We start from the raw sequence: 55,578 nt of genomic DNA, 5'->3' as shown, positions 1-55,578 counted from the left end.
TACAGCGCGTTCAGCAGCTGGCGCTTGTACTCGTGCAGGCGCTTGATCTGCACGTCGAAGATCGCCTCGGGGTCGATCTCGACGCCCTCGCGCTCGAGGATCCAGGCGGCGAAGTCCTGCTTGTTCGCGGTCTTGATCTCGGCGAGCTTCTCGAGCACGCGGTCGTCGGCCTTGTCGGCGTAGTCGGAGAGCACCGAGAGGTCGGTGACCCAGGCGTCGGAGCCGGTGACCTCGTCGAGCAGGTCCGACAGGCGCGGGTTGCACTGCTTGAGCCAGCGACGCGGGGTCACGCCGTTGGTCTTGTTGTTGAACTTCTCGGGCCAGATCGCGTGCCACTCGCCGAGGGTCTCGCGCTTGATGATCTCGGTGTGCAGGGCCGCGACGCCGTTGATCGAGTACGCGGCGTAGCAGGCGATCCACGCCATGCGCACCGTGTTGCCGGAGACCGGCGCCATGTACTCGATGGTGCCCTGGTCGAGGCCGCGCTCGGCCATGTCCAGGCGGAAGCGGCGGTCGATCTCGCGCACGATCTCGGCGATGCGCGGGAAGAGCCGATCGAAGATCGTCATCTCCCACTTCTCGAGCGCCTCGGAGAGCACCGTGTGGTTCGTGTACGCGAACGTTTTCGAGACGACGGTCCAGGCCTCCTCCCAGCCCAGTCCGTGCTGGTCCATCAGCAGGCGCATGAGCTCGGGGATCGCGAGCACCGGGTGGGTGTCGTTCAGCTGCACCGCGTTGAACTCGGCGAAGCCGGTGAGGTCGCCCCCGTGCTTCGCGACGTACGTGTCCACGATCGCCTGCAGCGAGGCGGAGACGAAGAAGTACTGCTGGCGCACGCGCAGCACCTTGCCCTCGAACGTGGTGTCGTTCGGGTAGAGCACGCGCGAGATGTCCATGACGCGCTCGCGCTCGGTGATCGCATCGGTGAAGCGCTGCGAGTTGAACGCGTCGTAGTCGAACTCCTCGATCGGCTCGGCCTTCCACAGGCGCAGCGTGTTCACGTTCTGCGTGCCGTAGCCGGTGATCGGCATGTCGTAGGGCACCGCCCGCACGTCCATGTCGGCGAACGTGACCCGGCGCTGCTCCTGCTCGCGGCGGATGATGAAGGGGTAGCCCTCCTCCATCCAGGAATCGGGGTGCTCGGTCTGGAAGCCATTGTCGAACAGCTGCTTGAACAGGCCGTAGCGGTAGAGGATGCCGTAACCGGCGACCGGGAGGTCCAGCGTCGCGCAGGAGTCCAGGAAGCAGGCGGCCAGGCGGCCGAGGCCGCCGTTGCCGAGGGCCGCGTCGGGCTCCTGCTCGAGCACGGTGGAGAGGTCCTGGCCGAAGGCGTTCAGGGCGCCCTTGGCCTCGTCGACCAGGCCGAGGTTCGAGAGGTTGTTCAGCAGCGCGCGGCCCATCAGGAACTCGGCGGAGAAGTAGTGCTCCATCCGGCCTGCGGTGTAGGCCTGCTGCGTGCGCTCCCAGCGTCCGGCGACGCGCTCGACGACGGCCAAGGACAGTCCCTGCCAGACCTCGTAGGGAGTGGACAGCTTCGCAGGGCGGCCGGAGGTGGCGCGCACTGCGGGGGCAACGGTCTGGGTCAGATCCAGGGGCATGATGTTCCTCTGTTCGCGGGTCGTACGACGCGCGCGGGAGGGCCAGGACGGCCGGTGCCCGCGCCTGAGGCGAGCCTATCCGGCATCCCGGCCTCAGCGCGTCCAGAATGCCCGCTGTTTCCGCCTCCGTCGCCGGCAGGGCGAAGATCACGCTTCCCAGCAGGGCCGACGGCCCCCGTCGGCCCCCCTGCGTACAGTGGTGAGACCCGCCACGCCCCGACGGCCAGGAGGCCCCCCGTGACTCGAACGCCCGAACCGCACCCCGACGGCGAGACCTCCGGCTGGTCGACCGCTCCGGGCTGGTCCGAGGTCCACATCGAGGACACAGGCCCCAGCGCCCACCGCGAGCACACCCGCCTCGAGCGCCTCGTCACGAAGGAGACCACGAGCGGACTGATCCTCGTGGCCGCCGCCGCCCTCGCTCTCGTCTTCGCGAACTCCCCGCTCGCGGGTGCCTACTTCGGGGTGCGCGACACCTACCTCGGGTTCGATCTCGGCTCGCTCCACCTGCGCATGAGCATCGGCCACTGGGCGGCCGACGGCCTGCTCGCGATCTTCTTCTTCATCGTCGGCCTCGAGCTCAAGCAGGAGATCACCCAGGGCGCCCTGCGCGATCCCCGCAAGGCCCTCGTGCCGGTCGTCGCAGCTGCGGGCGGCGTCGCCGTGCCCGCCCTGATCTACGCCCTGGTGAACCTCGCCGGCCCCGCCGGGGCGCTGGGCGGCTGGGCGATCCCCGCCGCGACCGACATCGCCTTCGCGGTAGCGCTGCTGGGCCTGTTCGCCCCGAAGCTGCCGGTCGCGGTGCGCACCTTCCTGCTCACCCTCGCGATCGTCGACGACCTCATCGCGATCCTCATCATCGCGATCTTCTACGCGACCGACCTCCGCCTCGGCTACCTCGCGCTCGCCCTGATCCCGATCGCCCTCTACGCGCTCGTCGCCCGCCGCGCGGAGCGCCTGATGAAGCGCCGCGCCTGGGCCGCGTGGCTCGTGCTGCTGCCGCTCGGCGCGATCACCTGGGCGCTGTTCTACAACTCGGGCGTGCACGCCACGATCGCGGGCGTGGTGCTCGCGTTCCTCGTGCCGACGGTCTCGCGCACCGATGCCGGCCACCCCGATCCCCTGGCCGAGCAGTTCGTGCACCGCTTCGGCCCGATCTCCTCCGGCATCGCGGTGCCTGTGTTCGCGTTCTTCAGCGCAGGAGTGGCCGTGGGCGGGATCAGCGGACTGCTCGAGGCGTGGCAGTCGACCGTCGCGCTCGGCGTGATCATCGGCCTCGTGCTCGGAAAGATCCTCGGCATCCTCGGCGCGACGTTCCTGGTCACCCGCATCCCGGGCGTCGGCCTGGATCCCTCGCTGAAGTGGGCCGACATGCTGGGGATGTCGGCCCTCGCGGGCATCGGCTTCACCGTCTCCCTGCTCATCGCCGAGCTCAGCTTCGCCACCGGCGACCCGATGCAGGACTGGGCGAAGGTCGGCGTGCTGACCGCCTCCGTGCTCGCCGCGATCGCCGGCGCCGCGCTGCTCGCCCCGCGGAACCGCCGCTACGCGCGGCTCGAGCGGGAGGGCGCCTCGCGCTAGGGGCTCGAGCGAGGGCCCGCGAACTAGGCTGGACGCACCGCGCCGGCACCGCGCCGTCGGCGCCCCACCGTTGCACTGCCGCACCCGCCGCACCCCGCCGCCAGGAGGCTCCCGTGCCCGCTCAGGCCATCGTCGCCCCGCCCGCCCGCACCGCCCTGTTCATGACGCTGACGGTCGCTCCCGGCGCGGAAGCGGTCCTTATCTGGAGTCGTAAGGCCCGCAGCATGACGTGATCTTCGGTTATGTGTCACGGACGGTGTCTACGACGAGTGTGTCGGTGAAGAGTTCATCTTCGCGGGGGTGGACGCCGGTTACATACGTGTTAGCGTGTATGTATGAAGCGATCGGCCGAGGACGCGGCGAAGACCCGTGTGGCGCTGCTGGAGGCGGCGTTGATGTCCTTCGAAGAGAAGGGGTGGCGAGGAGCCACGTTCGAGCGCGTCGCTGAACGTGCCGGCGTCACGCGCGGCGCTGTGCACCATCACTTCCGAAGTAAGTCCGAGCTGCTGACCGAAGCCCTGGAATGGGGCTGGTCAGAGTACGGGAACCGGCTGTTCGCCCAAGAGGCCGCGCTGTCCACTGCCGAGCACCGGCTGAACGCCCTTCTGCGTGATTTCGTGACGCTGCTGCGCAGCGATGAGCGCTTCCGTGCGCTGGCCTCCACCACAGTCCTGGTCGCTCCGCAAGCGCTCGATGACAGCAGCCGCAAGCACGAGGCACTGGACGAGTGGCGCGATCAGATCGCCGTCTCCCTCCGTGGCCACGCCGCATTGCCGGTGCCGCCGGAGACAGTCGCAGGCCTGGTGCTGGTGCTCATTCAAGGGTTCACCTTGGCCGCGGTGACCCGACCCAATGACCTTCCGCAACCCGAACACCTCGACGCCGCGATCGCGGCGCTGGTCAAGGGACTGCTCTCCTAGAAAGTCGTACGCACATGACTACGCGCAACTCTGCCTCGCTCGCGCGAGGTACCACTCCTACCCGGGCACTGATCGTTGGGTCAGCAGCGGTGTTCACCGACATGCTCGTCCACGGCCTTGCCGTGCCCGTCCTGCCGCTGCTGCCCGCGGTGGTCGAAGCCGGGCCGGCAGCCACCGGAGTGCTGTTCTCCTCCTACGCGGTGGCAATGATCATCGCCACCTTGTTCGCCGGGCGCATCGTCGACCAGCACGGACCCAAGACCCCGCTGCTGATCGGTCTGGTTGGTCTGGCCGCGGCGACACTGCTGTTCGCCACGGGCGGCCCGTATTGGCTGCTGCTGGTGGCCCGGATCGCCCAAGGCATCGCCGGAGGCATGTCCTGGGTGGCGGCGCTGTCACTGATCGCTGCGACCACCAGCTTCGACAAGCGAGGACAGGCCATGGGTATCGCCATCTCCTCACTCACTCTGGGCGTGTTGCTGGGGCCGCCTCTGGCGGGCTTCCTCGTCGAGCGCTTCGGTACCGCAGCCCCGTTCCTCTTCGCCGCTGGCATCGCCCTGCTCGACGGGGTGCTGCGCATCGTCCTGGTCAAGGGCTCGCCCCGGGTCACCGACGACATCGGTGGGCCCCTTGCTGTACTGCGCGTCCCGGGGTCGCTCTCGATCGTGATCGCTGTCGCGGTCGGTGCCGCTGTTCTCTCCGGCGTCGAGCCGGTGTTACCTGTGCATCTGGGAGCAAGCTCGTTGACGATCGGATTGCTCTTCGCTCTGGCGGCCCTGGCAGCGATCATCGCCAACCCCATCGTGGGGCGTTACGTGAGCACCGCGTCGCCTCGGCTCCTTATCGGTGCCGGTGTCATCGCCGTCGCCGCTGCCCTCATCGTGATCGGGTTCGCAGGCGTGCTATGGCAGACCAGCATCGGCATGATCCTGCTCGGAGTCTCCTCGGCTCTGCTGCTGGCACCGGCGACGACCATGATCGGCGAACAAGGCTTCCGCTCCGCGCCGCCAACTCTGGGCGGGTCCTACTCGCTGTACAACCTGGCCTACGCCGCAGGCCTTGCCGGCGGGCCGTTGCTCACGGGCTTTGGTGTCCAGCAGGTGGGTTTCACCACCGCGATGATCATCGCCGCCATCGTCCTGGCCCTGCTCGGCGCGGCATCTCTGATCCGACTGCCCGCTACCGCACCGGCTAACCGCCAGGAGGGGATGGATGCCTGAGCACGCAAGCCGAATCGATCACGTGCAGGCCGGTCCTATCCGAGCTGAGGAATGATCCGATGCTCGTCCAGCGTGTGCTCTCCTCGGTCGATGCCGTGGAGTCGTGGACTGTGCTGGGCGATGACGGTGCCCCTGTGGCTCCGATCGAGCGCTATCTGGCGTACTTGACCCAGATCGAGCGGTCGCCGAACACGGTCAAGGCCTACGCCCACGATCTGAAGGACTGGTTCGTGTTCCTCGGCGTCCAAGGCCTGAACTGGCGTGAGGTGCGGCTGGAGAACGTCGCCGAGTTCGTCGCCTGGCTGCGCCGACCGCCGCAGCTGCGCGACGGGACGATCCCGGTCCTGCCGTCGGTGGAGCATCACTGCACTGAGTCCACGGTCAACCGGAAACTCTCCGCGCTCAGCGCGTTCTATCAGCACGCCGTGCGCCACGGTGTCGACCTCGGGGAGCTGCTGGGGACGTGGCATCCGGCCGGAGGCCATGGCGCAGGCTGGAAGCCGTTCTTGCACCACATCAGCAAGGGCAAACCGCAGCCGCGGCGCGCCATCGTGCTGAGCGCGCAGCGCAAGCTCCCGCGCGTGCTCACCGCCACCGAGGTGCAGACGATCCTCGATGCCTGTGACCATCTGCGCGACCGGTTTCTCTTCGCGGTGCTCTTCGACGCCGGGATGCGGATCGGAGAGGCGCTGGGGCTGCGGCATGAGGACATCTCCGCTGCCGAGTCCCAGGTCACGGTCCGCCCACGGTTCAATGACAACGGTGCCCGAACCAAGTCACGCAGCCCGCGGACGGTGCCGGTCAGCGCGGAGCTGGTCCGGCTCTACGCCGACTACCTTCACCTGGAGTACGGCGACCTGGAATCCGACTACGTCTTCGTCAACCTCTGGGGCCGACCCCACGGTCACCCGCTGACCTACGCGGCCGTCTACGACCTGGTCAAGCGTCTGCGGCGGCGCAGCGGGATCGACTTCGACCCGCACTGGTACCGCCACACCGCTGCGACGCGGATGCTGCGCGACGGTGTGCCGATCGAGGTGGTCTCCAAGCTCCTCGGCCACGCCGACATCACCACCACCGCCACTGTCTACGGGCACCTGAGCGCCGAGGACGCCCGCAAGGTCCTGGAGGAAGCGGGTTGGTTCACCGGCCGAGAGGTGCGACTGTGAGTGCGCCGAGCCCGCTGGTGCCCGAACAACCGTCGAGGACGGGGCGCGAGCGGCGCCGGACACCCGGTCAGGCCGGCGGCTGGGACGCTGAGTACGGCAAGGACGTCTGGCGGCTGCGTGAACTCGGCATCAAGGACAGACGGCTGGCCCGGATCACCTTCGAGGACATCCCGCAGCCCTGGCTCAAAGCCTTGGCCAAACGCTGGGCCCGCTGGCGCCTGGCCACGGGCCTCGGGCCTCGGGGTGGTCAGCGTCTCCTCGGGCACGCGGGCGATCGCGCACTTCGGGCAGTTCCTCGCGGACGTGGCACCCTCCGTCCAGGGGCTGGCAGACCTGGACAGGGAGGTGTTGGAGCGCTACCTCGCGCACCTGCACGCCCGGTTCTCGGGCACCGTGAAGCACCGTATGCTGATCGGCCAGCTGAACCTGTTCTTCACCACCATCCGGCAGCACGGCTGGGACGATTCCCTGCCTTCGACGGTGATGTTCTTCAGCGAGGACTTCCCCAAGGAGGCCATCCGGCAACCGCGCGCGCTGAGCGAAACCGTGATGGCTCAGTTGGAGAACCCGGACAACCTCGCCAAGTGGAACAACGCCGTCTACGAGCTGATCACGCTGATCCTGATGGGCTGCGGGCTGCGCATCACCGACACCGTCCGTCTGCCGACCGACTGCATCGTCTACGACGGCGAGGGAGCTCCCTACCTGCGCTACCTCAACCATAAGATGAAACGCGAGGCCCTCGTACCCATCGACGCCGACCTCGCCGATGCCATCGCTGCGCAGCGTCGCCGTGTGCACGAGCGGTGGCCGGGTGGGGAGCCGGTGCTCTTCCCGCGAGTCACGGACAACGACGACGGCCGCGAGTCGGTCGGTGACGGGGTCTACCGCAAGGCCCTGCACCGTTGGCTCAAGCGCTGCGACGTCCGTGACGAGCACGGCCAACCCGTTCGCGTCGTCCCGCACAGCTTCCGCCACACCCTGGGCACGAGACTGATCAACCGAGACGTCCCCCAAGAAGTGGTCCGACGGATTCTCGACCACGACTCCCACGTCATGACCGCCCACTACGCCCGCCTCAGTGACACCACGATCCGTCGGCACTGGGAAGCCGCACGGAAGGTCAACATCAAGGGCGAGACCGTCACCCTCGACCCGGACGGACCCTTGGCCGAGGCGGCCTGGGCCAAGCAGCGCGTCGGACGGGCCACCCAGGCCCTGCCCAACGGCTTCTGCGGACTGCCGGTCCAGCAGTCCTGCCCGCACGCGAACGCGTGCCTGAGCTGCCCAATGTTCATCACCACCTCCGAGTTCCTGCCCGAGCACCGCCAGCATCGTCAACAGGTCGTGCAGATCATCACTGCTGCCGAAGCCCGCGGTCAGCAGCGGTTGATCGAGATGAATCAGCAGGTCCTGGGAAACCTCGATCAGATCATCACCTCGTTGGAGGACGACCAAGACGGCGAGGCAAGTACCTGATGCATGCCGATAACAGCCATCACCTGATCGCCGCCGCCCAGCGGCGTCACGAGACCACGCGCGCCAAAGCCACCCAGGCTCTTCGCGACCTCGACCGCGAGGGCGGTCCGGTTACCTTTCAGATCATCGCCCAGAAGGCGCAGGTCTCGCGGTCCTGGCTCTACACCCAGCCCGACATCTGCGCCGAAATCCGACAGCTCCGCAGCCTCCAGCAGGGCACGGCCGGCGCACCGCTGCCCGCGTCCCAACGCTCCACCGACGTCTCCCTGCTACGCCGCCTGGAAGTCGCCAACGCGCGCGTCCGCGACCTCACCACCGAGAACCAGCGACTCCGGAAACAACTGGAACACGCCCTCGGACGACTACGGACATCGACCACGGCACGGTGACTGGGGCCAAGCCCCTTGATGAACGGCCGAAGATAACTACGTCCACAAGGAAGACCTCCGATCCGCTGAGCCTCGTGCTGGACGTCATGGCCACTTCTGACCGGACTCCAGATAACGGCCGTGCGCGGCGTGCTCTCCGGCCTCGACGACCTCGCGAAGTCGGTCTCCTTCCGGGCCCCCGGCGCGGATCTGCTGGTCGTCGCCGGGATCGGCGCGCAGCTGTGGGACCGGATGATGCCCAGCGCACCCCGCCCCCGTGGCCTGAGGGACTTCCCGGGCGCGCGCGGCACCGTGCACTCCGCCCCGGCCACGCCCGGCGACATCCTGCTGCACCTGCGCGCCGCGCAGCCCGACCAGTGCTTCGAGCTGGTGCGGATCCTCATGGACCAGCTCGGCGACCGCGTCGAGGTGGCCGACGAGGTCCACGCCTTCAAGTACTGGGACAACCGCGACCTGCTCGGCTTCGTCGACGGCACCGCGAACCCGCAGGACGACGACGCCCGCCGCGCCGTCCTCATCACCGCCGTGCAGGACCCGCACTACGCGGGATCGAGCTACGTGGTCGTCCAGAAGTACCTCCACGATCTCGCCGCCTGGGAGGCGCTGAGCGTCGAGGAGCAGGAGCGGATCATCGGCCGCCGCAAGCTCGATGACGTCGAGATCCCCGACGAGAAGAAGGCGCCGAACTCGCACGTCTCGCTGAACACCGTCACCGACGAGCACGGCGCCGAGCAGGACATCCTGCGCGACAACATGCCCTTCGGCCGGTTCGGCGAGAAGGAGTTCGGCACCTACTCCATCGGCTACGCGAAGGATCCCGCGGTGATCCTGACGATGCTGGACCGCATGTACCACGGGCACGAGGGCAGCGGATACGACCGCATCCTCGACTTCTCCCGCGCCGTCACGGGCGGGCTGTACTTCGTGCCCTCGCGCGAGCTCCTCGCGGGGCTCGAGGAGCTGGCGAGCGCATCGGAGCCTCGCGCATGACGCTGTGGTCCGCCGCCCTCGCCGCCTTCGCGGCACTGATCCCGATCGCCAACCCGATCGGGGGCCTGGCCGCCTTCACCGCGCTCAGCGGCGGGATGTCCCCTCAGCAGGCGAAGTCGCAGGCCGTGAAGACGGCGATCAACGTCTTCGCGATCCTCGCGCTCAGCGCTGTGCTGGGCACCTTCGTGCTGCACTTCCTCGGGCTCTCCATCCCCGTGCTGCAGATCGCCGGCGGCCTGGTCGTCGGCCACTCCGGGTTCCAGATGCTCACGGCGACCCCCAAGCTCAGCGCAGACGAACAGGGCCATGCAGCGGCGAAGACCGACATCTCCTTCACGCCGATGGCGCTGCCGCTCATCGCAGGCCCGGGAGCGATGGCGGCGATGATCGCCCTGCAATCCCGGGCGCCTCACCTCCTGCCGACGATCGGCGTCGTCGCCGGAATCGCCGTGTTCAGCGCCCTCCTGGGCGTGCTGCTGCGCTGGGGACCGCCGCTGGTCGAGAAGATGGGGCCCTCCGGCATAGGTGCCCTCACCCGCGTGATGGGCTTCTTCATCCTCGCCATCGGCGTCGAGCTCATCGTCACCGGCGCGAAGGCCGCAGGGTTCTGATCAGCGCTGCGGCTTCACGCACACCACGGGGCAGGGCGCCTCCATGATGACGCGCTGGCTCGTGGAGCCCAGCAGCATCTTCCCGATCGGGGTGCGCTTGCGGATGCCGAGCACCACCAGGTCGATGTCCTCGTTCTCCACGGTGTCGAGGATGTCGTCGGCCGGATCATCGCGCCGCGGCACGGTGCGCAGCTCGATCTCCAGACCGCTCTCCTCCAGGCGGTCCTCGAGCGGCCGTCCGCCTGCGACGGCGGCGCCCTTGGCGGGGTCCAGGGCCGCCTCGGAGGCGAGCACGAGCAGGGAGGCGTCCTTCGCCTCCGCCTCGGCGAGCGCGTACTCGAGGGCCGCCTCGGCGGTGGCGCTGGGGACGTAGGCGAGCAGGATCTTCATCGGTTCTCCTCGGAGCGGGGGTGTGACGGGGACGGAACGCAGCGGTCGCTCACTCGCGGCCGATGGAATCCTGGTCGTGGAAGCGGGTGCGGCGGCCCTTGATGGCGGCGTTGTAGAGGAACGTGATCACGTAGAGCGCGAGGCCCACGCCCAGCAGGCCCGCGGCGATCGCGTAGTTCTCCTTCGGCTGGGCGAGCGGGGTGACCAGCAGCGCCGCCGTGATCGCGCCGATGACGGCGAGCACGGTCGGGGTGCGGAAGTGGCCTTCCTGGCCCTTGTCCTTGCGCAGCACCAGCACGGCCACGTTCACCAGCGCGAACACCGACAGCAGCAGCAGGGCGGTGGTGCCGCCGAGCGCCGAGATGACGTCCTTCGGCAGCGCGGTGCGCACGATGATGACCAGTGCGAAGGCGAGCAGCGTGGAGAACAGGATGCCGGCGAGCGGCGTCTGCCGGCTGCGCAGCACGCCGCCGAGGAACCCGGGCAGCACGCCCTGCTTGGCCATGCCGTACAGCAGTCGCGAGGCCATCATCATGTTGATGAGGACGGTGTTGGCGACCGCGAACACGGAGATGATCGCGAAGACCGTGTCGATCGGGAAGTTCGGCGCGCCGTGCTCCACGACGGACAGCAGCGGGGTGCTCGCCTCCTTCAGCTCGCCGATCGGCACCACGGCGACCGCGGTGATCGAGACCAGCACGTAGACGATGCCCGTGATCGACAGGCCGCCCAGCAGCATCTTCGGGAAGTTCTTGACCGGGTCGACGGTCTCCTCGGCCATGTTCACCGAGTCCTCGAAGCCGACCATCGAGAAGAACGCGAGGGCGGTCGCGCCGATGATCGCCATGAACATCGACTTGTCCTCCGGGGTCTCGAAGATCATCACGCGCGAGAAGTCCGCGTCGCCGCGGCCGATCGCGAGGAAGCCGATCACGAGCACGAGGGCGAGGCCGGAGAGCTCGATGAGGGTCAGGCCCACGTTCAGCTTCACCGACTCCGAGACGCCCCACATGTTCACGCAGGCCACGAGGCTGATGAAGGCGAGGGCGATGATCGTGGAGGTCAGCTTCATGCTGCCCTCCGCCATCGACTCGTCGAGGTTGAAGATCTTCAGCACGTTCTCCGCGAGGAAGATCGCGGAGTTCGACGCGGAGGTGATGCCCGAGGACAGCACCGCGAAGGTGACCATGAAGGTCAGGAAGTGGATGCCGAACGCCTTGTGGATGTACAGCGCGGCGCCCGCGGCCTGCGGATACTTCGTGACCATCTCGACGTAGCTGAACGCGGTGACCATCGCGACCGCGAACGCCAGGATGATCGGCAGCCAGCCGGCGCCGCCCACGAGACCGGCGACCTTGCCGGTGAGCGCGTAGACGCCGGTGCCGAGGATGTCGCCGACGATGAACAGGAGCAGCAGCTTCGGCGTAATGGCCTGCTTGAGCTCGCTGCCGTGGCCGCCGGAGCCGTCGGCCCCGCCGATCGGGCCGTCGGTGCGGAGGTGGCCGTCGGCAGCGCCGTCGGTCTGGGCGGCGAATCCGCCGGGGGTGCTGGACATGGGGACTCCTGCGGGATGAGGAGGGCCGCGCCCGGGGGCTGGTCGCGGTCGGCCCGGAGCGGGCCTGGGGCTGCGTGACGCTGCGGTGCGCCGTCGCAGGGGTGGGAAGGACAGTATCAGGCGGCCGCGCGGGCCGGGCGCCGCCACCGTCGCGGCCGGGGCACGAGCGATCCGAGGAGCGGCGGCAGGAAGAGGATGCTCACGCTGATGACCCCCAAGAGAGGGTTGTCCGGGTCGAGGTCCGGGGCGAGCACTGCCATGAGGACCATCACCGTGACCGCGACCCCGATCGCGACCGGAAGCCACAGGATCCCCTGCCGCAGGACGAGCGGCAGCACGATCAGCCCTAGCAGCCCCGCGAACAGGCCCCACACCATCCCCGAATGCTCCACGTCCGTCAGCCCGAACATGTTCACCAACCGCTGGGCGGGCTGCTCGACCAGCGCCCGCACGATCCGGACGCCGGCCATCGGCCCGGCGACCGGCAGCGCCCAGGCGACGACGAGGACCGCCATCCGCACCAGTCGCTGCCGGAGGGTCATGCCCTCAGCTCCCGCGCCCGGTCGCCGCGCGGGCGATGTCGGCGGCGGCGGTACGCACGGCCTCGGCGCAGGCGGCGACGCGCTCCTCGCTGAGGCGCCCCTCCTCCCACGTCAGCCCGACGGCTGCGATCGGCCAGTCGGCGTGGTCGAGCACCGGGGCGGCGACCGAGCGGAAGCCCGGGGTCACGTCCCCCTCCTCGCGGGCGAAGCCCTCGCGGCGGGTCTGCTCGATGACGGCCCGCAGCTGCGCCGGATTGGAGGGGGCCGTGCCCCCGCGGCGCTGCACGAAGTCGGCGGGCGTCGCGTACAGGCTGCACAGCTGCGAGCTCGGCAGGGCCGACAGGATCGCGCGGCCCGTCGCGGTGACGTGCGCGGGCAGGCGCACGCCCTGGTCGGTCACGAGCGACGCCCGACCGCGGGCGCGCTCCTCGACGATGTAGAGCACATCGCGGCCGTGGAGCACCACGAGGTGCCCGGACTCGCCGATCGCGTCGACCATCCGCTCGAGCACCACGCGGCCCACGCGCGCGAGCGGCGCGTGGCGCATGTAGCCGATGGCGACCTCGTAGGCCGCATGGCCCAGCGAGTACTGGCGCTCCGCCGGCAGATGGAGCGCATAGCCGTGGGCGACGAGCGTGCCCAGGAGGTCGTAGGTCGTCGAGCGGGGCAGGTCGAGGTCGGCCGCCACGCGCGCAGCCGCGACCGGACCGCGCTGCGAGGCCAGGTAGGTGAGAACGCGCAGAGTGGCATCGGCCGCGGGCGCCTTGGGGGGACGGGAGGTGCGCTCTTCATCGAGCGACTGCATCTCAGTTGCCATGGTGTGACAAGGATGCCACTGCCCGCCCCGTGCGCGCGCCCGCCGCGCCCCTAGACTCGAACGTGCTCGCCCGCCCGAGCGTGCGCTGCGCACCGCGCCGACGCCGCCCAGGGCCCGCGAGTCCCGCATGCACCCCGCCGATCCCCCGTGCCCCGCGCCGCCGGATCGCGTGCGCCGCCGAGTGCCGCGCCCGGGGTCCCTTGCGGGCTCACCTGCGGAAAGCTTCCCGTGCCCTCTTCCTCCACCGGCATCCTGGCGCAGTACGGCGCCCTCCTGAACATCACCACCCCGGGCGCCCTCGCCCTCGCCCTCGGCGCCCGCGCCCCCTACGCGATGATCCCCCTCGGCGTGCTCACAGGCGTGACCGCTTCCACAGGATCCATCGCCTCCGGCGGCGCGGCGACCGGCGTGGTCTCCATCGCCGGAGCCGTCGGCGGACCCCTCATCGGGCGCTGGGCCGACTCCGCCGGGCAGCGCCGCGTGCTCCTGACCATCGCGCCGCTGAACCTCCTCGCGATGGCCGCGATGCTGCTCGCGCTCGCGCAGTCCTGGAACGGGCCGCTGCTGTGGGCCGTGTGCCTGTGGCTCGGCGCGAGCACCGTGCCGGTGGGCTCCTTCACCCGCGCCCGCTGGATCGAGCGGACCGACGATCCCCGCACGCTCTCCACGGCCTTCTCCTACGAGTCCACGGTCGACGAGATCACCTTCGTGCTGGGCCCTGCGCTCGTCGGCATCGCCGCGTCGGCCGCCTTCCCGTCGGCCCCGATGATGCTCGCGGCCGCCCTCGTCCTCCTCGCGGGGATCCCCTTCGCGCTGACCGCCCCGCGGGCGCTCGGCGCCACGGCGACGCAGTCCGCCGGGCCCGCCCCGCGCATCGGCCGGGTCATCCTCGCGATCCTGCCGGCGCTCATCACGATGATCTGCATCGGGACCGTCTTCGGCTCCCTCCAGACCGGCACCACCGAGCGCGCCGCCGAGCTCGGATCCCCCGGTCTCGCCGGGCTGATCTACGCCGTCGGCGGCATCGGCTCCGCCGTCACGGCGCTGCTCGCGGTGCTGATCCCCGAGCGGGTCGCCCTCGCCGCGCGCGTGCTGCTCGGCGGGCTCGGCATCGGCGCGGGCGCCCTCGCCGTCGCCCTCGCCCTCGCCGTGCAGGGATCGCTCCCCGCGACTGCGGCGATCCTGCTGGTCATCGGCCTGTTCATCGGGCCGACGATGGTCACCGCCTTCACTCTCGCCGAGCGCCGCACCCAGCGCGGCGGCACCGCCGTGGCGATGACCACGATGGGCTCGGCCGTCACCGTCGGCGTCTCCATCGGCGCGACCGCGGGCGGCTACCTGGCGGGCTCCTCCGGCTCCGCCGCCGCATACCTCGTCGCCATGGGGGCCGCCGTCGTCATCGCGCTGACCGGCGGACTCCTCCTCGCCCGCGGACGGAGCGTGCGTACCCTCTGAGGGTCCCTCCCCGCGCCCGAGAAGAGCACCGCCATGCCGGAGACCGGCACCCAGAGCACCCCCGACGGAGCGAGCACCGCGCTCGCCCAGCAGCAGACCAGCGTCCTGCACCGCACCCTCGGCCGCTTCGACATCATCTTCCTGGTGGTCTCGGCGGTCGTCGGCCTCGAGATGCTGGGATCCGTCTCCGCGCAGGGCCCCGAGACATTCACCTGGCTCGTGTTCCTGATCGTCGTGTTCCTGATCCCCTACGCGCTGATCTTCGCGGAGACGGGCTCCGCGTTCGTCGGCGAGGGCGGCGTGTACATCTGGGTGCGCCAGGCGTTCGGCCGGCCCCTCGCGGCGATCGCCTCGGCCTTCACCTGGATCACGCAGCCCGTGTGGGTGGGCGGATCGATGGCGTTCCTCAACGCCGAGGCCGCCCGGGAGCACCTCGTGCACTTCGCACCCGGATCGCTCATGGACTACCTGTTCAAGGGCGCCTTCATCTGGCTGACGGTCCTCGCCGCGATCCTCTCGCTGCGCCGCGCGAAGTGGATCCCGACCGTCGGCGCATTCTGCAAGATCGCCTTCCTCGCGATCTTCATCGCCACCGCCGTGATCTACGCGCTCCAGCACGGCCTGCAACCCCTCGCGCTCGGCGACTTCTCGCCGACGGCCGCCGGGTTCATCACCCTCACTCCGCTGCTGCTGTTCGCCTTCCTCGGCTTCGAATCCGGGTCCAGCGTTTCGGGCGAGATGAAGAACGCCGAGCGCGACGTCGCCTTCTCCGTGCTGCGCTCCTCCGCCATGGCCGGCGTGCTCTACCTGGTGCCGGTGTTCACGATCCTGCTGGTCATCCCCCCGTCGGACATCGACGGCGTCTCCGGGCTGATCACCGCCGTGGCCACCGTGTTCTCCGTCTACGGCGGCTTCGCTCCCTACGCGCTGACCGGCGCGGTGGCGCTGTTCCTGCTGGCGAACGTCGGCCAGGGCGCCGCATGGATGATCACGTCCGACCGCATGCAGGCGATGGCCGCGGCCGACGGCTCCTTCTTCGGCGGCTTCTTCGGGCGCTTCCACCCCACCCTCGGCACACCGATCCGCGTCAACCTGCTCTCGGGCATCATCTCGACGGTCTTCATGGTCACCGCCATGCAGCTCACCGGTTCGAGCGCCGCGCTGTTCGACGTGGTCCTCTCCGTCGCGATCACGACGTACCTGTTCAGCTACCTGATCATCATCCCGGCGGCCGTGCGCCTGCGCCTGCGCTTCCCGGACGCCCCGCGCCCCTTCCGCGTGCCCGGCCCGAACGCCGTGTTCGTGCTGTTCGGGGTCGTGACCACCGCGTTCGTGGCGCTCGGATCCTGGGTCTCGATCGTGCCCGGCACCCTGGAGACCCTCCTCGGCCTGCCGTACGACTTCTCCACCGCGATGGGCGTGCCGTACCTCGCCTTCGAGGGCCTCACCCTGGGTACGCTCGCCTTCATCATCGCGATCGCCCTCATCGGATACGCCCGGGGGCGGCGCGTGCGGGAAGGACTGCGATGACGGCGACGACTGGGAAGACCGCAGCGACTGGACCGGCTGGATCGGCTGGACCGACTGGATCGACTGCCGCGGACTGGTTCCTCAGCACCGAGGAGCGCGGCAACCCCTTCACCCGGCTGGCCCACCGCCGCGGCGGCGCCGCCTGGTCCGGCGGCAACAGCGCGACCCTCCACGTGCACGGGGCCGAGTACTTCGCACGGCTGCGGGAGCTCGTCGAGGCGCAGCGCGCCGGGGACCTGCTGCTGTTCACCGACTGGCGGGGCGACCCCGACGAGCAGCTCGGCGAAGACGGCCTGACGATCCTCGAGATGCTGACCTCCGCCGCCCGCCGCGGCGTGCTCGTGCGCGGACTCTTCTGGCGCTCGCACCTGGACGCCCTGCACTACTCCGAGAAGGAGAACCGGACCATCGCCGAGGGCGTCCGCGCCGCCGGCGGGCAGGTCATCCTCGATCAACGCGTGCTGCCGCTCGGCTCCCACCACCAGAAGTTCGTGGTGCTGCGCCATCCCGGCGCCCCGGAGCGCGATGCCGCGTTCGTCGGCGGGATCGACCTGTGCCACACGCGCCGCGACGACGCGGAGCACCGCGGGGACCCGCAGACCGTCGGCATGGGCGCGATCTGGGGGAAGACCCCTGCCTGGCACGACCTGATGGTCGAGGTGCGCGGTCCCGCCGTCGGCGACGTGGAGGCGACGTTCCGCGAGCGCTGGGAGGACCCCACCCCGCCGACGCTCGAGCCCGTCTCCCGATTCCTCTCTCCGCTGCACCGCGGCGACGCCGCTCCGGATTCCCTGCCGCCGCAGCTGCCGGACCCGGATCCGTCGGCCCGGCAGGAGAGCGGGCGCGCGAACAGCCTGGACGTGCAGATCCTGCGCACCTTCCCCCGGCGCCGGCCCCGCTACCCCTTCGCCCCCGACGGCGAGCGCTCCGTGGCCCGCGCCTACGACAAGGCGGTGCGGCGCGCGCACCGGATGATCTACCTGGAGGACCAGTACGTGTGGTCCCGCGAGGTGGTCGACTGCTTCGCGGCCGCGCTGCGCGCGCAGCCCGAGCTGCTGCTCGTCATCGTGCTCTCCACCTACACCACGGCCGACACGGCTCTCGCGAACGCGAGCGGGATGGGCTCCCGTGCGGAAGCGCTGGAGCTGCTGCACGATGCGGGCGGAGATCGCGTGGGCGTCTACGGCATCGAGAACCACGAAGGCACGCCGGTGTACGTGCACTCGAAGCTCAGCGTCGTCGACGACGTGTGGATGACCGTCGGATCCGACAACATCAATCTGCGCTCCTGGACCTACGACTCGGAGCTGACCTGCGCGATCCTCGACCCCGAGGCGGACGGGCGCGAGCCGCGCGCGCTGCGGCACGACGGGGACCCGGCGCGGCGCTTCCCCCGCGAGGCGCGCCTGGAGCTCGCCCGCGAGCACCTCGACCGGGCCGCGGGCGATGATGCGGACCTCGTGGATCCGGCGGGGATGTTCGCGGCGTGCCGGGAGAGCGCGGCCCGCCTGGACGCGTGGTATGCGGGCGGGAAGGCGGGCCCGCGACCGGCGGGAAGGCTGCGCACCTACAGCCTGCCCGAGCTCGTGCGCCGCGACCGGATGACCGGCCGCCTCCTCCAGCGCCTCGCGAGCGACCCCGACGGCCGGCCGCGCGCACTGCGGGGCACTGCGCGGTTCTGAGGTGGGGCTGTTCTGAGGCGGGGCGGTTCTGAGGCGGCGCAGTTCTGAGGCAGGTCTGTTCTTAGGCGCGTCGGGATTGCGGCCCTCCTTCGTCCCGACCGCGCCGTCGTCACCCGCGGTCTGGTCGGTCATCGCAGGGCCAGGCATCTGCAGCCCGGGCGTCTGGGCCAGGTCATGAAGGGGCCCGATCATCAGGGGGCGGACCCTCTCTGCCCTCCGAGATCCGGACCCCTCTCCGCAGCGGCGGCGGGGCCGAGCGATACCTGCGCCCCGTCGGCGTGGTGATCTCCAGGATCCGCTCTCGGGGATCCGCGGCCGGTACGACGGCGGACGCCCAGCCCGGCAGCTCCTCGGTGTAGTTGCACTGCTCGCACAACCCGGCGCCGTTCGCGATCTCCGTCGCGCCGCCGCGAGAGTGGCGGGTGACGTGGTCGAGGTGCCGGATGGGCGCTTCGCACCACGGCATGCGGCAGCGCTGGTCGGCGATCTCCACGAATCGGCGATCCGCCCCGGTGAACCGGCGGCGCCGCGCATCGGCCTCCCTGAGGGACCCGGTGACGGGGTCCGTGTAGAGGCGGCGGATGAAGCGGCGCGGGATGCGCGCCCCCGCAGCTGGATCCGGATCCGGATCCGTCGACGCAGCTCCCGAAGGACCGTTGAGCGGGTCGGGATCCAGACTGGACCTCCGGTCGCTCGCCCCTACCAGGGCGAACCGCCGCGCGATCGCGCCGGGGACGGGATGGCCCTGGATCCAGGCAGTGTCGTCCCCGCCTGCGAGCAGGGTGCGGTCGGTCATGAGGAGCTGGATCTCGACGTCGATGTGCTCCGCGCTCTGCAGGCCGGTGGCCAGGCGCACCAGGGCATCGGCCCGGTGCTGGGCCCGGGTACCGGGGATCCCGGCGGCCTTCGCGGCGCTCGCCTCCCGGTCCAGCGCCGCATGGATGGCGACGCCGTCCACCGTCGGCAGGAGGGCGCTGAGCCGCACCATGCCGTCCGCCACGGGCCGGATCGTCACGTGGCGCTGCTCGCGCTGGCGCTCGTTGCGAGCGAGCGCGGCCCGCACGTCGAGCTCGTTCGCCCGGGCGCGGGCGAGAGATCCCGCTCGCGGGGCGGAGACCGCGGGGAGCTCGGCGGCGATATCGGCATCGACCTGCGCGCGGTCCGCGTCATCGAGCACGATCACCGCCTTCGCCACCTCGTTCGAGGCCCACTCGCTGATCTCGCCCCGGGCGAGCAGGCCGAAGGTGCGGGGAAGCGACTCCACGACCACCCGGTCCAGGGCGAGCTCATTGCCGGCGCGGGCCGGCGAGATGCGGCGGGCGAGACCCAGCTCTGCGCGCACTCCGCGACCGCGCTGCTCAGCAGGCACACCGGCCTCGCGCTCCGCTCGCACGCGGGCGGCTCGGAAGGCCACGCTCGCTCGCTTCCCGACGGCGCGGGCGATCGCGGCCGTGCGCTCGGCGCGCTCGACGGACTCCAGCAGCACCGACTCGGCCGACGGGATGCCTTCGACCAGCGGCTCCAGTGCCTCGCAGGCACGAGCGAGGAGGGCTTCCGCTTCAGCCAGCAGGGAGGCGGCATGCGGGGCGGGAGACAGTTCAGGAATGGTGCTCGGGGCGGGCAGAGACGAGGGGACGGCTGGCGAGAGGGAGAGGACCTCGGGCACGAGGACAGGTGCGGCCGAGAGCGCGGCGGCGCCAGCGAACGTCTGATCGGCCGCCGACCCCGCGACGAAGTCATCACCCATTCCTGCCACCTCCTTCTCGGAGCTCCGAGGGATCCCCCGTGCTGTTCGCTTGCTGCTCGCTGCGTTCTCGTGTCTCGAACACTAGTTCGACATTCCGACATTCGACCCGGGCCCGGCGAAACGGTGGAGAACGTGCCTATGGGGAGGAATCGCGTGTCTTGCTCGGCACAGTTGTCCACAATCCGCGATGCGTCTTTGGAGCGCTCCGCCTGTGCGGCGCAGTATGTCCCCATGACCCATGGAACCCCCGCCGCGCACGGCCGCATCGGCAGCCTTCCCGTCCACCGCATCGGCTTCGGCGCGATGCAGCTCGCAGGCCCCGGCGTGTTCGGCCCGCCCGCCGATCCCGCCAATGCCGTGGCCGTGCTGCGCCGCGCCGTGGAGCTCGGCGTGGACCACATCGACACCGCCCAGTTCTACGGGCCCGACGTCGTCAACGAGCTCATCCGCGAGGCTCTGCACCCGTACGGCGAGGACCTGCGCATCGTCACGAAGATCGGCTCGGTGCGCGATGACCAGGGCGCCTGGCTGCCCGCCGGCACCCCCGAGCAGCTCACCGAGCAGGTCGAGCAGAACCTGCGCACCCTCGGCACCGAGCAGCTGGCGATGGCGAACCTGCGCCGCTTCGAGCTCGACCATCCGGAGAACGACACCACGCCGCTGGAGGACCAGCTCGGCGCGCTCGTGGCGCTGCGCGAGCAGGGCAAGATCGCGGAGATCGGCATCTCCAGCGTCGGGGCCGACTCCGTGCGCACGGCCGTGGAGATCGCCGGAGCGGTCTCCCTGCAGAACCCGTACTCGATCCTCGATCGCAGCGGCCAGGAGGCCTTCGACGTCGCCCGCGATCTCGGTCTCGCCTACGTGCCGTACTTCCCCCTCGGCTCCGCCTTCACCGGCGGCCCGCAGCGCATCGCCGCCGATCCCGTGATCGGCGAGATCGCCGAGAAGCACAAGGTCCCGGCCGCGCAGATCGCCCTCGCCTGGCTCCTCGCCCAGTACGAGAACCTCCTGCTCATCCCCGGCACCAGCTCCATCGGTCACCTCGAGGAGAACCTCAGCGTGGGCCGGATCGCGCTCGATGCCGAGGATCTCGAGCGCCTGGGGGTGATCGAGGCGGAGGCGCCTGCAGTGCACTGAGGTGCGAGGGGAAAGGCCGAAGGGTAAAGGGGAGGGGTAAAGCGGAGGGGCGCTCTCGCTCCCCGTCGAAAGTCGGCCCGCCGACCTACGATGACGGCATGCGCGCAATCATCACTCTCGTCCTGAACATCATCTGGTTCCTCACCGCCGGGCTGCCGCTGGCCCTCGCGTATGCGATCGCCGGGGTGGTGGCCTGCATCCTCGTCGTGACGATCCCCTTCGGGCTCGCATCCTTCCGCATCGCCGGGTTCGTGCTGTGGCCCTTCGGCCGCGAGGTCGTCGACCGGGGCCGCCCCGGCGCGATGAGCACGCTGGGCAACGTGGTGTGGTTCCTGGTGGCCGGCGTGTGGCTCGCGCTCGGGCATGTGGCGACAGCGCTCGCGCAGGCTGTCACGATCATCGGCATCCCGCTGGCCTGGGCGAACCTCAAGCTGATCCCCGTGACCTGCTTCCCCTTCGGCAAGGAGGTCGTCTCCTCCTCGTCGGCGAGCGCGCGCATGTTCCCGACCGCCGGCTGAGGGCCGACTCCCGACGACGACGACGACGGCGACAGCTGCAGCTGCAGCTGCGACCACGACCACGACCACGACCACGAGGCTCACCCCATGCCCACCACCGTCTCCCCCGCCGGCGGGGTGCGCATCGCGTACGACACCGTCGGATCCGGTCCCGTCGTGGTGCTGCTGCACGGCTCGGTGCTCTCGCGCGCGATCTGGCGCTCCTACGGATACGTCGATGCGCTCAACGGCTCGCGCACGGTGGTGCGGATCGACCTGCGCGGCCACGGCCGCTCCGGCGCCCCGCACGACCCGGCCGCGTACACCCAGGACAGCCTCCTAGCTGACGTCCTCGCGGTGCTGGACGCGGAGGGCATCGCGCGCGCCGCGATCGTCGGCTACTCCCTGGGCGCCAGGGTCGCCCTGACGGCGGCGCTGACTGCTCCGGACCGGGTGGAGAGGATCGTCTGCCTCGGCGGATCCGCGGCAGAGCAGCGCGGTGCCCTGGACGCCGTCTTCTTCCCCGGCGTCATCGATTCTCTGCGCACCGGCGGGATGGAGGAGTTCTGCACCCGCCAGGGCCTCGGCCCGGAGGCGGAGGGCAGGCGCAATCGAGGCACGCGCACCGCGTTCCTCGCGGCTGACCCAGACGCGATGGCGGCCCTGTTCAGCGCGACGGACTCCACCCCCGCGGTCCCCGAGTCGGAGCTCGGCCAGTGCCGGGTGCCGGCGCTGTGGATGACCGGCGACCTGGATCAGCCCCGATGGGAGGAGTCCCGGCACGCGGCCGCGATCATGCCGGAGGGCCGATTCGTGAGCCTGCCCGGTCGCACGCACGGCGCAACCCTCGGACCCGCGGAGCCGGTGCTCGCGGAGGTGATGCCGTTCCTCGGAGCTGAGGAGAGGGACAGGCAGCAGAGTTCGGGCGGGGCCGAGAGGTCAGGCAGAGAGCCGAGCCCGCGAGGGAAGCAGGGCCCGGGCTGCGAAACGTGGCCGAACCGGGCAGGAGCCGACTGAAGCCCCATCAGCCTCACTGCGGCCCGGGGACCTCCGGACCGGTTCCGCGCGGGCGCAGCAGGGCCGGGTGCAGGGCCGTGGCCTCGCCGCGGCGGTAGAGCGCGGGGCGGGGGCCGCCCGTGCGGGAGGCCTGCCCGGTGCCGCCGTCGGGCACCACGAACCCCTCGGTGGAGAGCACCTTGCGGATGAAGTTCGCTCGATCCGGGGCCACTCCCCACACCGCTCCGTAGACCCCGCGCAGCTCCGCGAGGGTGAACGGCTCGGCGAGGAACTGGCTGGCCAGCGTCGTGTACTCGAGCTTCGAGCGCACGCGCTCCACTGCGTCGGTGAGGATCTCGCGGTGGTCGAAGGCGAGCTGCGGGGCGTCGGGATCCGAGAGGATCTCCTCGACCTGCCACCAGCGCGCGCCGCGGGCGTCGGACCCCGCCTCGGGATCCGGCAGATCCGGGGCGAAGGCCAGGTGCGCGACGGAGACGACGCGCATCCGCGGATCGCGATCCGGGGTGGTGTAGGTGCGCAGTTGCTCGAGGTGGTAGCGCACCACCTCCATCCCCGTCTCCTCCATCAGCTCGCGCTCGGCGGCGGCAGCCGCGTCCTCGTCGGGCTCGATGAACCCGCCGGGCAGCGCCCAGGAGCCCGCGAACGGATCCTGCCCGCGCTCCACGAGCATCACGCACAGCGCGCCCGCACGGATGGTGAAGACCGCCAGATCGACGGTGACCGCGAACGGGGGGTGCTCGCCCGCGGACTGCTTCCGGGTTCCGGTCATGTCAGGACTCCTTCGGTGAGGACGCCGAGACGCCGGGGGCGACCTCGAGCGGATCGAGCAGGTCGGCGGTCGGAGCGGCGTAGCCGCCGGGGCCGTCTCCAGGAGGGTCGTCGGAATCGGCGACGGTGATCCCGGCGGCGGCGAGCTGCGCGACGGTCTCCGGATCGGCCTCCGAATGCACGGCCGCCGTCAGATCCAGCAGCACGCGCACGGGGCCGACGGGGTTCGCCCGAGCGGCGTCCTTCGCGCTCGCCGCCACGCAGTAGTCAAAGGCGAGGCCGACGACGTCGATCGGGCCGACGAGCAGATCGGGGACGGTGAGGGAACCGGGGAGGCTGGGGGAATCGGGGAGGCCGGGCGAATCCGGGAGGCTGGACGAATCGGAGGGGGTCGGGGCGTTGCCGTCGGCCGAGGCAGCGACCCGCTCGATCCGGCCTTCCGCCAGCGAGTACGCGGGGACTCCCTCGCCCTTGACCACGTGCACGACCTCGATACCGCGCTCCTCGAGCTCGGCGAGGGCGCGGATGATCGCGGGGTGGTAGTCGGCGCCCGGGGTGCCCTGCACGCAGTGCGGGGGCCAGGAGTCCAGGTAGTCGGGCTCACCCGGCGGCAGGGCGAAGTGCCCGCCGTTGGTGCCCGAGGGCTCGTGCCAGTCGCGGGAGAGGACCACGCGGCGGTACTCGCCCGCGCGGTCCTCGAGGAAGTCGGCGATGCGCTCGGCGACGGCGGCGCCGCCGGTCACTGCGAGAGCGCCGCCCTCGCAGAAGTCGTTCTGGACGTCGACGACCAGAAGGGTGCGCAGGGCGGGAAGGGACACGCCGACGGGAGACGGAGCGGGAGTGGTCATCGGGCATCTCCTTCGTGCTTCTCGCTGATCCGGAACGCGGTGCCGGAGCTGATGCGGCGCGCCTGGGCGGGCAGGCTCTCGAGGGAGCGCGCCGCCTCCTCGCGGGCCTCGGCGGCGCTCGCGACCGGCAGGAAGGCGCCGTCGCGAGCGACATCGATGTGCACGGGGACGGCGCCCGGCGGGACGCTGCCGTCGAGGGTCCAGACCTCGCGACCGTCGGGGAAGCGCGAGACGGTCTTCGATCCGCCGACGGAGGCCTTGTCGGCCGAGGCCTTCGCGACGGGGCGCAGCGGCGTCGGGGCGCCGTCCTCGCCGATGCCGTCGTTCACGGCGACCAGCTTGTAGACCATGCCCGCGGTGGGATGGTCGGAACCGGTCGCGACCCTCGTGCCCACGCCGTAGCCGTCGATGGGGGCGCCCGCGAGATGCTCGATGACGTACTCGTCGAGATCGCTGGTCACGGTGATCTTCGTGCCCGTCGCGCCGAGCTCGTCGAGCAGGGCGCGGGCCTCCCCCGCCATCACCAGGAGATCGCCGGAGTCGATGCGGATCGCCGCGAGCTCGGGGCCGGCGACCTCGATCGCGGTGCGGATGCCGGTGGGGATGTCGTAGGTGTCCACGAGGAGCGTGGTCGCCGTGCCATACGAGGCGATCTGGGCGGCGAAGGCCTCGCGCTCCGTCGGCCGGGCGAGCGTCGCGGCGTGCGCGGCGGTGCCGGCGACGGGCACGCCGTGCAGGTGGCCGGCGGCGAGGTTCGAGGTGCTCGCGAAGCCCGCGATCCAGGCGGCGCGCGCCGCGGCGACCGCGGCCTCCTCGTGGACGCGCCGGGAGCCCATCTCGATGAGCGGGCGGCCGTTCGCCGCGATCACCATGCGCGCGGCGGCGGAGGCGATCGCGGAATCGTGGTTCAGCACGGACAGGATGAGCGTCTCCAGCAGCATGCATTCGCCGACGTTCCCCCGCACCGTCAGCAGCGGGGTGCCCGGCCAGTAGAGGCTGCCCTCGGGCAGAGCGGTGATCGATCCGGTGAAGCGCCATTGCCGCAGGTAGTCGGCGGTCGCCTCGGTGATCGCGGAGGCCGACAGCAGGAAGCCGATCTCCTCCTCGCCGAAGCGGAAGTCCTCCAGCAGCGGCACGAGCCGGCCGAGGCCGGCGACGAGGCCGAAGCGGCGCCCCTCGGGCAGGCGGCGGGCGAAGGCCTCGAACACCGCCTGGTGGTGCACGGTGCCGTCCTCGACCATCGCGGAGAGCATCGTGAACTCGTACATGTCCGTCAGCAGCGCCGTGCTCGCCATCTGGGCCATCCTTCGTCGGTGTCGGCTTGACGCTATCCCTGCGGCGTGACGCTGGCAAGGCCTTCGCCGCAATCGGGTGTGACCTGCGATCTTTCCGGCGGCTAGACTCGCCCGCGTGAACAGCTACCACCACGGCGATCTGCGCCGCGCTTTCCTCGCGGAGGCCGCGGCCATGGTCGCGGAGGCGGGAGTGGAGAGCGTGACGCTGCGCGCCCTCGGCCGGCGCGTGGGGGTCTCCCACTCCGCTCCCCTGCACCATTTCGGCTCGCGCGGGGGCCTGCTGGAGGCGCTCTCGGCCGAGGGGTTCGAGGCACTCCTGGAAGAGCTGGACGGCTCGCCGGCCGACCCCGCCTCGCAGTGCGCGGCCTTCGTGCTGTGGGCGCTCGCGCACCCCGCGCACTACGCAGTGATGTGGGCGCCCGAGGTGGACGCCGGGCAGGGGCCAGCTGCGCTCCACGGGCGCTTCGCGAGCGCGGTCGGCGGGGATCCTGCCGCCGCGCAGACCGCCTTCGCCCTCGCCCACGGGCTCGCCGAGCTGTGGATCAGCGGCGCGCTGCCCCGACCGGAGCGCGCCGGGGATGCGGTGTGGCTGCTGTGCGAGCAGGCCGGGATCGGCTGAGCTCAGGCCCAGCCGCCGGGCTGGGATCTCGTCCGGCCGGAGCGGCGTCTCAGCTCTGGTCTGAGCCTCGCCTCTGGTCTGAGCCTCAGCTCTGGTCTGAACGCCGCCTCAGCACCGGCTCCAGGACCACCGCGCCCAGCACCACCGCGATGCCCACCACCGCGCCGATCGCCGATTCGGCGATGCGCGCCACGAGCAGCGGGCCGACGGGGCCGGGGTGCGCGAGGAACACCATCAGCAGGGCGAGCGGCGTGATGAAGACGAGCGCGAGCGAGTAGTTGCGCAGCACGAACAGCTCCGCGAGGAACTGCATCAGCACCACCCACACGATCACCTGCCAGGCCTGCGAGGGGAACGAGAGCAGGAAGGCCGCGGCGCCCACGCCGATCGCGGTGCCGACGATGCGGTGCAGGCCCCGCTCGATCTGCTGGCGTCGGCCCGGGGCCGACAGCGGCACCACCGCAGCGACCTGCGCCCAGTACGGGGAGGGGATCCCCGAGAGCGTGGCGATCGCGCCTGCGACCAGCGCCGCGATGCCGTAGCGGGAGAGCTCCTGCAGGCGGAAGCTGCGGGTGCCGCTGCCCGGGACCGGCGCGGGCACGGGGCCGCCCGGGTTCGCCTCCCCCATCCAGTGCGCGAGGGCGCTCATCGCCAGGCACCACGCGACAGCGCCCCCAGCGATCAGCATCGCCAGCCACGTCGGCGCCGCAGACGGCGCGGTCGCGACGGCGGTCGTCGCGAAGACGGGGAAGACCGCGCCCGTCGGCCGCAGACCCCTCTCGGCGATCACGACCGAGGAGACTGCCGCGACGACGGCGCCCGCGAGAGCCGTCACCCAGGGATGCAGGCCCGTCGGCCACGCGGGGGCGAGCTGCGCGATCAGCGCGCCGAGGCCGACGCACGCGACCAGCAGCGCACCCAGCACCCACCTCGCCCTGCTGGCGCAGGCGCACGCGGGTCGGCACGTAGCGGGCGTAGATCGAGGTGAACGCGCCGAAGGAGACGAACAGCGCCCAGTCGAGGCGCCCGCTCAGCAGCAGCACCACCAGCGGGACGCCGAGGGAGACGGCGATGCGCAGGGCCGGGGCGAGATCCCCGCGGGCGGGCCCGAGGGTGACCATGCTGCGCGCGGTCGCGCTCACGTGGCGGGCGCGGGTGGAGCCGGATCGCGGGGAGCCGGGTCGCGGGGATCCCACATGCGCGGAGTCGGCGCTCACGAGAGCACCAGGTGCTGGCGCCCGTCGATCAGCTCGCGCGCGGCGTCGAGGTGCCCGGCATGGGTGGCGGTCTCCACGAGCAGGTGGACGAGGACCGCGCGGACGTCCGCGTACCCGGGCGGGGCCTCGGACGGGGCGCCGAGGGGATCATCCAGGGAGCGGGCCTCGAGAATCGCGTCGGAGGCGGCGCTCGCGGCGCGGTAGGCGTCGAGGACGGCGCTCGCGCTCTCGTCGGCCCCGACGGTCCAGTCGGCGCCCTCCCCCTCGGGCCAGAAGTCCAGCGGGCCGCCGGCGATGACGACCTCGCACCAGAAGCGCTCGTCGGACAGCGTCAGGTGGCGCACGAGACCGAGCGGCGACCAGCCCGACGGCAGCACCGGTGTGCGCAGCTGGGCGTCGCTGAGCCCGTCCAGCTGGGAGAGGACGTGGGCCCGTTTCGCGCGCAGCCAGCCCAGCAGGGCGGCCTTCTCGGAGGAGGTCATAGGAGCGATAGTCTCACCCCATGCGCGAGCTCCAGAGAATCATCATCGCCGAGATGGGCGTCCAGCCGCAGATCGATCCCGCGGCCGAGGTCGAGCGCCGCGTGCGCTTCCTCGCCGACTACGCGAGGACGGCGCACGCGAAGGGCTTCGTGCTGGGCATCTCCGGCGGCGTCGACTCGACGCTCGGCGGGCGCCTCGGGCAGCTCGCCGCCGAGCGGCTGCGCGCGGAGGGCCATGACGCCGAGTTCGTCTCCGTGCGCCTGCCGCACCGCCTGCAGGCCGACGAGGCCGACGCCACCGCGGCCATGGACTTCGTCGGCGCCGACACCCCCGTCACGATCGACATCGAGCCCGGCACCACCGGGCTCGTCGCGGCGTTCGAGCGCGGCACCGGCCGTGCCCTCAGCGACTTCGACCGCGGCAACGTCAAGGCGCGCATGCGCATGATCGCGCAGTACGCGATCGCCGGGGACAAGGACCTGCTGGTCATCGGCACCGACCAGGCCGCCGAGTCGGTCTCCGGGTTCTTCACGAAGTTCGGCGACGGCGGGGCCGACGTGCTCCCGCTGTTCGGCCTGGACAAGCGCCAGGTGCGCGAGCTCGCCCGCCACCTCGGCGCCCCCGAGCACCTCTGGAAGAAGATGCCGACGGCCGACCTCCTCGACGGCAAGCCCGGCCAGGCCGACGAGGTCGAGCTCGGCATCTCCTACGACGTCATCGACGACTACCTCGAGGGCAAGGACGTGCCCGACGACGCCGCCGAGATCATCGAGCAGCGCTGGCTGCGCACCCGGCACAAGCGGACCACGCCGGTGTCGGTGCTGGAGGACTGGTGGCGGGACGCGCCTAGCGCCTGACCGCGAACGCCGCCGGGTCCACCGGGCGCTCCGCCCTCGGGAGCTTCTCGACGACCAGCAGGTAGGACTCCGCCACGAGATCGTCGACGAGCTCGGGGCTCACGCCCACGCCTGCGCGCACGCTCACCCAGTGCTTCTTGCTCATGTGGTAGCCGGGGGTGATCTCCGGATAGGCCTCGGTGAGGGCGAGGACGTCGCGCGGGTGGGCCTTGACGGTCACCATCTCCTCGCCGCGCACGTCCATGATCAGCGCGAACACCTTGCCGCGGACCTTGTAGACATCCACCTCGGGGCCGAACGGGTGGGTCAGCTCGGAGCCGGGCAGCTCCTCGGTGCGCGCCCCTGCACGGGCGGTCAGGGCGGCGGAGTCCATGCGCCCATGATGCCCTGCGCGCCGGGACGTCCCCCGGCCGTGGGAGGATGTGCGCCACATCCCTCTTCGATCTCCGGAGGCGTCCGTGTCGTCCGTCCCCAGCTCACCTTCCGCGCCGTCGGCCCCCTCGAGCGCGCAGCGCTCCGATCGTCCCGGTGCCCTGGTCGAGACCACCGGCATCGAGATCATCGCCGAGTCCGAGCGCACCGCCCGCCCGCGCGACCTCTTCTGGCCGTGGTTCGCGGCGAACGTGTCCGTCTTCGGCATGAGCTACGGCGCCTACCTGCTCGGCGCCGGCATCTCCTTCGTGCAGGCGAGCGTCGTCGCCGTGATCGGCATCGTCATCAGCTTCCTGCTGTGCGGCATCATCGCGATCGCCGGCAAGCGCGGCAGCGCGCCCACGATGGTCCTCTCGCGCGCCGCCTTCGGCGTGCACGGGCAGAAGGTGCCCGGCATCGTCTCGTGGCTGACGTCGATCGGCTGGGAGACGATGCTCGCGATCTCCGCCGTGCTCGCCACGGCGACCGTCTTCCAGGCCCTCGGCCTCGCCTCCGGCACGGCGGTGCTGGTCATCGCCGCGATCGCGATCGCGGCGATCATCGTGATCGCCTCCGTGCTCGGCTACCACACGATCATGCGCATCCAGTCGGTCCTCACCTGGGCGACCGGCGCGATGACCATCCTGTTCATGATCCTCACGATCCCCCACATCCACTGGGACCAGGTCGCCTCGATCCCCTCGGGCACCCCGCAGCAGATGATCGGCGCGCTCGTGATGGTGATGACCGGCTTCGGGCTGGGCTGGATCAACATCTCGGCCGACTGGTCCCGCTACCAGAAGCGCACGGCGTCCGACGGCGCGATCGTCTTCTGGAACACCCTCGGCGGCTCCGCGGCGCCCGTGATCCTCGTGGTCTTCGGCCTGCTGCTCGCCGGCTCCGACCCGGACATCTCCGCGAAGATCGCCGGCGATCCCGTCGGCACCCTCGTCACCCTGCTGCCGCTGTGGGCGCTGATCCCCTTCTGGATCGTCGCCGTGCTGACCCTCGTCTCCGGCGCGGTGAACGGCATCTACTCCTCGGGCCTCACGCTGCTGAGCCTCGGCATCCGCGTGCCGCGCCCCGCGGCCGCCGCGGTCGACGGCACGATCCTCACCCTCGGCACCATCTGGGTCGTGTTCTTCGCGCAGAGCTTCATCGGGCCGTTCCAGAGCTTCCTCATCACGCTCGGCGTGCCGATCGCCGCGTGGGCCGGGATCCTCATCGCCGACATCCTCACGCGCCGCCGCGACTACGACGAGGCCGCCCTGTTCGACGCGAACGGACGCTACGGCGCCTTCGACTGGACCTCGATCGCGACGATGGTCGTGCTCTCGGTCATCGGCTGGGGCCTGGTCGTGAACAACTACGCCGAGGACGCCCCCTGGAACAACTGGCAGGGGTACCTTCTCGAGCCGCTCGGGCTCGGGACCTGGGTGGCCGACGGCGCCTACTGGGACGGGCCCTGGGCCTACTCGAACCTCGGCGTGCTGTTCGCGCTGGTCTTCGGCTTCCTGATCACGTTCATCGCCCGGCGCGGGACCATCCGCCGGCAGGAGGCCGGGCAGGCCTGAGACGGGGGCAGGCCTAAGGCGACCCAGGGCTGAGGCGGGGCAGAAGCCTCACCGCCGCGTCGCGGCCCGGATCACCGCCGAGAGCAGGGCGCCGACGTCGGGGCTGATGCCCCGGCGGGGCAGATCGGCGAGCGCGGCCGCCCGGTCGGGAGCCTGCTCGATCTGCCCGGACGCCGCGAGAGCCATGATCTCGAGCAGGGCCTCCTGGTGCGTGTCCAGGACGCTGTGGCCCGTGCGCGCGAGCTCCAGGAGCATCCCGCGGGGGGCGAGCCCGGCGAGGGCGCGGGCGATGGGGCGCGGGGTGCGCAGGTCGCGGTCGCCGGAGAGCACGAGCGTCGGGAAGCCGTAGCGGGGCGCCTCCGTCCGCAGATCGACCGGCTCGCCGCGGAACGGCGGCACGCGGTGCGCGACGAGGGCGAACAGGAGCTGGGGATCGAGCGGGCCGCCGTCGGGCGGGAGGGCGTAGCCGAGCTCTCCGTAGGCGATGCCCTCGACGAGATCAGGCTCGAGCACGAAGGGGAAGGTCGTGCCGGCGCTCTCCGCAGTGCCGATCTCTGCGGTGCCGAGCTGGGCGAGCAGGTCCCACAGCCGCGAGAGGCGGCCCCGGGCGCGGGCCCGCAGGAGCCGTTCGAGCACCTCCGGCCCGCAGAACTCGTAGACCGTCGCCACCACCTGGGTGAGCACGGGCATCGGCTCCCCGCGGCCCGCCTGGGCGCGCACCAGGGCGGCGAGGTGCGCGGTCGTCTGGTCCTCCCCCTCCCACAGGAGCGCGCGGCGGTGCGCGCGAGTCATTGCGAGATCGCCTTCGACCGACAGGATCGGGGAGTCCAGCACGAGCGCCGCGACCCGCTCCGGGTGGCGCACGGCGAGCAGCTGCGCGAGATAGGTGCCGTAGGAGGAGCCGACGACCACCGCCTGCTCCGCGCCGGCGGCATCGAGCACCGCGGCGAGGTCGGCCGCGGCGGCCTCGAGGGTCACGGCCTCCCGCGGCAGGTCGCGGCCCTGCGCGTCGCGCCGTGAGAGGCCGACGCCGCGATGCTCGACCATGATCACGTCGAGGCCGCGGGCGGCGGCGCGGCGGCGGAAGCCGCGGTAGAGCAGGGCCGAGGCCATGCCCGGGCCGCCGGGGATCACGAGGATCGGCAGGCCCGCCGGTCCCTTCCGGGAGCCAGGGCGGGTGCGCAGTCCCGTCGGCCCAGTGCGCAGCCACGTCAGCGGGAAGGAGCCGGGGCGACCTGCGCCGATCGGGCGGTCGAGGGTGCGTGCCTCGCGCGCGGCGAGCGCACGGGCGCGGCGGCCGGCTCGCCCCCCGGGGAGGAGGCGGCCGCCCGGGTGGGGGCGGGGCTCGGGCGTGCTGCTCTGGGGCCGGCCGGCGGTGCTCATGGACCCACCGTAAGCGCCGCGCGATCCTCGACAAAGCCGCCGCCCGCAGCGCACAGCCCGTGCACAGCAGACGCCTGGCTCCGGCATGGGGCGGGCCTCGTAGCCTCCTGCCATGACCACGCACCAGCCTTCCGATCCGCGCCTTGAGCGCACCGCCTCCGGCGAGCTCGCCTACCAGAGCCGCACGCTCGCCCACCAGGACGAGCCCCTGGTCGACCAGGGCGCCGCCTTCGACATCACCACCCTCCTCAGCCGCCGCGGCGCGCTCGGCGGGATCGGCGCGACCGCGCTTGCCGTCGGCCTCGCCGCCTGCGGAACGGACGGCAGCACCGATGCCTCCACCGACAGCGCGTCGGACGGCGGGGCGTCCGACGGGACCGCGACCGCCAGCACCGGGGAGATCCCCGAGGAGACCAACGGCCCCTATCCGGCCGACGGCACCAACGGCGTGAACGTGCTGACCGAGTCGGGGATCGTGCGCAGCGACATCCGCTCGAGCTTCGGGACCGGCAGCGCGAGTGCAGAGGGCGTGCCGATGACCCTGACCCTCACCCTCACGAACCTCGCCGACGGCAATGCCCCGTACGAGGGGGCCGCGGTGTACGTCTGGCACTGCAATGCCGGCGGCGAGTACTCGCTGTACTCGACCGGGCTCGAGAACGAGAACTACCTGCGCGGCGTGCAGATCGCGGATGCCGACGGCACGGTGGAGTTCACCTCGATCTTCCCGGGCTGCTACTCGGGCCGCTGGCCCCACATCCACTTCGAGGTCTACCCCGACGCCGCCTCGATCACCGACTACTCGAGCATCCTCGCTACCTCCCAGGTCGCCCTGCCGCAGGACGTCTGCGAGAGCGTGTACGCGCTGCCCGCCTACGACGGCAGCGCCGAGAACCTCGCGCAGATCACGCTCGCCACCGACAACGTCTTCGGGGACGACGGCGGGGAGCTGCAGCTCGGCTCTGCCGACGGGGACACCGCGACCGGCTGGGCGATCAGCCTCCCCGTCGCGATCGACCCGGAGACCGATCCCGGCACGTCGATGGGGGCCGCGCCCGCCGGCGGCGGGGCGAGCGACGGCGGCGGCCCGGGAGGCAGCGGCGGTCCCGGGGCCGGCGGACAGCCCCCGAGCGGAGGCGGTCCGTCGGACGGCGGCACTCCGCCCTCGCCTCCCGCCTCGCGCTGAGGGCACGGACTGCAGGCGGCGGGGGCTACGGTGTGCGCATGAGCGCGCAGACCGCATCCCCCGCCCCCGCCCCTGAGCCCGCCCCGGCCGCCGATCCCTGGCTCGTCGTCATCGACCCGCAGCGGATCTTCGCCGATCCCGCCTCCGACTGGGCCTCCCCCTTCTTCGGGGAGGCGATGGAGAGGATCGCCGCGCTCGCGGCGCACGTCGGCCCCGAGCGGACGATCGTGACGCGCTGGCTGCCGACGGCCGACCGCGCCACCGCCTGGGGCGACTACTTCCGGGCGTGGCCCTTCGCGGACGTGCCCGCGAGCGATCCGCTGTACGACCTGGTCCCGGCAGCGGAGGGGCTCACGGCGCATCCGCTGGTGGAGGAGCCCACGTTCGGGAAGTGGGGGCCCGCCCTCGCCGCCGCCGTGGGAGCGGCCCCGGGTGAAACAGTTGACCTGATCCTCACGGGCGTCTCGACGGACTGCTGCGTCATCGCCACAGCGCTGGCGGCGGCCGATGCCGGGATGCGGATCCGCGTGGCGCAGGACGCCTGCGCGCCTTCCACCTCGACCGATGGCGCAGCGGCGATGCAGGTCATGGGGCTCTTCGCGCCGCAGATCAGCATCGTGCAGACGGCGGAGATCCTGGAGCCGGGAGGCCTGGAGCCCTGAGCCCCGCAGCCGGGCAGCCCGGCGGAGGTCTCATAACTTGGCGCACGGCTACCAGCACTATCCCTGCAGGTCGTGCGCGGGCGAGGGGCTGGAGGGTCTAGCCTTGCGCCCAGCGTCCGCGTGCACGGCCATCCGTTCTGCCCTTCGAAGCAGTCACCGTCCACACCCGGCCCTGCCTCTGGGCCGGTCGGGACCCCGGGCGGATCCGGAGAAGGAGAAGAGGACGTGGATCCTGCCCGCACACCCGCGGACCTTCCCGAGGGCCCGTTCTCCACGCGGCTCGACGCCGCGATCCGGCGGCGCGGCCTCGGCCTGCAGCGCCTGAGCCTGCGCCTCGCGGAGCTCGGCATCTCCTGCTCCGCCTCCACCCTCAGCCTCTGGCGCAACGAGCGCACCCGGCCCCAGCGCCGCGAGGGCCTGCGCGCCGTCGCCGCCCTCGAGGAGATCCTCGAGACGCCGACGGGCTACCTGATGACCGCCGAGCACCCCGTCCCCAAGGGGACGGCCCGCTGGTGGAGCCAGGATCAGCCCCGCACCACCGGCATCGCCGTCGGCCAGGAGCTCGCGCAGGCCCGCGCCGACTTCGGGGTCAGCCCCGCGCAGGAGACCCAGCAGGTCGCGTTCTTCGAGACCGTGCGGGTCGACGCCGAGAACCGCTTCGTCGGCTCCCGGTGCACGCTCGTGCTGCGCGCGATGCGCGAGGGCGTGGACCGCTTCATCACCGCCTCCTACGGCTATCGAGACAGCAGCGGCGTCCCGCAGATGGTGCGGCTGCTCCCGCGCAGCGGCGTGCGGCTCGGGCGCGAGCGCCTCGTGGAGTCCGCCGGCTGCGCGGTCGCCGAGCTCGTGCTCGCCTCGCCCCTGCACCGCGGCGAGACCGTGGCGGTCTCGTGGGATGCGGTGCCCGAGGGCGATCCCCAGCCGCTCGGCGGGGCCGAGGGCCGCTACGAGCGCCTCACGTCCGTGCCCGTCGGGCAGATGTCCGTGCGGATCGACTTCGATCCCGTCTCGCCCCCGCGGCGGCTGCACGCGGTGACCGGGGCCGACGCCGCCCATCCCTCCGGGCCGCCGCTGCCGGTGCGCCTGCAGGGCAGCTCGCTCGTGCTGTCGGCGACGCACCTCGAGACCGGCGGGATCATGGCGCAGTGGGACTGGGAGGGCGAGGATGCAGGCCACTGAGGACGAGAAGACCGGCGCGTTCGCACGCGCCCTCCAGTCGGCGATGGTGCAGGGCGGATGGACGCTGGGCCGGCTCGCCGCCGCCAGCCGCCAGGCCCCCTCCCCCGTCTCGGCGCCCACGCTGCGCTCCTGGCTGAGCGGCAGCACGGAGCCCTCGCGCCGCGCCTCCTTCGAGGCCGTGCGGGAGCTCGAGATCATCCTGGGACTCGGCAGCGGGCTGCTGCAGCGCCACCTCGAATCCGCCGCCCGGCCGCAGCTGCGCAGCGGGATCGGACCGCTCAGCGGGGCCGATCTCGATGCCCTCATGGACCTGCGGCGCGAGTGGGGCCACGACTCGGCGGTCGCCGCCGACCGCATCTTCCTCGGCGCCGACCTGCACCTCGGGGCCGACGGCACCGGGGAGCTCGTGCACACGCTGGTCGCCCGGGCCGTGCACGACGGGGCGCAGCGGGTCATGCTCGTCGTGGATCTCGAGTGCCGCGCGGACGCGGTGCAGGGCGAGGGGAACGCGCAGGGTTCAGGAGACCCGCAGGGCGCGGGCTTCGCGGGCGGCGCCGCCGAGCCCTTCGATCCCGAGCTGTTCCGCGCCGAGGGCGTCGCCATCACGCGGGCGGTGCGGGCGCGCGGCGGCCTCGCGGCCATCGAGCTCACCTTCCCGCGCCCGCTCGAGGCGGCGGAGCCCTGCTTCGCGACCTTCTCGATCCCGGTCCGCGCCGCCGATCCCGCGCACGGCACGCTGCACGTGCTCTCCTTCGCGCCGACGGGCGTGCTCAGCGCCCGCGTGACGCACGATGCGCCCACCCATCGCTTCCGCCTGCGCCGCGAATGGGCGCGCGCGGACCAGCAGGACCAGTTCGACGGCAAGGACGAGTTCGGCCGGCCCCTGGAGACCACCGGGCACTGCGTGCTCAGCGAGATCGACGCCGGTCTCGCCGCCGTGACCTGGGAGCGGGGCACGCCGCTCGCGTTCTGACGGCTGCTGGGGATGCCGGGTCGCTGCAGGCTCTGCGATGCTGGAGCGATGAGAATCTGGAGCCTCCACCCCCGTCTCCTGGACCGCGCGGGGCTCGTGGCCGGGTGGCGCGAGGCGCTGTTGGCGCAGAAGGTCCTGGCGGGCGAGACCACCGGCTACCGCAGCCACCCGCAGCTGCAGCGGTTCGCCGCGCACGCGGATCCGATGGCGGCCATCGGCGCCTACCTGCGCGCCCTGCAGGAGGAGGCGACGGGCCGGGGCTACCGCTTCGACGCGTCGCGCATCCGCGCGCCCGAGAGGGCCGACGGCCCGGAGCGCATCCCCGTCACCGAGGGGCAGCTCCTGTTCGAGCTCGAGCACCTGCGCCGCAAGTGCGCCGCGCGCGCACCGGAGGCGGCTGCCGCGCTCCCCGCCCCGGGCGAGGTCCCGCCCGCGCACCCGCTGCTGCGGGTGGAGCCGGGCGGAGTGGAGGACTGGGAGCGGGGCTGAGCAGACAGGTCGAGCGGGCGCTCAGCCGACCGCGAGCACCTCGATCAGCGTGCCGATGGCGACGGCGCCCAGCAGGGCGGCGAAGCAGAGGGTGAGCGTGGACGGGCGGGCCTTCGCCGAGAGCGGTCCGCCGAGCAGCCCGCCGAGCATCGCGGCACCCGCGAACAGCAGCGTGATCCGCCAGTCGATCACGACCGGGGTCCCGATGCGCGCCAGCAGGCTGACGGCGCTCGCGATGATCATGATCAGCAGGCTCGTGCCGGAGGCGCGGCGCATCGCCAGGCCCAGCAGCACCAGCATCGGCACCACGATGAACCCGCCGCCCACGCCGAAGAAGCCCGTGAGCAGGCCCGTCGCCGTCGCGGCGGCGATCAGCTGCGGCCAGGAGGGGGAAGCGCGCGGGGGCATCGGGACCGCGATCCCCTCGGCCGCGGCCGACGGCTCCGCGGGTCGGGCGGCCACCGGATCCGCGCGTCGGGCCGCGACCGCATCCGCCCGCCGGGACGCCGCCGGAGGCTCGGAGGTCGCGGGGCGCAGCGCAGCCGTCTCCCTACGCCGCGCACGGATCCCGCTGCGGGCCATCACGACGGCGACGGCCGCCAGCATCGCGCCGAACAGCAGCATCAGCAGCGGGGAGGGCACCAGCAGGGAGAGCCGCGACCCGGCCACCGCTCCCACTACCGAGACCGCGCCGAAGACCCCGCCCGCGCGCCAGTCGATGTTCCCCGCGCGGGCGTGATGGCGCAGGCTGACGATCGCCGTCAGCGCCACGATCACGAGGCTCGAGGCGGCCGCCGCGTGGGGCTCCTGGCCGAGCAGGTAGACGAGCACGGGGACCGCGAGGATGCCGCCGCCCGCTCCCAGCGCGCCGACCACGATGCCCGTGGCCAGGCCGATCACGAGGGCGAGAGCGAGAAGATCCATCAGGTCATCGTAGGCATCGCGCTTAGGCTGGCCCCCATGTCCACCACCGGCGAGGACCGCGCCCCGGCCCGCGAGGCCGCCCCCGATCCGCTCCTGGAAGCGCAGCTGCGCGCCGCCTGGAGCAGCGGAGCGCTGACGGGGCAGCAGGCCCGCCCGGAGCCCGCCGCCCTCGACTTCGCCGGATCCGGTGAGCACTTCCTCGTGTGGCGGCTCGAGGCGGGGGACGGTTGCGGGCCGCTGGCCGTGCGCGTCGCACGCCAGGGCGAGGATCTCGAGGCCCTGCCCGCGTCCCTGCGCGAGGAGGCGGCGGCGCTGCGGCTCCTGCCCCGGGCTGCCGGCGGGCCCGTCGGCGTGCACGTCGAGCCCGAGGCCCGGCGCAGCGCGCTCGGCCGTCCTTTCGCCGTGACCAGCTGGGTGCCGGGGCGCGCGCTGGCGCCGTCGGACTGGACGCAGGACCATCTCGCCGCGCACGCGCGCCTCATCGCGCGGATCCACCAGCGCCGCTTCCCCGTGCGGGGGGCGCTGACCGTCGTCGGCGCCGCGCCTGCAGGGCCCGAGACGCCTGCTGCCCCGAGCGGCATGTCGCTGCTGGAGGACGTCGATGCGGTGTTCGGCGCCGCGCGCGCCCGTCGGCCGCGCATCGCCGAGGATCCCCGCATCGCGGAGATCATGGCCGCGGCGCGCGCGGAGGTCGAGACTGCCGAGCCGCTGATGGGGGCGCTGGAGGAGTTCGTGCTCGCGCACGGCGACCTGTGCGCGACGAACGTCGTGTGGGATGCCCGCGGCGTGCCCCGCCCCATCGACTTCGAGTGGGCGCAGGCCGACGACCGCGCCCGGGACCTCGCGATCATCGGCGGCGCCGTGCACTGCGATCCCTGGTACGTCCCGCTCTCCGAGGGAGGGATCGAGGAGCTGCTGGGTCGCTACGTCGAGGCGGTGCGGGAGCTCGACCCCACGGTGGTGATCGACGAGCGAGCCCTGCGGATCCGGCGCGATGCGTGGGAGGTGTACGAGAAGACCGCGATGCTGCTCGCGGTCGCGGAGCGGGCGCAGCGGGGCGAGGCCGTCCACCGGGACGCGCTGCCGGTTCTGCGCGACTCCCTCGCCCGACGCCTAGCCGTGTGACGCCGCCCTGACACGCACGAAGCGAAGAGGGAGATAGCCCCGGTTCCGGATGGCCGACGCCTTCCGGCATACTGGACGAAACCGCCCCCACCCGCACCGAAAGGCCCCGCCATGCGCTCCAGCCGCGCCCTCCTGACCGCGCTCTCCCTCCCCCTCGCCGCCGTGCTGCTGACGGCGTGCGGCGGCGACAGCGCCGCCGAGCAGACCACCGCTGCTGAGACCGCCACGACCTCCGCTGCCGCGCCGAGCGCGTCGGCCACGCCCTCGAGCGCCGCGCCGACCCGCGAGCATCCGAGCGTCGGCACCACGCGCTCTGCGGCGCCGACCTCCGCTGCGGCGCCCGCGGCTGATCCGGGTCCCGCGGCCGCGGGCGCCGTGCTCCCGGCGACCGTGGGCGAGACGCTCCCCGACAGCGTCGGCGACCGGATCAAGGTCCAGAGCGACGAGTACTTCACCTCCTACGGCGATGCCGAGGGGAGGAACATCAACGTCAACGCCCGCATCATGGACACGCCGGCAGGGCCGCTGGCGGAGGACATCGCCACGGAGAACAAGCCGGCGGGCACCGGCACCTGCGGCCGGAACGGCGCCGGTGTGCCGACCTGCTACCTCGCGGTCGAGGGGGACAAGGCGCTGAGCATCAGTGCCGAGTCCGACCAGATCCCGCTCGCCGACGTCGTCGCCTTCGCGAACCAGCTCTCGGCGGCCGCGCTGCAGGGCTGAGCACCCGCGCCAGCTCGGCGCCCAGCGCCGCGGACAGCGCACGAGGGCCGCCCCCGGAGATCCGGGAGCGGCCCTCGTTCTCGCTGCTGTCGGCTCAGATGACGCCGAAGGCGATCATCGCGTCGGCCACCTTGCGGAAGCCCGCGACGTTCGCGCCCACCACGTAGTCACCCGGGCGGCCGTACTCCTCGGCCGTCTCGAGGCAGGTGCGGTGGATGTTCACCATGATGTCGGTGAGGCGCTTCTCGGTGTACTCGAAGGTCCAGGCGTCGCGCGAGGCGTTCTGCTGCATCTCGAGGGCCGAGGTCGCCACGCCGCCGGCGTTCGCGGCCTTGCCGGGGCCGAAGGACACGCCGGCCTCGCGGAACAGGCTCACGGCATCCGGGGTGCAGGGCATGTTCGCGCCCTCGGAGACTGCGAGGACGCCGTTGCCGATGAGGGTCTTGGCCGCATCGGCGTCGAGCTCGTTCTGGGTCGCGCAGGGCAGGGCGACCGCGACGGGGACGTCCCACACGGAGCCGCCGGAGACGAAGGTCGCGGAGTCGCGGCGATCGGCGTAGTCGGAGATGCGCCCGCGCTCGACCTCCTTGATCTGCTGGAGCAGCTCGAGGTCGATGCCCTTGTCGTCGACCACGTAGCCCGAGGAGTCCGAGGCGGTGACCGCGAGGCCGCCGAGCTGGGTGACCTTCTCGATCGCGTAGATCGCGACGTTGCCGGAGCCGGAGACCGCCACGCGCTTGCCGTCGAAGGACTCGCCGCGGGCCTTGAGCATCTCGTCGGCGAAGATGGTCGCGCCGTAGCCGGTGGCCTCCTTGCGCACGAGCGATCCGCCCCAGTCCAGGCCCTTGCCCGTCAGGACGCCCGCCTCGTAGCGGTTGGTGAGGCGCTTGAACTGGCCGAAGAGGTAGCCGATCTCGCGGGCGCCCACGCCGATGTCGCCGGCGGGCACGTCGGTGTACTCGCCGATGTGGCGGTGCAGCTCGGTCATGAAGGACTGGCAGAAGCGCATGACCTCGGCGTCGGACTTGCCGTGCGGGTCGAAGTCGGAGCCGCCCTTGCCGCCGCCGATGGGCAGGCCGGTCAGGGAGTTCTTGAAGATCTGCTCGAAGCCGAGGAACTTCACGATGCCCAGGTTCACGGACTTGTGGAAGCGCAGGCCGCCCTTGTACGGGCCGAGCGCCGAGTTGTACTCGACGCGGAAACCACGGTTGACCTGCACCGTTCCCTTGTCGTCCACCCACGGGACCCGGAAGATGATCTGGCGCTCGGGCTCGCACAGGCGGGTGATGATGCCCTGGTCCTTGTACTCGGGGTGACGATCCTGGAGGACCTCCAGGGAGTCGAAGACCTCGCGCAGCGCCTGGTGGAACTCCGGCTCCCCGGGGTTGCGGCGCAGAACGATGTCGTAGGTCTCCTGCAGCGTGCTGTCGAGCATGGCGGTCCTTCCCAGAGTGCATAGGGCGCACGAGCGGCGCACCGCCAGGGTACGGGGGCGTCCGAGGAGTGGTCACGGGGTGTTCGAGGGGTGGACTCTCTGCGCCCAGCCCACGGATGTCGCCGAGCGCACACGCTGGCACCCTCGCCGTTGTGTACGATCGTACGCATGTCGATCTCCGACCCGGCTCCCGCCCCCGCTCTGCGCCGCGCGCGCTGGGCCGTCGGCGCCCTGTTCCTCACCAACGGCGCGCTGCTCGCCAACGTGCTGCCCCGCTACCCCGAGATCAAGGCATCCCTGGGCCTCGCGAACTCCACGTACGGCCTGGCCATCGCCGCGTTCCCGGCCGGGGCGATCCTCGCCGGCCTCGCCGCCGGCCCCGCGATCCGGCGCCTCGGCTCCGGGCGCGCGGCCGTGGCCGGCACCCTGCTCACCTCGCTCGGCCTGCTGTGCGTGGCCTTCGCGCCGTCGGCCCCGCTGCTCGCGATCGCGCTGCTGCTGGCGGGCGGGTTCGACGCCATCACCGACGTCGCGCAGAACGCGCACGGCCTGCGGGTGCAGCGCGCCTATCGGCGCTCCATCCTCAACGGCTTCCACGCCGTGTGGTCGATCGGCGCGGTGCTCGGCGGCACCATGGCCGCCGCCGCGATCGCCCTGCACCTCCCGCTCGCCGTGCACCTCGGCATCTCGGCGGCGCTGTTCGCGGTGATCGCGCTCCTCGCCCTCCGCTTCACGCTCCCCGGGGCCGACGGTGACGCCGAGGACGGGGGCGCTGCCGATCCCGCGGCGAGCGCTGCCGCGGCTCCGCGCCGGCTCGCCGGGCGCACGCTCGCGATGCTGCTCGCCCTGGTCACGATCGCGATGGCGGGCGCGCTCGTGGAGGACGCCGGCAACTCCTGGGCGACCCTCTTCCTCTCGCGGGACCTCGGCGCCCCTGCGGCGCTGGCGGCCTATGGGTTCATCGCCCTGGTGGGCGCGCAGTTCGCCGGCCGCCTCATCGGCGACCGCCTCGTGGACCGCTTCGGGCAGCGGGCCGTCGCCCGTACGGGCGGCGCGGTCATCGCCCTCGGCATGGGCCTCGCGCTCGCCTGGCCGACGGTGCCGGGCATGCTGCTCGGCTTAGCCGCCGCCGGGTTCGGCTCCGCGACCCTGGTCCCCGCCGCGATGGGCGAGGCCGACGCGCTGCCGGGGCTGAAGCCGGGCACCGGCCTCACGATCGTCTCGTGGCTGATGCGCCTCGGGTTCCTGCTGTCCCCGCCGATCGTCGGTCTCGTGGCCGACGCCGCCTCGCTGCGCGTCGGACTGCTGGTGGTGCCGCTGGCCGGGCTCGCGGTCGTGGTGCTCGCGGGGGTGCTGAAGGGGCGGGAGGCGGAGGGTTCGCCGGAGGCTGGGGGCGCCTGAGAAGCGATCTTCAGTCCCCCCTCTCCCCTGCGAGCCGCTCCACCGCGTCCTGCGCGAGGCCCGGCGCGACCGGCTCGACGTGCAGCGCCCGGTGGATCGTCAGCCCCTCGTTCATCGCGTCCAGCAGCTGCGCCGTGCGCGGATCGACGAAGGGCTCGAGGGTCGCGCGGGTGCGGGTCATCCAGCGGCTCGTGAGATCGCGGAAGGCGGGGCGGCGCGCGGCGAGTGTGTAGAGCTCGAGGGTGAGCACGAGATCGCGGTCCGTGGTGAGGACGTCCTGCTCGATGTTCGCGGTGAACGCCTCGAGCGCGCCCTCGCGATCCGTGACCCTCTCCATGCGCCGCTCGACCTTCGCAGCGGTGTCGTCGGCGAAACGCGAGAACGCCTCGTGGAGCAGGGCGTCCATGCCCTCGAAGTGGTAGGTCATCGACCCCAGCGGGACGTCGGCCGCGGCGGCGACGCGACGGTGCGAGGTGCCGGCCACCCCGTGCTCGGCGATCACGTCGAGGCACGCGTCGATGATGCGGTCGCGGCGCTCCGGGTCGTGGCGGCGCGGACGGGCCGCCATCACTCGGACTCCGCGAGCGCCGTCTCGTAGGCGGCGAAGGTGGCGTCGTCGAACAGCCAGAAGCGGACCTCCTCCACCCCGCCGAGCTCCGCGGCGCTCTCGCGCAGCGTGCGGATCGCGATCGCGGCGGCGCGGTCCACGGGGAAGCGGTAGACCCCGGTGGAGATCGAGGGGAACGCGATGCGGGCGAGCCCGTTCTCGCGCAGCACCTCGAGGCTGCGGCGGTAGCAGGAGGCGAGCAGTGCGTCCTTCTCCTCGGCCTTGGTCTTCGCCCAGACGGGGCCGACGGTGTGGATCACGTGCGCGGCGGGCAGGTCGTGGCCGCCGGTGATCTTCGCGTCCCCGGTCTCGCATCCGTGCAGGTCACGGCACTCGGCGAGCAGGCCCTTGCCGGCGGCGCGGTGGATCGCTCCGTCCACGCCTCCGCCCCCCAGCAGCGAGGTGTTCGCGGCGTTCACGATCGCGTCGACCTCGCCGTCGCGCGTGATGTCGCCGCGGTGCAGGGTGATGAGGACGGGCCGGTCGTGCGGATCGGAGCTCATGGGGCGAGCGTAGCGACCCGGATCGAGAGGTTCTCGCGCTGCCAGGCGACCTCGGAGGCCGCCCACGCGGGATCATCCGTCGTGATCGACGCGGCTCCCGCGGCGAGCGCCTTCGTGATCTGCTTCGCGGTGTTGACCGTCCACACGTGGAAGGAAGCGCCCGCGCGCGCGGCGAGCTGGGCGTCGGCCCGATCAGCGCCGCGGATGCTCATGCACAGCCGCTCCGCGCGCAGCTCCCGCAGGATCCGCTCGGTCGCGCCTCCCGAGAAGTTCACGAGGTACCCGATCGGGATCTCCGGGGCCTCCTCGCGCACGGCGGCGAGCGCCTCGGGGTGGAAGGAGATGACGACGGCCGGCGGGGTCCCGCCCCGCAGCGGCTCGGGGCTGGCGCCGAAGCGCTCGCGCAGCTGGCGGGCGACCTCTCGGGCCGCCTCGGGCGCCTTCACTTCGACGAGCACCCCGGCCGGTCCGAGTTCAGGGGTGCCCGCAGTGGCGACGTCGAGGAACTCGGCGAGCGAGGGGACGCGCTGATCGCCGGGCAGGAGCACCTCGTCGAGCTCGGCGCGGGTGAGGTCGGCGATCGCGCCCCGGCGGCGGGGGCTGTGCGGCGCGGCCGTGCGATCGATCGTCTCGTCGTGCATGACGACCACGTGCCCGTCGCGGCTCAGATGCACGTCGCACTCGATGGCCGCGGCGCCGTCGGCCACGCCGCGCCGGAACGCCGCGAGAGTGTTCTCAGGCTCGAGGAGGGCGGCGCCGCGATGGCCGACGATCTCGGGAGTGAAGTCCATGCCCTCATCGTGCGCGTCGGGCGGCCCCGGGCGCGACTCAGGCAGGCGGCGAGGCGCAGTCGTCCCCCGGAGGTCGCCCGCTGTTCACCGTCCAGCTCGTTCGGGGGTGGCCCTGCTTACGATCGGAGCATGACCGACAACGACCAGAATCCCACCCAGCCGTTCCCCGTCGCCGACGCCCCCGGCGCCGGCACCGATCCCTCCGCCCCCGCCCAGCCCGCGCAGCCCGTTCCCGTGGAGCCCGGCCAGGAGACCATCGGAGCCACCGGCGCCGCCTCCGGCGACTCGGCCCTGGAGAAGGACCCCTCCGAGTGGGTCAGCGGGGACGACCCGATGACCGAGTCCCAGAAGTCCTATCTCGACACCCTCGCCCGCGAAGCCGGAGAGGTGCTCCCGGCGGATCTGACGAAGGCCGAGGCCTCCGAGCACATCGACCGGCTGAAGGGCGCCAGCGGGAGCTGAGCGAGGGCTAGAGTGGCGGCCGACGCGTCCCCCTGACACCCGGAGGCTCCTCGTGGCTCCTCAGTTCTCGCCCTACATCGCCTTCCCCGGCACCGCGGCGGAGGCCTTCGACCACTACCGCGAGCTGTTCGGGGGCGAGCTGATGCTCACCCGCTACCGCGACTTCGACACCTCCTCGTTTCCCTTCGAGGTGCCGGGCGATGCGGTCGCGCACGCGCAGCTCGAGGGCGGGCTCGTGACCCTCGCCGGCGGCGACTCCTTCGGGGAGGGCTGCCACGGCGCGGGGCCCCAGCCCCTCGCCTCCGACGTCTACTCCTTCCTCATCGGCATGGAGGACGTCCAGGAGGCGAAGGACCTCGCCGAGCGGATCATCGCTGCAGGCGGGGAGCTCGCGATGCCCATCGAGCTCGCCCCGTGGGGCGACCACTACGGCCAGGTGAAGGACCGCTACGGCGTGCTATTCGCGCTCGTCGTCCCCGGCCCGGGGCACGGCCGGGAGGGATGACCGGGAGTCCCGCAGGCGCGGCGTTCCTCGCTCCCCCGGAACCCGCGCCCGGGCTCGCCCTGTGGGGCTCCTCCTCGATGGCCTCGGGCCTCGGCCACGAGGGCACGCCGCTGCCGATCCGTTTCCACGAGCAGCTCGGTGCCGCCTTCTGGTCCGCTCCCGTGGAGAGCTTCGCCCTCGGCGGCACGACCAGCTGGCACACCGCGCTGCAGCGCGCAGTGCTCACCCCCCTCGCGACCCCGGAGGCAGAGGGGCCCGGCCCCGTCGTCGTCGCGCTGGACCCGTACCTGCCGCCGCGACCGGGCCTGGAGATCCCCGGGACCATCGGGCCCGTGGTCGGCACCCTGGACTGCGCGCTCGGCGCGTTCCGCTTCACTCCCGCGGACCCCGCGGCGATCGTCCAGGAGGGCACCTTCACCTCGTCCCTCGGCGCGCGCACCCGCACCTGGCGGCACGTCGTGTGGACCGGGAAGAACAACATCCTCGAGACCGACACCGTGCTCGCGCACATCCGCGCACTGCGGGCGGCGGTCGCAGGCCCGACCGGCGACACCCTCGTGCTCGGCCCCTGGGCGACCCCCGCGGACGGCACCGGCAGCGCCCGCGGCGAGGCCATGGCCGCGCTGCGCGAGGCGCTCGCCGCGGAGTGCGGCGACCGGTTCCTCGACGTCGGCGCGGCGCTGCGAGACCCCGCCTCCCTGGCCATCGCGCCCCTCGCGGCTGCCGGGATCCCCGAGGATCCCGGCACCCGCTCCGCCCTGGCGGACGCCACCACCCCGCCCCTGCTCGTCGGCAGCGACGGCACCCACCTGAACGGCTGGGGCAACCTCCTCGTGCTCGACGCGCTGCAGCGGCGCATGCAGGAAGTGGGCTGGCTGTGAGCGCGCCTCCCCACGGCCGCCGGCCTCAGCGGCGCGCCCCGCGCCGGCGCAGCGTGCTCGGCGGGGCCGCTCGCGCGTCGGCCCTGCTGCCCGTGGCCGTCCTCGCCGCCTGGATCGGACTGCCGCTGGCCCGGCTCAGCAGGGGCGAGCCCGCCGCCGCGCCCGACCCCGATCCGGTCCCTCCCGCGGTGACCGCTCCCGCCCCCGCCTTCCGCGACGCCCCGAGCGGCGAGCTGCGCCGGGCGGTGGAGCGCGCCGCCGAGCTGGGCACCCTCGCCCCTCTCGCACCCGGTGTCTTCGCACCGGGCGAGCTCCTCTCGCGAGAGGAGCTCGCCCTGGCCCTGCACCGCTTCGCCGGCTCCCCGGGGCCTCTGCCCGAGTTCCCCTCCTACACCGACCTGCCGGAGGGCGAGGAGGCGCGCGCCGCCTGCCGGTGGCTCCATGCGCAGGCGGCCGACTGGGGCGATGGTGCGCTGCGATTCCGCGGCGAGAGCGAGGCGACCCTCGGCGATGCGGCGGGGATCCTCCGCGGCCTGCTCGATGCGCGGCTGGAGCGGGCGGGATTCGGCATCCCCGTTCCGGCCGACCCCGCGCCGCTGGCGTGGCTCGCCGCGGCGGGGCTGCTTCCGGCGCCGGGGCTGCTGCCGGCGGCGGACGGTGCGGAGTCCCCGGTCGCGGCGGGGGCGCCTCTCACCCGGGGCGCTGGCGCGATCATCCTGCTGCGCCTGGAGGGCGTGGTGCAGAGCTGAGCAGGCGGCAGCGGGGCTGAACCGCCCGGCAGCAGGCCTGATCGGCGTGGCAACAGGCAGGATGGCGCGCATGGGCGCCCGGTTGCTCCGTATCCTGGGCCGAACGCCGAGCCGTGACGCCGAACACAGGAGGATCCCATGAAACCGCGCTTCGCCACATCCCTCGAGGATGCCGTCGGCCCCTTCGTGCTGGGGCTCGACGTCGGCTCCGGCGGATCCCGGGCGGGCCTCTACGACGGCTCCGGCCGCGAGGTCGGCAAGGGCCATCACAAGGTGCCCCACCTCTTCGACGCCCGCGCCGACGGCACCAGCACCATCGACGCCGACCAGATCGTCGAGGAGCTGTGCGAGGCGATGCAGGCGGTCCTCGCCGAGGCGCCCGCCGGGTCCGTGAAGGCGATCGGCTTCGACACCTTCGCCTCCTCCCTCGTGGTCGTCGACGAGGCCGGGAACGCGCTCACCCCCTGCATCACCTACGCCGACACCCGCTGCCACCGCCAGGCCGACGCCCTGCGCGCCGAGCTCGACGGCATCTCCCTGCACGAGCGCACGGGCGCGCGCATCCACTCCTCGTACAACGCGCCCCGGCTGCGGTGGCTGCGCGAGGAGCACCCCGACATCTTCGGCCGCGCGCACCGCTTCATGGCGCTCGGCGAGTACGTCGCCTTCAAGCTCCTCGGGAAGCCCGTCCTCGGCACCGCGTCGGCCGCCTGGGGCGGGCTCATCGACCGCCGCACCGGCGAGTACGTGCCGGAGCTGCTGGAGGTGGCGGGCGTGCGCGCCGACCAGCTGACGAACCCGTCGGACCCCTCCGAGGTCGTGCCGATCAGCGGCACCCCGCTCGCGCAGCGCCTGCCCGAGCTCGCGGATGCGGTCTGGGTGCCGGTCGTCGGCGACGGGCTCACGGCCAATATCGGCATCGGCGCGTTCGGCCCCGGCATCTGGGGCATCTCCACCGCGACCTCCGGCGCGATCCGCCAGCTCGTCGACACCGAGATGACCAAGCTGCCCGGGGGCCTGTGGGCGTACCGCGTGGACGCGCACCGCACCCTCACCGGCTCTGCGATGAGCGACTGCGGCCGCGTGCTCGACTTCGCGCGCAACCAGTTCAAGCTCCCGCAGGACGTCGCCGAGATCGACACCGCGCGCATCTTCACGGCCGACCCGACCGCGGGCATCCCGCTGGTGGTGCCGTTCCTCTCCGGGGAGCGGGGCACGAAGTGGCGCGACAGCGCGCGCGCAGTCTTCGCGGGCGTCTCCGCCTCGACCACCGCGGAGGATCTCCTGCGCGGCTCCTTCGAGGGGCTGGCGCTGAGCTACATGCGCATGGCCGATCAGCTGATCGAGGTCGCCGGTCAGCCCGAGCGCGTGGTGCTCTCGGGCGGCATGACGGGCGCGGTGCCCGCGTGGCTGCAGATCCTCGCCGACGCGCTCCAGAAGCCCATCGAGCACGTCGCGATCTCCCGATCCACGATGCGCGGATCGGCCGTGCTCGCGCTCGAGCAGATCGACCCGGCCGGGGATCTCGCCGAGATCCCCGTGCAGCGGATCGTCGAGCCGAACCCCGCGCACGCCGACTACTACCGCGAGCGCCTCGCGCGCTTCGAGATCCTCGCCGACGTCGCCTGAGCGGCGCCGGATGCGCCCGGCTCAGGCCTCCTGAGCCGGGCGCATCCGCATCGTGCGGGTGCTGCCGCGCACCACCAGTCGCACCGGCAGCGAGCCCACCATCGGCCCCTTCACCGAGGAGGGCGACTTCAGCCGGCGTACGATGCGCTCGATCGCCGCTCGGCCCTGCTCGCGCTTGGGCGTGGCGATCGTGGTGAGGCCGTTGCCGACCAGGCGCGCGAGCGGGATGTCGTCGTGGCCGACCACCGCCATCTCCTGGGGGACCCTCACCCCGGCGCGCAGCGCGGAGACCAGCAGCCCGAGCGCCTGGAGGTCGTTGTAGCAGATCACGGCGTCGGGAAGCCCCGCAGCGCCGCGCAGCCCCGCCTGCCCGTCCAGTCCCGCCCACATCTGCGCGAAAGCGGTCTCGCCCCCGCGGGAGGTCGGAGGGAAGGGCCCGATGCGATGCGCGCGGATGCCATGGGCGGCCGCCGACTTGCGGGCGGCCCGCCAGCGCTCCCCGTCGGACCACGACGTCTCGGGGCCCGCCACATAGGTGACGACCCGGATGTCCTGCTCCGCGAGATGCGCCATCGCCTGCTGCATGCCGTACTCGTAGTCGGGCGTGATCGAGTCGAGCCCCGCGACCCGCCGGTTCAGCACGAGCAGCGGCACGCGCTTGGCGATCTGCAGGAGGGTCGCATCGGGCAGCCGGGTGCCCGCGAGCACGATCCCGTCGACCACGTCGAGGGAGCGCTCCAGCGCCTCGCGCTCGCGCGCCTGATCCTCCGAGGAGTCCAGGAGGATCGGCAGGTAGTCCGAGGAGTGCGCGGCCTCCTGCATGCCGGAGAGGAGCTCGGCGAAGAACGGGTTGGTGAGGTCGGGGGCCGTGATGCCCAGGCGCAGCTGCTCGCGGGAGGAGCGCTCCTGCATGTCGGGCGCCTGCGTGCGGTAGCCCAGACGCTTCGCCGCGTCCATCACCTTCGCGTGGGTCGCGGCGGAGACGCGGCCGGGGCGGGAGAAGGCGCGGGAGACCGTGCTGGGCGCGCAGCCCACCTCTCGCGCCACGTCGTAGATCGTCACATGTCCGTTCACTGCAACTCCATTCACCCCAGCGCGCAGGAATCCGCTCCCCCGTGCGTGCGCGGCACTGCGCCACCTGCATATCCTGCCAGGAAACAACCCGTGGCAACAGAGGATCGGACAATCAGGATGGGTTCAGACTTCAAGTGCGACGGCCACCCATGTGCGATACAGCACGTCGGGCCTGGCGACAGGAGGGGCCCGTTGCCTACATCGAAGGAGATGCAATGAGTGATTCCGCCCTGTCCGCAGAGGCCGAAGCGCTGAAGGCCGCCCACCCTGATCCGCGAGAGGCCACCAAGCGCCTCTCGTTCAAGCAGGTGTTCGCCTACGGCGCTGGCGATGCCGGTTGCAACGTCGCATTCGCGATGGCCGGCAACTTCCTCCCCCTGTACTTCGTGACGGTCCTCGGCCTCGAGGCCAGCACCGTCGCGACCATCTCGCTGGTCGTCCTCCTGTGGGACGCCGTCGCAGATGTCATCGCCGGTCGCATCGTGGACGCCACGATGACCCGCTGGGGCAAGTTCCGCCCCTTCATCCTCTTCGGCAGCCTCCCGCTGCTGATCTTCACGGTGCTGCTGTTCTCGATCCCCCACGTGGGCGACAAGACCACCACCGCCCTGCTCGCAGCCGGCATCTACGCCGTCTGGGGCTTCTGCTACTCGATGATCAACATCCCCTACGGCTCGCTCGCACCTGCGATCACGCAGAACGCGGCCGACCGCGGCAAGCTCGGCGCAGCCCGCACCTACGGCGGCCAGATCATCACCCTGCTGCTCGTGCTCGTCATCTCGCCCCAGATCAAGCAGCACCAGGGCGACGCCGAGGCGCTGCAGCACTCGATGACCATCACCGCCATCTGCTTCGTGTTCCTCGGCATGGCGCTGTTCCTGACCACCTTCTTCGGCGTGCGCGAGCGCGTGTTCCGCGAGAACCCGAAGCTGACGGTCACGCAGTCCGTGCAGGTCATCACCAACAACCGCCCGCTGCTGTTCCTCTGCCTCGCCGCGGTGACGCTGCTCGGCGGCATGTACGGCATGCAGGCCGTGGCCGCGTTCTACACGGCCTTCGTGCTCGGCGATCCGACCCTGTTCATCTGGCTGACCCTCGCCGGCGTCTCCGCGAACCTGATCGTCGCGCCCTTCGCGCCGACCGTCATCCGCACCATCGGCAAGCGCAAGGGCTACATCCTCGGCTGCGCCATCGGCCTGCTCGGCGGCCTCGGCCTGCTGTTCCTCGGCGGGATCGCCTTCCCGCTCGCGCTCGTCTCCTACTTCATCCTGAGCCTCGGCCTGGCACTGCCCGGCACGCTCATGTGGGCCCTCGAGGGCGACACCGTGGAGTACGGCGAGTGGAAGAACCACGACCGCGCTGAGGGCGCCACCTACTCGGTGTTCTCCTTCTTCCGCAAGTGCAGCCAGGCCCTCGGCCGCTTCCTCTCGATCGCGTTCATCGGCTGGTTCGGCTTCATGTCGGGCTCCTCCGACGAGGCCCTCGCGAACAACTCCTCGGACCACGTGCAGTTCGGTCTGACCCTCGTGATGGCAGGCCTGCCCGCCCTCATGTGCGTCATCTCCGCGTGCATCATGTGGTTCTACCCCATCACGGAGAAGTCCTTCGCCGGGATGGTCGAGGACCTGCAGGAGCGCCACGAGGCCGCGCGCCTCGCAGAGGCGGGCGCAGGCGCTCCCCGCGTCTGATCCGCTCTCCCCGCTGCTCCGGCAGCGTGCATGAAGGAAGCCCCCGTGCTGCGGCACGGGGGCTTCCTCCGGCTCCGGGCTGGCGCGAGGCGCGCCGCGGGGCGGGGCGGGGCGGCGCAGCCGGCGGGGGCGCCGCAGGGCCGACGGGGATGGTTCGGCCCCGCGGCCCGAGGGCCCGTCGGCCCGTCGGCCCGTCGGCCCTGGGGCAAGCGGGAGGGTCAGGCGGGGCCGGGCGCCCAGCGGGCGATCTGCGCGGCGAGGTGCCCGGCGCCGTAGCCGTTGTCGATGTTGACGACCCCGATGCCCGGCGCGCAGCCAGAGAGCATCGTGAGAGCGGCCGTCACGCCTCCGGCGGCGACGCCGTAGCCGACGGACGTCGGCAGGGCGACGACGGGAGCGGCGATCTGGCCGGCGATGACCGTCGGCAGGGCGCCGTCCATGCCCGCGGCGACCACCACGCAGGCGGCCTCGCGCAGCTCAGGGAGACGGTCCAGGAGCCGCTGCAGCCCGGCGATGCCGATGTCGGCGATGAGGCGGGTCGGGCGGCCGAGATGCCGGGCGGTCAGCTCTGCCTCGCGCGCGGCGCCCAGGTCGCTGGTGCCGGCGCACGCCACGATCACGAGGCCCCCGGTCGGGGCGGGCGGCTCCGCGGGCCAGGCGAGCAGGCGGGCCTCCTCGTCCCAGAGCGCGTCCGGGAGGTGAGCGAGGATCGCGGCGGCGCGGTCTGGGTCGGCGCGGGTGAAGAGGATCGGGCCGAGGGGCGCGGGAGAGCGGCCGGCGCCGTCAGGGCCGGCGCCGTCGGCAGGGGCGCCGTCGGCAGCGGGCGTCGCGGCGGCGATCAGTCGCGCGTACTCGGCGGCGATCGCGCTGACCTGCGCGACCGACTTCGAATCGCACAGCACGGCCTCCGGGGCGCCGCGGCGGCGCGCGCGATCGAGGTCCAGGGTCACGAGGCCGTCGATGCGGCCGTCAGCCATCGAGACTGCCCCGGGCGTTGAGGATCTGCAGCGTGAACGCGCCCGACTGCATGCCGGCGAGGTCGATGACCGTGCGGCGGAAACCCGCGGCCTTCCCGGCGCGCAGCAGCTGCTCGCGGGTGCCAGGGGCGACCGCGCGCGGCAGCTCGGCGACCAGCAGCTCGATGCGGGCGGTCTCGCCGTGATGGCGCACGCGGCAGTCGCTGAAGCCGGCGTCGATGATCGCCGCCTCGAGCTCCTCGACCTGGGCGAGCTTCTCGGGCGTGACCTCCTCGCCATGAGGGATGCGCGAGGCGAGGCACGGGGAAGCGGGCTTGTCGGCCACGGGCAGGGAGAGCGCCCGGGCGACCTCTCTGACCTGGGCCTTCGTGAGACCGGCGTCCGCGAGGGGGCGCAGCACGCTGTGCTCGCTCGCGGCGCCCGCGCCCGGGCGGTCGGGCCGCTCGGCGTCGTCGGCGTTCTCCCCGTAGGCGATCGCGTCGAGGTCGTGGGAAGCGGCGACCGTCGCGTCGATCTGCGTGAACAGCTCGTTCTTGCAGTGGTAGCAGCGGTCGACGTCGTTCTTCACGTAGTCGGCCTGCTCGCCCTCGTGTGTCGCCACCTCCAGCACCTCGGCCCCGATCACCGCGGCGACCTGATGGGCGAGCACGCGCTCGCGCTTCGCGAGGGACGGCGAGACGCCCAGCAGCGCGACCACGCGGTCCGGGCCGAGGGTGCGCACGGCGAGCGCGAGCAGGGTCGCGGAGTCCACGCCCCCCGAATACGCGACGCCGAGGCGCCCGATGCCCGCGAGCTGCGCGCCGACGGCGTCGGCCCACTGCGCTGCGTCGCCCGCGAGCGCCTCCGGTGTCATGCGGGCCTCCGGGGATGTGCGGGCAGGGGCTGCCGGCGCGGAAGCGCTCACAGGCCCTGCTTCTCGCTCACGAGGCGGTGGAGGGTCTCGCCCGCGTGGTCGACCACGAGGGTGTCGGGATCCTTGCGCAGCGCGTCGAGGTCGAGGGAGTCGGGGTCGACGTAGGTGACGTTGTACGCCTCGCACACCTCCTTCGGGATCCGCGTCGCAAAGGAGCGGCGCACGCGGTTCTTCTCCTCCCCCGTCTCGGGGTCGTAGGTGCCGAGGCCCGTCACGTGCGTGGAGTGCGCGAGCTCGCCCCAGGCGTGGGTGCCGAAGCGGTCCCACTGCTTCGTGAAGTACTCGATGTTGTGGTAGCCGATATCGCGCAGACCGGGGTGCATCTCGGCGACCTCGGTGATGTGCGGGGCGTAGATGATGACCTCGCCGCCGTCGGCGCACACGGGCTCGAGCTTGTAGAAGCCCTTCGCGCCGGTCCAGATGTCCTCGTACATCTCCGGCATCACCGCGATGATGCGCTGGTACGGCTTCTCGTCGTACTCGATGTGGGTGTGGGCGGCGATCTTCGCACATGCGGCCCAGGCGGCCTGCGTGGAGCCGAAGCTCATCGCGTACAGCTCGCTCGAGCCCTGCGAGACCATCGCCAGGCACAGCTTCTCCGCATCGATCAGGTCGGTGGCGGCGTCGATCAGCTCGCGCACCGGCGTGATGCCGAGCGCCCCGATGATGCGGCTCGCGGTGATGAGCGCGCCCACCCAGTGCGAGATGTCGATGACGTCGTGCACCGAGCAGCCCGGGAAGAAGTACTTGTTGCCGCCCGAGAAGCCGACCACCTCGTGGGGGAACACGGGGCCGACCACGAGGTTCACGTCGCTCTCCACGCACAGGCGGTTGATCTGCACGCGCATCGGGGTGTCGTTCAGCAGGCCGCCGCTGAGCTCGGTGATGCGCTCCGCGGAGATCTCGCCGAGGTCGGCGATCTGCGACTCGTCGTCCCACGCGTGGTTGACGACCTCGAACTCGGGGTAGGTCTCGTGGAGCTTCCCCGCCTCGTAGCCCAGCAGCTTCGCGATCGCGGGCTCGTCCATCGCCGCGTGGGTGCCGAGGGCGATGAGCACGGTGATCGAGCGGGCCCGGCCGGCGAGGGCCTTGTGCACCGAGGGCATCACGCGGGCGAGCGGCACGGAGCGCGTGCCGTCGGGCACGATCACGCAGACGCTCTTGCCGTCGATGTCGGCGCCGCCGAGCTGCTCGGCCACGAAGTCCTCGATCTGCTCCTGGCTGAGGATGCCCTCCGGGCCGCCGATCAGCGCGGCGGACTCCGCCAGGCCCTCGGGGATGGGCTTCACGGGCGGGGCCTGCAGGGCGTCGGCCGACGGGCCTGCGGGCTGGGCTGCCTCTGCTGCGGCGGGGGGCGCGTCCTCCCCAGCGGCGGCGACAGCCGTCTCCGGCGGGGCCGTCTCGGCGGCCGGCTGGGCCGTCTCGGCGGCCGGCTGGGCTGCGAGGTCAGCGGCGGGATCGGGGTGCGAGGACGTCATCGGCTCGTTCATGGCGCAAGCCTGCCCCGGGTGCCGGTGGCGCGCAAGGAAAGGCCGGGGTTTGCCGAGGTGGAGCGAGGCGGATCTGCTCCCCTTCCCGCCGCTTCTCTCGCCACGCCAGCAGAAACGTCGGTGTCCGGGCCGGTCGCGTGCACTGAAGCACGCGACCGGCCCGGACACCGACGACTTTGCTGCTGGCCCGAGACCAGCGGAGGCGGCGAGCTGCCGGCACTGGCCGAGGAGACAGGCGTTGGCGACGCAAGGGCGAGGCGGGACCCTGCGCCTCAGGGCTGATGGGCCACGACCTCCGGCTCGGGCGGGCCCATGCTCGACTTCCGCAGAAACATCGGTGTCAGAGCCGGTCGCGTGGACCAGTCCACGTCACCGGCTCTCACAGCGAGGAGTTTGCTGCTGACCTGCGGGGCAGCAGCGGCGGGCTGTGGGAGCCGTGGGGTGGGCTGGCGGCGCGAGCGTCAACAACCTCATGGCCAGCAACAGCTAGGCGAGAAACCCGCGCCCGCTCCTCGGCGCTCAGGTAAGCGTACGAACCGGTCGATCCCAGGGCAGTGATCGAGTCGACGCCCGCCGCGGCAAGGCGCTCGACGAGGCCGACGAACGCGCGCTCGTCAACATGGTCGTCCGACAGAGGGGTGAGAGGGAAGGCGCTGAGGCCGGTCAACGTCGTCAATTGTGCTCCGCACCTGTGTTCAGCATGGATCACGCGGACGGGCTGGCTTTCGGCAATGACGCCACAAGCCGAAGAGTCCTCGTCCATAACGGGCGCTTGGCAGGAACCTCCGGAGGATCGCCTGCCTCTGACTCAGCGCGATCAAAGCTCTCTTCGATGAGAGCGTCATGTAGCGGCCGAAAAAAGAGTGGCCAGGTCGCTCTGGACATCCCGGTGACGGTCATCATCAACTCATGCCTGAGCAACACAACTGACTCATCCGCGGTCTCCGACACAGTGAATGCGTGATGGCCATGAAATCCCGATGGACCAGTGAATCGAAACCTCACGGATCGCCCTGGCTCATATGCGTCCACCGCATAGCGCACGGGCCCGTGCCCTCCAGATGCGCCGATGCCGAGTGGCCTGTCCAGTCTCATCGACGGCCATTGTCCCCGCGGCCACAGCCGGTCCTGCTTGGTCGACAAGGAGTCCAGCAGCTCTCCGACCGTTTCAACGCTCGCATGGATGTATCGCTGGTGAACGTTCTGGACCATGCTCTGAGACTAGCCCCCCTGATTCATGGGGTGTGGGAGGTTCGGTTCTCTACGGATGTCGCGTCCTGATTGGCGAGTAGGCGTGCGGAAGCTCCGGCTAGCTGTACGAGGCCAGGACGTTGTTGACACGTGCCGGCGTCGCGGAAGCTGGCGGTTGTCCGCCGTGCGTGCCGTGGGGACGGTGATAGTTGTAGTGCAGGTTCCAGACCTCGAGCGCGGC

Annotated in this window: 53 protein-coding genes and 2 pseudogenes (1 of these 55 only partly in view); 31 read left to right on the top strand and 24 right to left on the bottom strand. The window is 72.0% G+C overall.

Going from position 1 to position 55,578, the window contains the following annotated elements; translation table 11 throughout:
• Positions 1-1,598, bottom strand: the 5' portion of a protein-coding gene (locus Bequi_RS13280) for a glycogen/starch/alpha-glucan phosphorylase (RefSeq protein ID WP_430623126.1). Its footprint begins 892 nt before the window's first position; only the first 1,598 of its 2,490 coding nucleotides appear in the window; the start codon lies at positions 1,596-1,598; the stop codon falls past the left edge of the window.
• Positions 1,599-1,835: 237 nt separating this feature from the next.
• Between Bequi_RS13280 and nhaA the strand changes: the two genes are divergently transcribed.
• The 8 genes from nhaA to Bequi_RS13240 all read left to right on the top strand — a co-directional run bounded on the left by nhaA (position 1,836) and on the right by Bequi_RS13240 (position 9,957).
• Positions 1,836-3,179, top strand: coding sequence for a Na+/H+ antiporter NhaA (gene nhaA, locus Bequi_RS13275; protein WP_249738417.1), 1,344 nt, complete (start codon positions 1,836-1,838; stop codon positions 3,177-3,179).
• Positions 3,180-3,514: 335 nt separating this feature from the next.
• Positions 3,515-4,099, top strand: a complete 585-nt coding sequence (locus tag Bequi_RS13270) for a TetR/AcrR family transcriptional regulator (RefSeq protein ID WP_249738416.1) — start codon at positions 3,515-3,517, stop codon at positions 4,097-4,099.
• An 89-nt stretch (positions 4,100-4,188) separates the two neighbouring features.
• Complete coding sequence (locus Bequi_RS13265) at positions 4,189-5,319, top strand: MFS transporter (RefSeq protein ID WP_249738415.1); 1,131 nt, start codon at positions 4,189-4,191, stop codon at positions 5,317-5,319.
• A 59-nt stretch (positions 5,320-5,378) separates the two neighbouring features.
• On the top strand, positions 5,379-6,488 hold the full coding sequence (locus tag Bequi_RS13260; protein ID WP_249738414.1) for a site-specific integrase: 1,110 nt from the start codon (positions 5,379-5,381) through the stop codon (positions 6,486-6,488).
• Positions 6,489-6,731: 243 nt separating this feature from the next.
• Positions 6,732-7,967: a tyrosine-type recombinase/integrase gene (locus tag Bequi_RS13255; RefSeq protein WP_249738413.1), complete on the top strand. Its 1,236-nt coding sequence runs from the start codon at positions 6,732-6,734 to the stop codon at positions 7,965-7,967.
• Positions 7,967-8,356, top strand: a complete 390-nt coding sequence (locus Bequi_RS13250; protein WP_249738412.1) for a DUF6262 family protein — start codon at positions 7,967-7,969, stop codon at positions 8,354-8,356. Before Bequi_RS13255 ends, Bequi_RS13250 begins: the two co-directional genes overlap by 1 nt.
• Before the next feature lie 120 nt (positions 8,357-8,476).
• Positions 8,477-9,346 carry a Dyp-type peroxidase gene (locus Bequi_RS13245; protein ID WP_249738411.1) on the top strand — a complete coding sequence of 290 codons (870 nt, stop codon included), beginning with the start codon at positions 8,477-8,479 and terminating at the stop codon, positions 9,344-9,346.
• Entirely contained in the window at positions 9,343-9,957 is a 615-nt protein-coding gene (locus tag Bequi_RS13240) for a MarC family protein (RefSeq protein WP_249738410.1), read from the top strand. Before Bequi_RS13245 ends, Bequi_RS13240 begins: the two co-directional genes overlap by 4 nt.
• Here the strand turns inward: Bequi_RS13240 and Bequi_RS13235 are convergent, their stop codons facing one another.
• From Bequi_RS13235 to Bequi_RS13220, 4 genes are all read right to left on the bottom strand, one after another.
• Positions 9,958-10,347, bottom strand: a complete 390-nt coding sequence (locus Bequi_RS13235) for a universal stress protein (protein ID WP_249738409.1) — start codon at positions 10,345-10,347, stop codon at positions 9,958-9,960. It lies immediately after the preceding gene.
• A 49-nt stretch (positions 10,348-10,396) separates the two neighbouring features.
• Positions 10,397-11,902: an APC family permease gene (locus Bequi_RS13230; RefSeq protein ID WP_249738408.1), complete on the bottom strand. Its 1,506-nt coding sequence runs from the start codon at positions 11,900-11,902 to the stop codon at positions 10,397-10,399.
• Between the two features lie 116 nt (positions 11,903-12,018).
• Positions 12,019-12,444 carry a hypothetical protein gene (locus tag Bequi_RS13225; RefSeq protein WP_249738407.1) on the bottom strand — a complete coding sequence of 142 codons (426 nt, stop codon included), beginning with the start codon at positions 12,442-12,444 and terminating at the stop codon, positions 12,019-12,021.
• Between the two features lie 4 nt (positions 12,445-12,448).
• Complete coding sequence (locus tag Bequi_RS13220) at positions 12,449-13,261, bottom strand: IclR family transcriptional regulator (RefSeq protein WP_249738406.1); 813 nt, start codon at positions 13,259-13,261, stop codon at positions 12,449-12,451.
• A 228-nt stretch (positions 13,262-13,489) separates the two neighbouring features.
• On the opposite strand from Bequi_RS13220, the gene Bequi_RS13215 reads away from it, so the two are divergent.
• The 3 genes from Bequi_RS13215 to Bequi_RS13205 are packed head-to-tail and all read left to right on the top strand — an operon-like array spanning position 13,490 to position 17,928.
• Positions 13,490-14,716, top strand: a complete 1,227-nt coding sequence (locus Bequi_RS13215; protein ID WP_249738405.1) for an MFS transporter — start codon at positions 13,490-13,492, stop codon at positions 14,714-14,716.
• A gap of 33 nt (positions 14,717-14,749) precedes the next feature.
• Positions 14,750-16,246 (top strand): APC family permease, encoded by a 1,497-nt coding sequence (locus Bequi_RS13210; RefSeq protein WP_249738404.1) that lies wholly within the window; start codon positions 14,750-14,752, stop codon positions 16,244-16,246.
• Positions 16,243-17,928 (top strand): phospholipase D family protein, encoded by a 1,686-nt coding sequence (locus tag Bequi_RS13205; protein WP_249738403.1) that lies wholly within the window; start codon positions 16,243-16,245, stop codon positions 17,926-17,928. Before Bequi_RS13210 ends, Bequi_RS13205 begins: the two co-directional genes overlap by 4 nt.
• A 172-nt stretch (positions 17,929-18,100) precedes the next feature.
• Here the strand turns inward: Bequi_RS13205 and Bequi_RS13200 are convergent, their stop codons facing one another.
• Positions 18,101-19,675 carry an HNH endonuclease gene (locus tag Bequi_RS13200; protein ID WP_249738402.1) on the bottom strand — a complete coding sequence of 525 codons (1,575 nt, stop codon included), beginning with the start codon at positions 19,673-19,675 and terminating at the stop codon, positions 18,101-18,103.
• 231 nt (positions 19,676-19,906) lie between these two features.
• Between Bequi_RS13200 and Bequi_RS13195 the strand changes: the two genes are divergently transcribed.
• From Bequi_RS13195 to Bequi_RS13185, 3 genes are all read left to right on the top strand, one after another.
• The gene (locus tag Bequi_RS13195) at positions 19,907-20,812 is read left to right on the top strand and encodes an aldo/keto reductase (protein WP_249738401.1); all 906 of its coding nucleotides are present in this window, start codon (positions 19,907-19,909) and stop codon (positions 20,810-20,812) included.
• A gap of 98 nt (positions 20,813-20,910) precedes the next feature.
• Positions 20,911-21,330 carry a YccF domain-containing protein gene (locus tag Bequi_RS13190; RefSeq protein ID WP_249738400.1) on the top strand — a complete coding sequence of 140 codons (420 nt, stop codon included), beginning with the start codon at positions 20,911-20,913 and terminating at the stop codon, positions 21,328-21,330.
• Positions 21,331-21,417: 87 nt separating this feature from the next.
• Positions 21,418-22,326 carry an alpha/beta fold hydrolase gene (locus tag Bequi_RS13185; protein WP_249738399.1) on the top strand — a complete coding sequence of 303 codons (909 nt, stop codon included), beginning with the start codon at positions 21,418-21,420 and terminating at the stop codon, positions 22,324-22,326.
• 13 nt (positions 22,327-22,339) lie between these two features.
• Here the strand turns inward: Bequi_RS13185 and Bequi_RS13180 are convergent, their stop codons facing one another.
• Genes Bequi_RS13180 through Bequi_RS13170 form a run of 3 tightly spaced genes read right to left on the bottom strand, consistent with a single transcriptional unit; the run spans position 22,340 to position 25,246 of the window.
• Entirely contained in the window at positions 22,340-23,095 is a 756-nt protein-coding gene (locus Bequi_RS13180; protein WP_249738398.1) for an NUDIX hydrolase, read from the bottom strand.
• A 1-nt stretch (position 23,096) separates the two neighbouring features.
• Positions 23,097-23,942 (bottom strand): isochorismatase family protein, encoded by an 846-nt coding sequence (locus Bequi_RS13175; RefSeq protein ID WP_249738397.1) that lies wholly within the window; start codon positions 23,940-23,942, stop codon positions 23,097-23,099.
• Positions 23,939-25,246, bottom strand: a complete 1,308-nt coding sequence (locus Bequi_RS13170) for a nicotinate phosphoribosyltransferase (RefSeq protein ID WP_283775021.1) — start codon at positions 25,244-25,246, stop codon at positions 23,939-23,941. The genes Bequi_RS13175 and Bequi_RS13170 overlap by 4 nt, the downstream gene beginning before the upstream one ends.
• Positions 25,247-25,352: 106 nt before the next feature.
• Here Bequi_RS13170 and Bequi_RS13165 point away from each other — a divergent pair, with 106 nt between their 5' ends.
• Positions 25,353-25,856, top strand: a complete 504-nt coding sequence (locus Bequi_RS13165; protein WP_249738395.1) for a TetR/AcrR family transcriptional regulator — start codon at positions 25,353-25,355, stop codon at positions 25,854-25,856.
• 85 nt (positions 25,857-25,941) lie between these two features.
• Here the strand turns inward: Bequi_RS13165 and Bequi_RS13160 are convergent, their stop codons facing one another.
• Complete coding sequence (locus tag Bequi_RS13160) at positions 25,942-26,781, bottom strand: FUSC family protein (RefSeq protein ID WP_249738394.1); 840 nt, start codon at positions 26,779-26,781, stop codon at positions 25,942-25,944.
• Positions 26,782-27,069: 288 nt separating this feature from the next.
• Positions 27,070-27,555, bottom strand: a complete 486-nt coding sequence (locus Bequi_RS13155; protein WP_249738393.1) for a DinB family protein — start codon at positions 27,553-27,555, stop codon at positions 27,070-27,072.
• Positions 27,556-27,575: 20 nt separating this feature from the next.
• Here Bequi_RS13155 and nadE point away from each other — a divergent pair, with 20 nt between their 5' ends.
• The gene (nadE, locus tag Bequi_RS13150; RefSeq protein ID WP_249738392.1) at positions 27,576-28,412 is read left to right on the top strand and encodes an NAD(+) synthase; all 837 of its coding nucleotides are present in this window, start codon (positions 27,576-27,578) and stop codon (positions 28,410-28,412) included.
• Here the strand turns inward: nadE and Bequi_RS13145 are convergent.
• Positions 28,402-28,785, bottom strand: a complete 384-nt coding sequence (locus tag Bequi_RS13145) for an MmcQ/YjbR family DNA-binding protein (protein WP_249738391.1) — start codon at positions 28,783-28,785, stop codon at positions 28,402-28,404. The genes nadE and Bequi_RS13145 overlap by 11 nt on opposite strands.
• Positions 28,786-28,870: 85 nt before the next feature.
• Here Bequi_RS13145 and Bequi_RS13140 point away from each other — a divergent pair, with 85 nt between their 5' ends.
• Positions 28,871-30,397 carry a purine-cytosine permease family protein gene (locus Bequi_RS13140; RefSeq protein ID WP_430623125.1) on the top strand — a complete coding sequence of 509 codons (1,527 nt, stop codon included), beginning with the start codon at positions 28,871-28,873 and terminating at the stop codon, positions 30,395-30,397.
• A gap of 48 nt (positions 30,398-30,445) precedes the next feature.
• Here Bequi_RS13140 and Bequi_RS13135 read toward each other — a convergent pair whose 3' ends face one another.
• Positions 30,446-31,780, bottom strand: coding sequence for an alpha/beta fold hydrolase (locus tag Bequi_RS13135; protein ID WP_249738390.1), 1,335 nt, complete (start codon positions 31,778-31,780; stop codon positions 30,446-30,448).
• Between the two features lie 112 nt (positions 31,781-31,892).
• Between Bequi_RS13135 and Bequi_RS13130 the strand changes: the two genes are divergently transcribed.
• The 5 genes from Bequi_RS13130 (at position 31,893) to Bequi_RS13110 (ending at position 36,269) form a co-directional block, all read left to right on the top strand.
• The gene (locus Bequi_RS13130) at positions 31,893-32,966 is read left to right on the top strand and encodes a dioxygenase family protein (RefSeq protein ID WP_249738389.1); all 1,074 of its coding nucleotides are present in this window, start codon (positions 31,893-31,895) and stop codon (positions 32,964-32,966) included.
• A 38-nt stretch (positions 32,967-33,004) separates the two neighbouring features.
• Positions 33,005-33,628: a cysteine hydrolase family protein gene (locus Bequi_RS13125; RefSeq protein WP_249738388.1), complete on the top strand. Its 624-nt coding sequence runs from the start codon at positions 33,005-33,007 to the stop codon at positions 33,626-33,628.
• A 225-nt stretch (positions 33,629-33,853) separates the two neighbouring features.
• Complete coding sequence (locus Bequi_RS13120; RefSeq protein WP_249738387.1) at positions 33,854-34,807, top strand: hypothetical protein; 954 nt, start codon at positions 33,854-33,856, stop codon at positions 34,805-34,807.
• On the top strand, positions 34,794-35,780 hold the full coding sequence (locus tag Bequi_RS13115) for a hypothetical protein (protein WP_249738386.1): 987 nt from the start codon (positions 34,794-34,796) through the stop codon (positions 35,778-35,780). Before Bequi_RS13120 ends, Bequi_RS13115 begins: the two co-directional genes overlap by 14 nt.
• A 48-nt stretch (positions 35,781-35,828) precedes the next feature.
• Positions 35,829-36,269 carry a pyrimidine dimer DNA glycosylase/endonuclease V gene (locus Bequi_RS13110; protein WP_249738385.1) on the top strand — a complete coding sequence of 147 codons (441 nt, stop codon included), beginning with the start codon at positions 35,829-35,831 and terminating at the stop codon, positions 36,267-36,269.
• A gap of 21 nt (positions 36,270-36,290) precedes the next feature.
• Here the strand turns inward: Bequi_RS13110 and Bequi_RS13105 are convergent, their stop codons facing one another.
• Positions 36,291-37,193 (bottom strand): sulfite exporter TauE/SafE family protein, encoded by a 903-nt coding sequence (locus Bequi_RS13105; protein WP_249738384.1) that lies wholly within the window; start codon positions 37,191-37,193, stop codon positions 36,291-36,293.
• Between the two features lie 36 nt (positions 37,194-37,229).
• Here Bequi_RS13105 and Bequi_RS13100 point away from each other — a divergent pair, with 36 nt between their 5' ends.
• Together Bequi_RS13100 and Bequi_RS13095 are read left to right on the top strand one after the other, a co-directional pair.
• Entirely contained in the window at positions 37,230-38,318 is a 1,089-nt protein-coding gene (locus tag Bequi_RS13100; RefSeq protein ID WP_249738383.1) for a phosphotransferase, read from the top strand.
• Positions 38,319-38,429: 111 nt separating this feature from the next.
• Positions 38,430-39,041, top strand: coding sequence for a hypothetical protein (locus Bequi_RS13095; RefSeq protein ID WP_249738382.1), 612 nt, complete (start codon positions 38,430-38,432; stop codon positions 39,039-39,041).
• A gap of 94 nt (positions 39,042-39,135) precedes the next feature.
• Here Bequi_RS13095 and gdhA read toward each other — a convergent pair whose 3' ends face one another.
• On the bottom strand, positions 39,136-40,476 hold the full coding sequence (gene gdhA, locus Bequi_RS13090; protein WP_249738381.1) for an NADP-specific glutamate dehydrogenase: 1,341 nt from the start codon (positions 40,474-40,476) through the stop codon (positions 39,136-39,138).
• A 168-nt stretch (positions 40,477-40,644) separates the two neighbouring features.
• On the opposite strand from gdhA, the gene Bequi_RS13085 reads away from it, so the two are divergent.
• Positions 40,645-41,877, top strand: coding sequence for an MFS transporter (locus Bequi_RS13085; RefSeq protein WP_249738380.1), 1,233 nt, complete (start codon positions 40,645-40,647; stop codon positions 41,875-41,877).
• 10 nt (positions 41,878-41,887) lie between these two features.
• Here the strand turns inward: Bequi_RS13085 and Bequi_RS13080 are convergent, their stop codons facing one another.
• The 3 genes from Bequi_RS13080 to Bequi_RS13070 are packed head-to-tail and all read right to left on the bottom strand — an operon-like array spanning position 41,888 to position 43,778.
• A complete protein-coding gene (locus Bequi_RS13080) occupies positions 41,888-42,445 on the bottom strand; it encodes a TetR/AcrR family transcriptional regulator (protein WP_249738379.1) in 558 nt (185 codons plus the stop codon).
• The gene (locus Bequi_RS13075) at positions 42,445-42,987 is read right to left on the bottom strand and encodes an O-acetyl-ADP-ribose deacetylase (protein WP_249738378.1); all 543 of its coding nucleotides are present in this window, start codon (positions 42,985-42,987) and stop codon (positions 42,445-42,447) included. Before Bequi_RS13075 ends, Bequi_RS13080 begins: the two co-directional genes overlap by 1 nt.
• The gene (locus Bequi_RS13070) at positions 42,984-43,778 is read right to left on the bottom strand and encodes a glycerophosphodiester phosphodiesterase (protein ID WP_249738377.1); all 795 of its coding nucleotides are present in this window, start codon (positions 43,776-43,778) and stop codon (positions 42,984-42,986) included. Before Bequi_RS13070 ends, Bequi_RS13075 begins: the two co-directional genes overlap by 4 nt.
• A gap of 129 nt (positions 43,779-43,907) precedes the next feature.
• Here Bequi_RS13070 and Bequi_RS14465 point away from each other — a divergent pair, with 129 nt between their 5' ends.
• The 5 genes from Bequi_RS14465 (at position 43,908) to Bequi_RS13045 (ending at position 48,004) form a co-directional block, all read left to right on the top strand.
• Entirely contained in the window at positions 43,908-44,240 is a 333-nt protein-coding gene (locus Bequi_RS14465; RefSeq protein ID WP_430623124.1) for a DUF3072 domain-containing protein, read from the top strand.
• 52 nt (positions 44,241-44,292) lie between these two features.
• Positions 44,293-44,745, top strand: coding sequence for a VOC family protein (locus Bequi_RS13060; RefSeq protein WP_249738376.1), 453 nt, complete (start codon positions 44,293-44,295; stop codon positions 44,743-44,745).
• The gene (locus Bequi_RS13055; RefSeq protein ID WP_249738375.1) at positions 44,742-45,626 is read left to right on the top strand and encodes a hypothetical protein; all 885 of its coding nucleotides are present in this window, start codon (positions 44,742-44,744) and stop codon (positions 45,624-45,626) included. Before Bequi_RS13060 ends, Bequi_RS13055 begins: the two co-directional genes overlap by 4 nt.
• Entirely contained in the window at positions 45,623-46,375 is a 753-nt protein-coding gene (locus Bequi_RS13050; protein WP_249738374.1) for a hypothetical protein, read from the top strand. The genes Bequi_RS13055 and Bequi_RS13050 overlap by 4 nt, the downstream gene beginning before the upstream one ends.
• Positions 46,376-46,513: 138 nt before the next feature.
• Positions 46,514-48,004 carry a gluconokinase gene (locus Bequi_RS13045; protein ID WP_249738373.1) on the top strand — a complete coding sequence of 497 codons (1,491 nt, stop codon included), beginning with the start codon at positions 46,514-46,516 and terminating at the stop codon, positions 48,002-48,004.
• Positions 48,005-48,025: 21 nt separating this feature from the next.
• On the opposite strand, the gene Bequi_RS13040 is transcribed toward Bequi_RS13045, so the two are convergent.
• Positions 48,026-49,078: a LacI family DNA-binding transcriptional regulator gene (locus tag Bequi_RS13040; RefSeq protein ID WP_249738372.1), complete on the bottom strand. Its 1,053-nt coding sequence runs from the start codon at positions 49,076-49,078 to the stop codon at positions 48,026-48,028.
• Positions 49,079-49,293: 215 nt separating this feature from the next.
• Between Bequi_RS13040 and Bequi_RS13035 the strand changes: the two genes are divergently transcribed.
• Positions 49,294-50,766, top strand: a complete 1,473-nt coding sequence (locus Bequi_RS13035) for a glycoside-pentoside-hexuronide (GPH):cation symporter (RefSeq protein WP_249738371.1) — start codon at positions 49,294-49,296, stop codon at positions 50,764-50,766.
• 218 nt (positions 50,767-50,984) lie between these two features.
• Here the strand turns inward: Bequi_RS13035 and larB are convergent, their stop codons facing one another.
• From larB to Bequi_RS13010, 5 genes and pseudogenes are all read right to left on the bottom strand, one after another.
• Positions 50,985-51,743 carry a nickel pincer cofactor biosynthesis protein LarB gene (larB, locus tag Bequi_RS13030; RefSeq protein ID WP_249738370.1) on the bottom strand — a complete coding sequence of 253 codons (759 nt, stop codon included), beginning with the start codon at positions 51,741-51,743 and terminating at the stop codon, positions 50,985-50,987.
• Positions 51,736-52,647 (bottom strand): ATP-dependent sacrificial sulfur transferase LarE, encoded by a 912-nt coding sequence (gene larE, locus Bequi_RS13025; RefSeq protein WP_347272009.1) that lies wholly within the window; start codon positions 52,645-52,647, stop codon positions 51,736-51,738. The genes larB and larE overlap by 8 nt, the downstream gene beginning before the upstream one ends.
• Positions 52,644-54,146 carry a lactate racemase domain-containing protein gene (locus tag Bequi_RS13020; RefSeq protein WP_249738369.1) on the bottom strand — a complete coding sequence of 501 codons (1,503 nt, stop codon included), beginning with the start codon at positions 54,144-54,146 and terminating at the stop codon, positions 52,644-52,646. The genes larE and Bequi_RS13020 overlap by 4 nt, the downstream gene beginning before the upstream one ends.
• A gap of 481 nt (positions 54,147-54,627) precedes the next feature.
• Positions 54,628-54,822, bottom strand: a pseudogene (locus Bequi_RS13015) (dihydrodipicolinate synthase family protein); the annotation flags it as partial.
• Between the two features lie 633 nt (positions 54,823-55,455).
• Positions 55,456-55,578: pseudogene (locus Bequi_RS13010) on the bottom strand (IS481 family transposase); the annotation flags it as partial.

It is taken from the genome of Brachybacterium equifaecis (assembly GCF_023509525.1).
GTDB lineage: Bacteria > Actinomycetota > Actinomycetes > Actinomycetales > Dermabacteraceae > Brachybacterium > Brachybacterium equifaecis.
Note: the sequence above shows the minus strand (reverse complement) of the source record. Positions and strands in the feature narration are given on the sequence as shown.

Bases quoted from the DNA above. Each gene is read 5' to 3' on its own strand.
- Bequi_RS13270 (WP_249738416.1), top strand. From the start codon at position 3,515: ATGAAGCGATCGGCCGAGGACGCGGCGAAGACCCGTGTGGCGCTGCTG.
- Bequi_RS13260 (WP_249738414.1), top strand. From the start codon at position 5,379: ATGCTCGTCCAGCGTGTGCTCTCCTCGGTCGATGCCGTGGAGTCGTGG.
- Bequi_RS13250 (WP_249738412.1), top strand. From the start codon at position 7,967: ATGCATGCCGATAACAGCCATCACCTGATCGCCGCCGCCCAGCGGCGT.
- Bequi_RS13240 (WP_249738410.1), top strand. From the start codon at position 9,343: ATGACGCTGTGGTCCGCCGCCCTCGCCGCCTTCGCGGCACTGATCCCG.
- Bequi_RS13235 (WP_249738409.1), bottom strand. From the start codon at position 10,347: ATGAAGATCCTGCTCGCCTACGTCCCCAGCGCCACCGCCGAGGCGGCC.
- Bequi_RS13230 (WP_249738408.1), bottom strand. From the start codon at position 11,902: ATGTCCAGCACCCCCGGCGGATTCGCCGCCCAGACCGACGGCGCTGCC.
- Bequi_RS13225 (WP_249738407.1), bottom strand. From the start codon at position 12,444: ATGACCCTCCGGCAGCGACTGGTGCGGATGGCGGTCCTCGTCGTCGCC.
- Bequi_RS13220 (WP_249738406.1), bottom strand. From the start codon at position 13,261: ATGGCAACTGAGATGCAGTCGCTCGATGAAGAGCGCACCTCCCGTCCC.
- Bequi_RS13210 (WP_249738404.1), top strand. From the start codon at position 14,750: ATGCCGGAGACCGGCACCCAGAGCACCCCCGACGGAGCGAGCACCGCG.
- Bequi_RS13205 (WP_249738403.1), top strand. From the start codon at position 16,243: ATGACGGCGACGACTGGGAAGACCGCAGCGACTGGACCGGCTGGATCG.
- Bequi_RS13200 (WP_249738402.1), bottom strand. From the start codon at position 19,675: ATGGGTGATGACTTCGTCGCGGGGTCGGCGGCCGATCAGACGTTCGCT.
- Bequi_RS13195 (WP_249738401.1), top strand. From the start codon at position 19,907: ATGACCCATGGAACCCCCGCCGCGCACGGCCGCATCGGCAGCCTTCCC.
- Bequi_RS13190 (WP_249738400.1), top strand. From the start codon at position 20,911: ATGCGCGCAATCATCACTCTCGTCCTGAACATCATCTGGTTCCTCACC.
- Bequi_RS13185 (WP_249738399.1), top strand. From the start codon at position 21,418: ATGCCCACCACCGTCTCCCCCGCCGGCGGGGTGCGCATCGCGTACGAC.
- Bequi_RS13180 (WP_249738398.1), bottom strand. From the start codon at position 23,095: ATGACCGGAACCCGGAAGCAGTCCGCGGGCGAGCACCCCCCGTTCGCG.
- Bequi_RS13175 (WP_249738397.1), bottom strand. From the start codon at position 23,942: ATGACCACTCCCGCTCCGTCTCCCGTCGGCGTGTCCCTTCCCGCCCTG.
- Bequi_RS13170 (WP_283775021.1), bottom strand. From the start codon at position 25,246: ATGGCCCAGATGGCGAGCACGGCGCTGCTGACGGACATGTACGAGTTC.
- Bequi_RS13155 (WP_249738393.1), bottom strand. From the start codon at position 27,555: ATGACCTCCTCCGAGAAGGCCGCCCTGCTGGGCTGGCTGCGCGCGAAA.
- nadE (WP_249738392.1), top strand. From the start codon at position 27,576: ATGCGCGAGCTCCAGAGAATCATCATCGCCGAGATGGGCGTCCAGCCG.
- Bequi_RS13145 (WP_249738391.1), bottom strand. From the start codon at position 28,785: ATGGACTCCGCCGCCCTGACCGCCCGTGCAGGGGCGCGCACCGAGGAG.
- Bequi_RS13135 (WP_249738390.1), bottom strand. From the start codon at position 31,780: ATGAGCACCGCCGGCCGGCCCCAGAGCAGCACGCCCGAGCCCCGCCCC.
- Bequi_RS13130 (WP_249738389.1), top strand. From the start codon at position 31,893: ATGACCACGCACCAGCCTTCCGATCCGCGCCTTGAGCGCACCGCCTCC.
- Bequi_RS13125 (WP_249738388.1), top strand. From the start codon at position 33,005: ATGAGCGCGCAGACCGCATCCCCCGCCCCCGCCCCTGAGCCCGCCCCG.
- Bequi_RS13115 (WP_249738386.1), top strand. From the start codon at position 34,794: ATGCAGGCCACTGAGGACGAGAAGACCGGCGCGTTCGCACGCGCCCTC.
- Bequi_RS13110 (WP_249738385.1), top strand. From the start codon at position 35,829: ATGAGAATCTGGAGCCTCCACCCCCGTCTCCTGGACCGCGCGGGGCTC.
- Bequi_RS13105 (WP_249738384.1), bottom strand. From the start codon at position 37,193: ATGGATCTTCTCGCTCTCGCCCTCGTGATCGGCCTGGCCACGGGCATC.
- Bequi_RS13100 (WP_249738383.1), top strand. From the start codon at position 37,230: ATGTCCACCACCGGCGAGGACCGCGCCCCGGCCCGCGAGGCCGCCCCC.
- Bequi_RS13095 (WP_249738382.1), top strand. From the start codon at position 38,430: ATGCGCTCCAGCCGCGCCCTCCTGACCGCGCTCTCCCTCCCCCTCGCC.
- gdhA (WP_249738381.1), bottom strand. From the start codon at position 40,476: ATGCTCGACAGCACGCTGCAGGAGACCTACGACATCGTTCTGCGCCGC.
- Bequi_RS13085 (WP_249738380.1), top strand. From the start codon at position 40,645: ATGTCGATCTCCGACCCGGCTCCCGCCCCCGCTCTGCGCCGCGCGCGC.
- Bequi_RS13080 (WP_249738379.1), bottom strand. From the start codon at position 42,445: ATGGCGGCCCGTCCGCGCCGCCACGACCCGGAGCGCCGCGACCGCATC.
- Bequi_RS13075 (WP_249738378.1), bottom strand. From the start codon at position 42,987: ATGAGCTCCGATCCGCACGACCGGCCCGTCCTCATCACCCTGCACCGC.
- Bequi_RS13070 (WP_249738377.1), bottom strand. From the start codon at position 43,778: ATGGACTTCACTCCCGAGATCGTCGGCCATCGCGGCGCCGCCCTCCTC.
- Bequi_RS14465 (WP_430623124.1), top strand. From the start codon at position 43,908: ATGACCGACAACGACCAGAATCCCACCCAGCCGTTCCCCGTCGCCGAC.
- Bequi_RS13055 (WP_249738375.1), top strand. From the start codon at position 44,742: ATGACCGGGAGTCCCGCAGGCGCGGCGTTCCTCGCTCCCCCGGAACCC.
- Bequi_RS13045 (WP_249738373.1), top strand. From the start codon at position 46,514: ATGAAACCGCGCTTCGCCACATCCCTCGAGGATGCCGTCGGCCCCTTC.
- Bequi_RS13035 (WP_249738371.1), top strand. From the start codon at position 49,294: ATGAGTGATTCCGCCCTGTCCGCAGAGGCCGAAGCGCTGAAGGCCGCC.
- larB (WP_249738370.1), bottom strand. From the start codon at position 51,743: ATGGCTGACGGCCGCATCGACGGCCTCGTGACCCTGGACCTCGATCGC.
- Bequi_RS13020 (WP_249738369.1), bottom strand. From the start codon at position 54,146: ATGAACGAGCCGATGACGTCCTCGCACCCCGATCCCGCCGCTGACCTC.